General features: G+C 59.3%; 52 protein-coding genes, 8 tRNA genes and 3 pseudogenes (2 of these 63 cut by a window edge). 50 read left to right on the forward strand and 13 right to left on the reverse strand.

Going from position 1 to position 57,463, the window contains the following annotated elements; all coding sequences use genetic code 11:
• Both H097_RS09950 and H097_RS09955 read right to left on the reverse strand, forming a co-directional pair.
• A protein-coding gene (locus tag H097_RS09950; RefSeq protein ID WP_169851778.1) for an MDR family MFS transporter crosses the window boundary here: on the reverse strand, nt 1-186 show its start. It extends 1,305 nt beyond the left edge of the window; 186 of the gene's 1,491 nt are visible here — the first part of the coding sequence; it begins with the start codon at nt 184-186; the stop codon falls past the left edge of the window.
• 49 nt (nt 187-235) lie between these two features.
• Nucleotides 236-1,282 (reverse strand): HlyD family secretion protein, encoded by a 1,047-nt coding sequence (locus tag H097_RS09955; RefSeq protein WP_032859438.1) that lies wholly within the window; start codon nt 1,280-1,282, stop codon nt 236-238.
• Nucleotides 1,283-1,480: 198 nt separating this feature from the next.
• Between H097_RS09955 and gltX the strand changes: the two genes are divergently transcribed.
• From gltX to H097_RS10020, 13 genes are all read left to right on the forward strand, one after another.
• Nucleotides 1,481-2,962, forward strand: a complete 1,482-nt coding sequence (gltX, locus tag H097_RS09960) for a glutamate--tRNA ligase (protein WP_032859440.1) — start codon at nt 1,481-1,483, stop codon at nt 2,960-2,962.
• Between the two features lie 147 nt (nt 2,963-3,109).
• Nucleotides 3,110-3,185, forward strand: a tRNA-Ala gene (locus H097_RS09965).
• Nucleotides 3,186-3,263: 78 nt separating this feature from the next.
• A tRNA-Glu gene (locus H097_RS09970) sits at nt 3,264-3,339 on the forward strand.
• Nucleotides 3,340-3,389: 50 nt separating this feature from the next.
• Nucleotides 3,390-3,465, forward strand: a tRNA-Ala gene (locus tag H097_RS09975).
• A 78-nt stretch (nt 3,466-3,543) separates the two neighbouring features.
• A tRNA-Glu gene (locus tag H097_RS09980) sits at nt 3,544-3,619 on the forward strand.
• 182 nt (nt 3,620-3,801) lie between these two features.
• The gene (locus H097_RS09985; RefSeq protein WP_032859442.1) at nt 3,802-4,341 is read left to right on the forward strand and encodes a TetR/AcrR family transcriptional regulator; all 540 of its coding nucleotides are present in this window, start codon (nt 3,802-3,804) and stop codon (nt 4,339-4,341) included.
• A gap of 30 nt (nt 4,342-4,371) precedes the next feature.
• Nucleotides 4,372-5,205, forward strand: coding sequence for an alpha/beta fold hydrolase (locus tag H097_RS09990; RefSeq protein WP_032859445.1), 834 nt, complete (start codon nt 4,372-4,374; stop codon nt 5,203-5,205).
• 55 nt (nt 5,206-5,260) lie between these two features.
• Nucleotides 5,261-5,701, forward strand: coding sequence for a thioesterase family protein (locus H097_RS09995; protein ID WP_032859447.1), 441 nt, complete (start codon nt 5,261-5,263; stop codon nt 5,699-5,701).
• Between the two features lie 166 nt (nt 5,702-5,867).
• A complete protein-coding gene (locus tag H097_RS10000) occupies nt 5,868-6,827 on the forward strand; it encodes a tRNA-dihydrouridine synthase (protein ID WP_032859448.1) in 960 nt (319 codons plus the stop codon).
• Between the two features lie 117 nt (nt 6,828-6,944).
• Nucleotides 6,945-7,394 carry an Hsp20 family protein gene (locus H097_RS10005; RefSeq protein WP_032859450.1) on the forward strand — a complete coding sequence of 150 codons (450 nt, stop codon included), beginning with the start codon at nt 6,945-6,947 and terminating at the stop codon, nt 7,392-7,394.
• A gap of 571 nt (nt 7,395-7,965) precedes the next feature.
• Complete coding sequence (locus H097_RS10010) at nt 7,966-9,240, forward strand: cell envelope integrity protein TolA (protein ID WP_156356784.1); 1,275 nt, start codon at nt 7,966-7,968, stop codon at nt 9,238-9,240.
• Nucleotides 9,241-9,343: 103 nt separating this feature from the next.
• Nucleotides 9,344-10,303 (forward strand): hypothetical protein, encoded by a 960-nt coding sequence (locus H097_RS10015; protein WP_239695220.1) that lies wholly within the window; start codon nt 9,344-9,346, stop codon nt 10,301-10,303.
• A gap of 189 nt (nt 10,304-10,492) precedes the next feature.
• Nucleotides 10,493-11,812, forward strand: coding sequence for a hypothetical protein (locus H097_RS10020; RefSeq protein ID WP_032859454.1), 1,320 nt, complete (start codon nt 10,493-10,495; stop codon nt 11,810-11,812).
• A 36-nt stretch (nt 11,813-11,848) separates the two neighbouring features.
• Here H097_RS10020 and H097_RS10025 read toward each other — a convergent pair whose 3' ends face one another.
• Both H097_RS10025 and H097_RS10030 read right to left on the reverse strand, forming a co-directional pair.
• On the reverse strand, nt 11,849-15,142 hold the full coding sequence (locus H097_RS10025; protein WP_032859456.1) for an EAL domain-containing protein: 3,294 nt from the start codon (nt 15,140-15,142) through the stop codon (nt 11,849-11,851).
• A gap of 63 nt (nt 15,143-15,205) precedes the next feature.
• Complete coding sequence (locus H097_RS10030) at nt 15,206-16,096, reverse strand: LysR family transcriptional regulator (protein ID WP_032859458.1); 891 nt, start codon at nt 16,094-16,096, stop codon at nt 15,206-15,208.
• Nucleotides 16,097-16,242: 146 nt separating this feature from the next.
• Here H097_RS10030 and leuC point away from each other — a divergent pair, with 146 nt between their 5' ends.
• The 20 genes and pseudogenes from leuC to H097_RS10125 all read left to right on the forward strand — a co-directional run bounded on the left by leuC (nt 16,243) and on the right by H097_RS10125 (nt 35,224).
• Entirely contained in the window at nt 16,243-17,661 is a 1,419-nt protein-coding gene (gene leuC, locus H097_RS10035; RefSeq protein WP_032859460.1) for a 3-isopropylmalate dehydratase large subunit, read from the forward strand.
• A 10-nt stretch (nt 17,662-17,671) separates the two neighbouring features.
• Nucleotides 17,672-18,316 (forward strand): 3-isopropylmalate dehydratase small subunit, encoded by a 645-nt coding sequence (leuD, locus tag H097_RS10040; RefSeq protein WP_032859461.1) that lies wholly within the window; start codon nt 17,672-17,674, stop codon nt 18,314-18,316.
• Between the two features lie 139 nt (nt 18,317-18,455).
• Nucleotides 18,456-19,220, forward strand: coding sequence for a class I SAM-dependent methyltransferase (locus H097_RS10045; protein WP_032859462.1), 765 nt, complete (start codon nt 18,456-18,458; stop codon nt 19,218-19,220).
• Nucleotides 19,221-19,271: 51 nt separating this feature from the next.
• Entirely contained in the window at nt 19,272-20,354 is a 1,083-nt protein-coding gene (gene leuB / locus H097_RS10050; protein ID WP_032859464.1) for a 3-isopropylmalate dehydrogenase, read from the forward strand.
• A 64-nt stretch (nt 20,355-20,418) separates the two neighbouring features.
• On the forward strand, nt 20,419-21,531 hold the full coding sequence (gene asd, locus H097_RS10055) for an aspartate-semialdehyde dehydrogenase (RefSeq protein WP_032859466.1): 1,113 nt from the start codon (nt 20,419-20,421) through the stop codon (nt 21,529-21,531).
• Nucleotides 21,532-21,770: 239 nt separating this feature from the next.
• Nucleotides 21,771-22,781: an aspartate-semialdehyde dehydrogenase gene (locus H097_RS10060; protein ID WP_032859467.1), complete on the forward strand. Its 1,011-nt coding sequence runs from the start codon at nt 21,771-21,773 to the stop codon at nt 22,779-22,781.
• 162 nt (nt 22,782-22,943) lie between these two features.
• A complete protein-coding gene (locus tag H097_RS10065; protein ID WP_032859470.1) occupies nt 22,944-25,484 on the forward strand; it encodes a FimV/HubP family polar landmark protein in 2,541 nt (846 codons plus the stop codon).
• A gap of 30 nt (nt 25,485-25,514) precedes the next feature.
• Nucleotides 25,515-25,601: pseudogene (locus tag H097_RS28685) on the forward strand (outer membrane lipoprotein carrier protein LolA); the annotation flags it as partial.
• Between the two features lie 88 nt (nt 25,602-25,689).
• A complete protein-coding gene (gene truA / locus H097_RS10070) occupies nt 25,690-26,514 on the forward strand; it encodes a tRNA pseudouridine(38-40) synthase TruA (protein ID WP_032859472.1) in 825 nt (274 codons plus the stop codon).
• Between the two features lie 64 nt (nt 26,515-26,578).
• Nucleotides 26,579-27,211: a phosphoribosylanthranilate isomerase gene (locus H097_RS10075; protein WP_032859474.1), complete on the forward strand. Its 633-nt coding sequence runs from the start codon at nt 26,579-26,581 to the stop codon at nt 27,209-27,211.
• Between the two features lie 244 nt (nt 27,212-27,455).
• Nucleotides 27,456-28,376 carry an acetyl-CoA carboxylase, carboxyltransferase subunit beta gene (gene accD / locus H097_RS10080; protein WP_032859684.1) on the forward strand — a complete coding sequence of 307 codons (921 nt, stop codon included), beginning with the start codon at nt 27,456-27,458 and terminating at the stop codon, nt 28,374-28,376.
• Nucleotides 28,373-29,680 carry a bifunctional tetrahydrofolate synthase/dihydrofolate synthase gene (folC, locus tag H097_RS10085; RefSeq protein ID WP_032859476.1) on the forward strand — a complete coding sequence of 436 codons (1,308 nt, stop codon included), beginning with the start codon at nt 28,373-28,375 and terminating at the stop codon, nt 29,678-29,680. Before accD ends, folC begins: the two co-directional genes overlap by 4 nt.
• Nucleotides 29,664-30,317, forward strand: a complete 654-nt coding sequence (locus H097_RS10090; protein ID WP_032859478.1) for an SPOR domain-containing protein — start codon at nt 29,664-29,666, stop codon at nt 30,315-30,317. The genes folC and H097_RS10090 overlap by 17 nt, the downstream gene beginning before the upstream one ends.
• 196 nt (nt 30,318-30,513) lie before the next feature.
• On the forward strand, nt 30,514-31,071 hold the full coding sequence (locus H097_RS10095; RefSeq protein ID WP_032859479.1) for a CvpA family protein: 558 nt from the start codon (nt 30,514-30,516) through the stop codon (nt 31,069-31,071).
• Between the two features lie 41 nt (nt 31,072-31,112).
• Nucleotides 31,113-32,618 carry an amidophosphoribosyltransferase gene (gene purF / locus H097_RS10100; protein WP_032859480.1) on the forward strand — a complete coding sequence of 502 codons (1,506 nt, stop codon included), beginning with the start codon at nt 31,113-31,115 and terminating at the stop codon, nt 32,616-32,618.
• 66 nt (nt 32,619-32,684) lie between these two features.
• Complete coding sequence (locus tag H097_RS10105; protein WP_032859481.1) at nt 32,685-33,896, forward strand: O-succinylhomoserine sulfhydrylase; 1,212 nt, start codon at nt 32,685-32,687, stop codon at nt 33,894-33,896.
• Between the two features lie 11 nt (nt 33,897-33,907).
• Complete coding sequence (locus H097_RS10110; RefSeq protein WP_032859686.1) at nt 33,908-34,672, forward strand: SDR family oxidoreductase; 765 nt, start codon at nt 33,908-33,910, stop codon at nt 34,670-34,672.
• Nucleotides 34,673-34,834: 162 nt separating this feature from the next.
• Nucleotides 34,835-34,910 (forward strand) — tRNA-Val (locus H097_RS10115).
• Between the two features lie 55 nt (nt 34,911-34,965).
• Nucleotides 34,966-35,042: transfer RNA gene (locus tag H097_RS10120), tRNA-Asp, on the forward strand.
• A 105-nt stretch (nt 35,043-35,147) separates the two neighbouring features.
• A tRNA-Asp gene (locus H097_RS10125) sits at nt 35,148-35,224 on the forward strand.
• Between the two features lie 164 nt (nt 35,225-35,388).
• Here the strand turns inward: H097_RS10125 and H097_RS10130 are convergent.
• Complete coding sequence (locus tag H097_RS10130) at nt 35,389-36,672, reverse strand: FAD-binding oxidoreductase (protein ID WP_032859482.1); 1,284 nt, start codon at nt 36,670-36,672, stop codon at nt 35,389-35,391.
• Nucleotides 36,673-36,856: 184 nt separating this feature from the next.
• On the opposite strand from H097_RS10130, the gene H097_RS10135 reads away from it, so the two are divergent.
• Nucleotides 36,857-36,933 (forward strand) — tRNA-Val (locus tag H097_RS10135).
• Nucleotides 36,934-37,046: 113 nt separating this feature from the next.
• On the opposite strand, the gene H097_RS10140 is transcribed toward H097_RS10135, so the two are convergent.
• Nucleotides 37,047-37,244 carry a tyrosine-type recombinase/integrase gene (locus H097_RS10140; protein ID WP_175403877.1) on the reverse strand — a complete coding sequence of 66 codons (198 nt, stop codon included), beginning with the start codon at nt 37,242-37,244 and terminating at the stop codon, nt 37,047-37,049.
• 383 nt (nt 37,245-37,627) lie between these two features.
• On the opposite strand from H097_RS10140, the pseudogene H097_RS28690 reads away from it, so the two are divergent.
• Nucleotides 37,628-37,744 (forward strand): annotated as a pseudogene (locus H097_RS28690) (cell wall hydrolase); the annotation flags it as partial.
• Nucleotides 37,745-37,835: 91 nt separating this feature from the next.
• A pseudogene (locus H097_RS28695) lies at nt 37,836-37,934 on the forward strand (lysis protein); the annotation flags it as partial.
• 38 nt (nt 37,935-37,972) lie between these two features.
• Here the strand turns inward: H097_RS28695 and H097_RS27655 are convergent.
• Nucleotides 37,973-39,097: a fimbrial protein gene (locus H097_RS27655; protein ID WP_090290758.1), complete on the reverse strand. Its 1,125-nt coding sequence runs from the start codon at nt 39,095-39,097 to the stop codon at nt 37,973-37,975.
• A gap of 615 nt (nt 39,098-39,712) precedes the next feature.
• On the opposite strand from H097_RS27655, the gene H097_RS27660 reads away from it, so the two are divergent.
• From H097_RS27660 to H097_RS10180, 8 genes are all read left to right on the forward strand, one after another.
• Nucleotides 39,713-39,955, forward strand: a complete 243-nt coding sequence (locus H097_RS27660) for a zinc ribbon domain-containing protein (RefSeq protein ID WP_223820039.1) — start codon at nt 39,713-39,715, stop codon at nt 39,953-39,955.
• A gap of 421 nt (nt 39,956-40,376) precedes the next feature.
• Nucleotides 40,377-40,898, forward strand: a complete 522-nt coding sequence (locus H097_RS10150) for an RNA polymerase sigma factor (protein WP_032859688.1) — start codon at nt 40,377-40,379, stop codon at nt 40,896-40,898.
• Nucleotides 40,895-41,737 carry a FecR domain-containing protein gene (locus tag H097_RS10155; RefSeq protein ID WP_032859488.1) on the forward strand — a complete coding sequence of 281 codons (843 nt, stop codon included), beginning with the start codon at nt 40,895-40,897 and terminating at the stop codon, nt 41,735-41,737. The genes H097_RS10150 and H097_RS10155 overlap by 4 nt, the downstream gene beginning before the upstream one ends.
• Nucleotides 41,738-41,852: 115 nt before the next feature.
• Nucleotides 41,853-44,249: a TonB-dependent receptor gene (locus H097_RS10160; RefSeq protein ID WP_229752431.1), complete on the forward strand. Its 2,397-nt coding sequence runs from the start codon at nt 41,853-41,855 to the stop codon at nt 44,247-44,249.
• Between the two features lie 297 nt (nt 44,250-44,546).
• Entirely contained in the window at nt 44,547-45,272 is a 726-nt protein-coding gene (locus H097_RS10165; protein WP_032859489.1) for a DUF969 domain-containing protein, read from the forward strand.
• Nucleotides 45,269-46,219 carry a DUF979 domain-containing protein gene (locus H097_RS10170; RefSeq protein ID WP_032859491.1) on the forward strand — a complete coding sequence of 317 codons (951 nt, stop codon included), beginning with the start codon at nt 45,269-45,271 and terminating at the stop codon, nt 46,217-46,219. The genes H097_RS10165 and H097_RS10170 overlap by 4 nt, the downstream gene beginning before the upstream one ends.
• Before the next feature lie 7 nt (nt 46,220-46,226).
• Nucleotides 46,227-46,859 (forward strand): pyroglutamyl-peptidase I, encoded by a 633-nt coding sequence (pcp, locus tag H097_RS10175; protein WP_032859690.1) that lies wholly within the window; start codon nt 46,227-46,229, stop codon nt 46,857-46,859.
• Between the two features lie 98 nt (nt 46,860-46,957).
• Nucleotides 46,958-47,638, forward strand: a complete 681-nt coding sequence (locus H097_RS10180; RefSeq protein WP_032859494.1) for an HAD family hydrolase — start codon at nt 46,958-46,960, stop codon at nt 47,636-47,638.
• Here the strand turns inward: H097_RS10180 and H097_RS10185 are convergent.
• From H097_RS10185 to csrA, 3 genes are all read right to left on the reverse strand, one after another.
• On the reverse strand, nt 47,625-47,876 hold the full coding sequence (locus H097_RS10185) for a hypothetical protein (RefSeq protein ID WP_032859497.1): 252 nt from the start codon (nt 47,874-47,876) through the stop codon (nt 47,625-47,627). The two genes, H097_RS10180 and H097_RS10185, sit on opposite strands and share 14 nt — an antisense overlap.
• A gap of 89 nt (nt 47,877-47,965) precedes the next feature.
• Complete coding sequence (locus tag H097_RS10190; RefSeq protein WP_032859500.1) at nt 47,966-48,232, reverse strand: hypothetical protein; 267 nt, start codon at nt 48,230-48,232, stop codon at nt 47,966-47,968.
• A gap of 209 nt (nt 48,233-48,441) precedes the next feature.
• Complete coding sequence (gene csrA, locus H097_RS10195) at nt 48,442-48,636, reverse strand: carbon storage regulator CsrA (RefSeq protein WP_007920550.1); 195 nt, start codon at nt 48,634-48,636, stop codon at nt 48,442-48,444.
• Nucleotides 48,637-48,884: 248 nt separating this feature from the next.
• On the opposite strand from csrA, the gene H097_RS10200 reads away from it, so the two are divergent.
• Complete coding sequence (locus tag H097_RS10200; RefSeq protein ID WP_082445554.1) at nt 48,885-49,259, forward strand: penicillin-binding protein activator LpoB; 375 nt, start codon at nt 48,885-48,887, stop codon at nt 49,257-49,259.
• Between the two features lie 37 nt (nt 49,260-49,296).
• On the opposite strand, the gene H097_RS10205 is transcribed toward H097_RS10200, so the two are convergent.
• From H097_RS10205 to H097_RS10215, 3 genes are all read right to left on the reverse strand, one after another.
• A complete protein-coding gene (locus tag H097_RS10205; protein WP_032859505.1) occupies nt 49,297-49,986 on the reverse strand; it encodes an endonuclease I family protein in 690 nt (229 codons plus the stop codon).
• A 4-nt stretch (nt 49,987-49,990) separates the two neighbouring features.
• Nucleotides 49,991-50,242: a DUF1654 domain-containing protein gene (locus H097_RS10210; protein WP_032859507.1), complete on the reverse strand. Its 252-nt coding sequence runs from the start codon at nt 50,240-50,242 to the stop codon at nt 49,991-49,993.
• 205 nt (nt 50,243-50,447) lie between these two features.
• Nucleotides 50,448-51,536 (reverse strand): asparaginase, encoded by a 1,089-nt coding sequence (locus H097_RS10215; protein WP_032859510.1) that lies wholly within the window; start codon nt 51,534-51,536, stop codon nt 50,448-50,450.
• Nucleotides 51,537-52,052: 516 nt separating this feature from the next.
• On the opposite strand from H097_RS10215, the gene H097_RS10220 reads away from it, so the two are divergent.
• The 5 genes in view from H097_RS10220 to rbsK are tightly spaced (at most 58 nt apart) and all read left to right on the forward strand, a layout consistent with a single transcriptional unit that may run on beyond the window.
• Nucleotides 52,053-53,012, forward strand: a complete 960-nt coding sequence (locus tag H097_RS10220) for a sugar ABC transporter substrate-binding protein (protein WP_032859514.1) — start codon at nt 52,053-52,055, stop codon at nt 53,010-53,012.
• A gap of 58 nt (nt 53,013-53,070) precedes the next feature.
• A complete protein-coding gene (locus H097_RS10225; protein WP_032859516.1) occupies nt 53,071-54,624 on the forward strand; it encodes a sugar ABC transporter ATP-binding protein in 1,554 nt (517 codons plus the stop codon).
• Nucleotides 54,621-55,598: an ABC transporter permease gene (locus H097_RS10230; protein ID WP_032859519.1), complete on the forward strand. Its 978-nt coding sequence runs from the start codon at nt 54,621-54,623 to the stop codon at nt 55,596-55,598. Before H097_RS10225 ends, H097_RS10230 begins: the two co-directional genes overlap by 4 nt.
• A gap of 3 nt (nt 55,599-55,601) precedes the next feature.
• A complete protein-coding gene (locus H097_RS10235; protein ID WP_032859521.1) occupies nt 55,602-56,624 on the forward strand; it encodes a LacI family DNA-binding transcriptional regulator in 1,023 nt (340 codons plus the stop codon).
• Between the two features lie 22 nt (nt 56,625-56,646).
• A protein-coding gene (rbsK, locus tag H097_RS10240; protein WP_032859523.1) for a ribokinase crosses the window boundary here: on the forward strand, nt 56,647-57,463 show its 5' portion. Its footprint extends 101 nt past the window's final position; only the first 817 of its 918 coding nucleotides appear in the window; the start codon lies at nt 56,647-56,649; its stop codon lies off the right edge, out of view.

A 57,463-nucleotide genomic window follows, 5' to 3' on the forward strand; every position in this document is an offset into this window, starting at 1 on the left:
CGACAGCAACTGCACCAGCCAGGCGGTGAGGGGGATCATGATGATTTCGGCGACAAGGTAGGAGGTGGAAATCCATGAGCCTTCTTCCAGGGTGGCCGACAGTGCGCCCTGGATATCTTTGAGCGAGGAGTTGGTGATCTGGATGTCGAGCACCGCCATAAAGGCGCCGAGCATCACGCTCATCACCGCGATCCAGTCGCGCCGGGTCGGTTCGCCGACGGGGCGCAGCAGTTGATCACCGGCCATGGTCAGGGTCTTGGATCTTTACTTTGACGGTGACCGACATGCCGGGGCGGATTTTGCCCTGCAGCGGGTTGTCGGCGGCAAACGTGAGTTTTACCGGGATCCGTTGTACGACTTTGGTGAAGTTGCCGGTGGCATTGTCTGGCGGTAACAGGCTGAACTGCGCGCCGGAGGCCGCGAACAGGCTGTCGACCCGGGCCTCGATGGGCGTGTCGCCGTAGGCGTCGAAGGTCAGTTCGGCCGACTGCCCGGGGGCCATATGGCCGATCTGGGTTTCCTTGAAGTTGGCCTGGATCCAGATGTCCTGGTCGGGAACGATGGACAGCAGGTAGGCGCCGGCCTGCACATATTGGCCATTGCGCGCGGCGCGCTGGCCGATCAGGCCGCTGATGGGTGCGTGGATTTCGCTGCGGGTCAGGTTCAACTCGGCTTGGGCCAGGTCAGCGCGGGCATTGGCGATCTGCGCGTCGAGACGCTTGATCTCGGCGTTCAGGGCGCTGACCTGCTGGCGCTGGCCTTGCAGGTCGGCCTGGGCCTTGGCCACTTGGGAGCGGGCGATATGGCTGTCGGCGGACAGGGTGGTGACGCGTTCTTCCGAGACGTAGCCGGGTTTGCGCAGGGTTTGCGCGCGGGACAAGTCGATCTGCGCGCGGCCCAGGGTCGCCTGGCTGGACGACACCTGGGCATCGGCGGCGGCGATCAGGCTGGCCTGCTGGGTCAGCTTGCTCGTGGCCTGCAAACGTTCGGCCTCACGGGTGGCAAGGGTCGCGTTGGCGCGGTCGATGGCCAGCAAGAAGTCGTCCTGTTCCAGGATGACCAGCAACTGGCCCTTTTCCACATGCTCGTTGTCGCCCACCTTGACCTCGGCGATACGTGCGCCGAGCTGGCTGGAGATCCGCGTTATCTCGCCCTGCACGTAGGCGTTGTCGGTGCTTTCATAGAAGCGCCCCTTGAAGAACCAGTGGGCAAAGAAACCCGCGGCGATCAGGGCGACGATAAACAGGAAGATAAACAGGCGGCGTTTGAGTTGGGCAGGCATGGCGGCGCAGTGTCAGTTACAAAAGGTAATGGAATATAGCCAGCTAACGATCTGGCAAATAGCTATGTCGTGGTTGCAGCCCCAACCTTGGCTTATATGCCCTTTGTTGATCGGCCCACGCTGGAGCCGGGGGGCTTGGGGCTGTTACCATTCGCCCCTTGTTTTATTTTCAGCTTTATTGCCCATTCGAGACCCGCCATGACCACCGTCCGCACGCGCATCGCGCCATCGCCTACTGGGGATCCCCACGTCGGTACTGCCTACATCGCCTTGTTCAACTACTGCTTTGCCAAGCAGCATGGCGGCGAATTCATCCTGCGGATCGAAGACACGGACCAGGTACGTTCGACCCGTGAGTCGGAACAGCAGATTTTCGATGCCCTGCGCTGGTTGGGCATTACCTGGGCTGAAGGCCCGGATGTGGGCGGCCCACACGGCCCCTATCGCCAGAGCGAGCGCAGCGACATCTACAAGAAGTACACCCAGCAACTGGTCGACATGGGTCATGCCTTCCCGTGCTTCTGCACTGCCGAAGAACTGGACCAGATGCGCGCCGAGCAACAGGCCCGTGGCGAAACCCCACGCTACGACGGCCGCGCGCTGCTGCTGTCCAAAGAAGAAGTGGCCCAGCGCCTGGCTGCCGGCGAGCCTCACGTCATCCGTATGAAAGTGCCGAGCGAAGGCGTGTGCGTGGTGCCGGACATGCTGCGTGGCGACGTGGAGATCCCGTGGGATCGCATGGACATGCAAGTGCTGATGAAGACCGATGGCCTGCCGACGTACTTCCTGGCCAACGTGGTCGATGATCACCTGATGGGCATCACCCACGTGCTGCGCGGCGAAGAATGGCTGCCGTCGGCACCGAAACTGATCCTGCTCTACGAGTACTTCGGCTGGGAACAGCCGCAGCTGTGCTACATGCCGCTGCTGCGTAACCCGGACAAGAGCAAGCTGTCCAAGCGCAAGAACCCGACTTCGGTGACGTTCTACGAGCGCATGGGCTTTATGCCTGAAGCGATGCTCAACTACCTGGGCCGCATGGGCTGGTCGATGCCGGACGAGCGCGAGAAGTTCTCGTTGCAGGAAATGGTCGATAACTTCGACCTCTCGCGCGTGTCGCTGGGCGGGCCGATCTTCGATATCGAGAAGCTGTCGTGGCTCAACGGCCAATGGCTGCGTGACCTGCCGGTGCAAGAGTTTGCCAGCCGTGTGCAGCAGTGGGCGTTGAACCCCGAGTACATGATGAAGATCGCGCCGCTGGTGCAGGGCAGGGTGGAGACGTTCAGCCAGGTCGCACCGCTGGCCAGCTTCTTCTTTGCCGGTGGCGTGAGCCCGGATGCCAAGCTGTTCGAGTCCAAGAAACTCTCGGGTGACCAGGTTCGCCAACTGATGCAGTTGATCCTGTGGAAGCTCGAAAGCCTGCGCCAGTGGGAGAAGGATGCAATCACCGCGACCATCCAGGCCGTGGTCGAATCCCTGGAATTGAAGCTGCGCGATGCCATGCCGCTGATGTTTGCCGCCATTACCGGGCAAGCCAGTTCGGTGTCGGTACTGGATGCGATGGAAATCCTTGGCCCTGACCTGACCCGTTTCCGTCTGCGCCAAGCCCTTGATTTGCTTGGTGGTGTGTCGAAGAAAGAAAACAAGGAATGGGAAAAGCTGCTGGGCGCGATCGCTTAAACAGCCTGTTGCAGCGACGAAACCCCGGTTTTCTGGGGTTTCGTCGGTAAGTGATTGTTATCCCGGCAAAAAACTTTGGAAATTGTTGAAAATAAATTTGACACGTTTCCAAACCGCCATTAAGATTCGCCCCGTCCTCACCGATGAGGGGCTATAGCTCAGCTGGGAGAGCGCTTGCATGGCATGCAAGAGGTCAACGGTTCGATCCCGTTTAGCTCCACCAATTTACAGGTTCAAGGTCTGGCCACACCGTCCTTGAATCGATCAGTTCTCAGCGCTGATCAGTTGTACAGAAGGTTTTGTCCCCTTCGTCTAGTGGCCTAGGACACCGCCCTTTCACGGCGGTAACAGGGGTTCGAGTCCCCTAGGGGACGCCAGTTTCAACAAGCAGCTCGAAAGGTCTGCTGCGCCGCGAGGCGAAAAATCCGGGGCTATAGCTCAGCTGGGAGAGCGCTTGCATGGCATGCAAGAGGTCAACGGTTCGATCCCGTTTAGCTCCACCAATTTACAGGTTCAAGGTCTGGCCACACCGTCCTTGAATCGATCAGTTCTCAGCGCTGATCAGTTGTACAGAAGGTTTTGTCCCCTTCGTCTAGTGGCCTAGGACACCGCCCTTTCACGGCGGTAACAGGGGTTCGAGTCCCCTAGGGGACGCCACGATTACCCGCTCTGCGGGATTTTTAAGGGTCATTCAATTATTGAATGGCCCTTTTGTTTGTCTGGCGTTTGGGTTTTCTCCCTCCCTCTTCAAAAAACTTCTTCTGACCAACGGTCGAATTCACCGCTTGCTAAAAAGTATTATGAAGATAATATTTTAACCGTAATATTCGGAGGCCGTCATGAGCGATAAAAAAGCGCAAACCCGTGAACGTATTCTGCAGGCCGCCAGTTCCGCGCTGATCCAGCGTGGCCCGGCCGAACCGAGTGTGGGTGAAGTCATGGGGGCCGCGGGGCTGACCGTGGGTGGCTTCTACGCCCACTTTGAAAGCAAGGACGCCTTGATGCTGGAGGCGTTCGAGCAGCTATTGGCGCGGCGTCGGGCGTCTATCGACGACATGGATCCCAGCCTGACAGGCGAAGAGCGGCGCGCCCTGGTGGCGGCGTTCTACTTGTCGCGCAAGCACCGTGATTCTACCGCCCAGGCCTGCCCGATCCCGGCCACGGTCGGCGAGATGAGCCGCTTGCCGGATGAGTTTCGCGAGGTGCTCAACCAGCACGTCGAACTGATGGCTGCGCAACTGGCCGCCAGCCCGGAAGACACCGACAAGGCCCTGGCCGACATGGCCTTGATGATTGGTGGCCTGGCCTTGGCTCGGGCCTTGGGGCCTGGCGAATTGTCGGATCGTGTATTGCGCGCCTCCAAGTCGGCAGTGCGCTGAACAAGGCTCATGAGCCTGGGGAGTGAATGGATGAGCACCTTGAGCTGGATTCGTCGCGTCAATGGCACCTTGGGCAGGTTGGCGCCGCAGACCATTGCCAATCAGATGCGTCGCGCCTTCATGACGCCGCGGGACTTGCCGCCGAGGGATTGGGAGTTGCCGCTGCTGGCGCAGGCCGAGCGCATTACCTTGCGCTTTGGCCTGTCGGCCCTGCGCTGGGGCCAGGGCCCGACGGTGCTGATGATGCATGGCTGGGAAGGGCGTCCGACCCAGTTCGCCAGCCTGATCGATGCACTGGTGGGCGCGGGTTACTCGGTGATAGCCCTCGACGGTCCGGCCCATGGTCGTTCGCCGGGCCGCGAAGCCCATGTGGTGCTGTTTGCCCGGGCGATGCTGGAAGCTGCCGCTGAGTTGCCACCCTTGCACGCGGTGGTTGGCCACTCCATGGGTGGCGCCAGTGCGATGCTGGCCATCCAGCTGGGCCTGCGCACCAATGCGCTGGTGAGCATTGCTGCCCCTTCACGCTTGCTGGATGTATTGCGCGGCTTTGCTGGCGTAGTCGGCATGCCGGAGCGGGCGCGTGCGGCGTTTATCCAGGAGGTCGAGTATTCCCTGGGCATTCCGCTCAAGCACCTGGATGTGGCTCATTATCAAATGAATATCCCCGGGCTGATCGTGCATGCCGAAGACGATACCTTCGTCCCGGTCAAAGCTTCGCAGATGATTCACGAGGCCTGGTTCGACAGCCGCCTGTTGCGCCTGGAGCAGGGTGGGCACCAGAAGGTCCTGGCCGACCCGCGAGTGGTCGAAGGCGTGCTGGCGCTGCTGGCTGGCTGTCGTGAGCCGGCGCGGCAAACCGCTTGAGTGCAACGATGGGTTACACTGCTCCCCGCCGACACTAATCGACCGGGAGCAGGGCATGGGCTGGGACTTGGCAAAGCCGTTTATCATTGATCTGCAGGTGGCCCCTGAGGACATCGATGGCCTGGGGCATGCCAACAATGCTGTCTATGTGTCGTGGCTGGAGCGTTGCGCCTGGCGCCATTCCCAGCGCCTGGGCCTGGACCTCACCGAGTACCGGCGCCTGGACCGGGCCATGGCAGTGGTGCGCCACGAAATCGATTACCTGGCGGCCGGCTACGAAGGCGATGAGCTGCAACTGGCAACCTGGATCGTCGATTGGGACCAGCGCCTGAAAATGACCCGGCACTTCCAACTGATGCGCCCCAGCGATGGCACCACCTTGTTGCGTGCGCAAACCACCTTTGTCTGTATCGAACTCTCCAGCGGTAAGCCCAAGCGCATGCCGGCGGAGTTTATCGAGGGCTATGGCGTGGCGCTTACGGCATTGTCCATGTAGGAGCGAGCTTGCTCGCGAAGAGCGTGAGTACGCCACGGGTATCAGGTTCCCCGCGTTATCGTTGACGTTCATCGCGAGCCAGCTCGCTCCTACAGGGGACGGTAGGGTTAACGGTTGCTGTGGGAAACCCAGTAAACTGCGCCACGTTTTTCGTTGAGTGTTTTCCATGCAAATTGCTTTGGCGCCCATGGAGGGGTTGGTCGACAACATCCTGCGGGACGTGCTGACCCAGGTGGGCGGTATCGATTGGTGTGTGACCGAATTTATCCGGGTCAACGACCGCCTGCTGACCCCTGCCTATTTCCACAAGCTTGCTCCTGAACTGTTGCACGGTGCCAAGACCGCTGCGGGCGTGCCGTTGCGCGTGCAGTTGCTGGGCTCCGACCCCGTGTGCCTGGCGGAAAACGCCGCGCTGGCCTGTGAGCTGGGTTCTGAAGTGATTGACCTGAACTTCGGCTGCCCGGCCAAGACCGTCAACAAGTCCCGCGGTGGCGCGGTGCTGCTCAAAGAGCCGGAACTGCTCAACCAGATCGTCGAACACGTGCGCCGCGCTGTGCCAGCGCATATCCCGGTGACCGCCAAGATGCGCCTGGGCTTCGACAGCCCGGACGGCGCGCTGGTGTGCGCCACGGCCCTGGCCGAAGGCGGTGCAGCGCACATTGTGGTGCATGCACGGACCAAGGCTGATGGCTACAAGCCGCCAGCCCATTGGGAGTGGATCCCGCGTGTGCAGGACGTGGTCAAGGTGCCGGTGTTCGCCAACGGCGATATCTGGAGTGTTGATGACTGGCGGCGCTGCCGGGAAATCAGCGGTGTCGAAGACATCATGCTCGGTCGCGGCCTGGTTGCACGGCCCGACCTGGCCCGGCAAATCGCGGCCGCGCGGGCTGGCGAAGAAGTGGTCGAGATGACTTGGGAGCAGATGCAGCCCATGCTCCAGGAGTTCTGGACGCAATCGGTGGCGCAGTTGACTGAGCGCCAGGCGCCTGGCCGACTGAAGCAATGGCTGGCCATGTTGACGCGTAATTACCCGCAAGCCGTTGAGCTGTTCACAGCCTTGCGGCGTGAAACCGATCTGGAGCAAGTCAGCCGCTTGCTGGGGATGCCCCATCCGCAAGCGGTCTGAAAGTTTCTTGAAAATGTCTCTTGAAATGCAATCAGCGGGCCTTATCTAGGGATTACACGATGCCGAATTCGGGTCGTGGAGATAAAAAACCTTGCTGATATTTCAGGAGATTTGACCATGAGTACCGCATTTTCCCTGGCGCCGCTGTTCCGCTCTTCCGTGGGTTTCGATCGTTTCAACGACCTGTTCGAGACCGCACTGCGCAATGAGCCTGGCAGCAGTTACCCTCCCTATAACGTCGAGAAGCACGGCGAAGACCACTATCGCATTGTCATTGCGGCCGCTGGTTTCCAGGAAGACGATCTGGAATTGCAGGTGGAGAAAGGCGTCTTGACCGTCAGTGGCGGCAAGCGCGACACCAAGACCGAGAGCGTCACCTATCTGCATCAAGGCATTGCCCAGCGGGCTTTCAAATTGTCGTTCCGCCTGGCGGACCATATTGAGATCAAGGCCGCTGACCTGAATAACGGGTTACTGAGTGTCGATCTATTGCGAGTTGTGCCGGAAGAAGCGAAAGCCAAACGCATCCCGATCAATGGGGTGCAGAAGCCGGCTCTGCAACACTGAGTGCATGTTTTTAAAATTGTCATCACTTTGAAAAAGGGCGCCTCTGGCGCCCTTTTTTTGTTTAAGGCACTGAGGGAAACGTAGGTGGTTTAACGGGTGGCAGTGATAGTTATGACTAGTTGAGGCGTGGTGTTTTATTTTTTTGTACTAGCAGGTATGTGTAACTTGTTTTTGTTTTTATGCAGAATTGGATGTTGTAGAGGAGGTTTTGTTTTTAGGTTTTTCCGGGAGTAACAACTGTATTGTTTGCGCGGGAGATATCATGAGGCGTGTCGCAAGGGGGCAAGCAATGATGACGTTTTTTTTCATTAAGGCAGTTTATTAATGGGTGTGACGTTATTTCTTTCAAGGAAAGGCCTGGAGAACCGATGTTCTGTAGAAGTCCATAGGTAAAAATCCGAAGTTTTCTATTGGTGTCCTTATGTTTTTGACGATTTCTGGAACTCGAACGATTTTTGCCCCACGAAACCAGTGACTTTGATTCGGTTGCTGCCGCTTCAGGTCGTAAGTAAATAGTGTTCGTTCTGGGTATTTGAATACCCTGGTGCTGTTCTGAGAAGAGGAATGACTAATGTCTTATCTATCTGTTAATAATCCTCCGAGCGTTAATCTCGGTAATCGTCAAGTTGATCTGCCTGCACCGATACCTACTCCACTTGGTGGTAGTGATGCGAGTAAGTTACTTGGCCATAACCCGAAAGTTTTTCCCGAGCAAATCCGGAATGTTGAGGTCGGGCGGGACAGCGCAACCGTTGGTACGGATGCTCTTTCAAAACTGCTTGATATGTTTGAGCTTCTATTCAAGGCCATGCGAGATGTTTTGTCTGGCAAAACAAAATCGCCTGACGCCCAGCCCGCTGCTGATAAGCCTTCTGAGACCAGGCCGCTACCAGGGAGCAACCCGGTGATTGGGGGCAAGGACGCCAAGGTGCAGCTTGAGGCAGACAAGCAACCCGAGAAGAAACCGGACGCCGAAGGCAAGCCAGCGATCCCGGGCAAGGACGCCAAGGTGCAGGTTGCGCCAGACAAGCAATCCGAGAAGAAACTGGACGCCGAAGGCAAGCCAGCGATCCCGGGCAAGGACGCCAAGGTGCAGGTTGCGCCAGACAAGCAACCCGAGAAGAAACCGGACGCCGAAAGCAAGCCAGCGATCCCGGGCAAGGACGCCAAGGTGCAGGTTGAGGCAGACAAGCAACCCGAGAAGAAACCGGACGCCGAAGGCAAGCCAGCGATCCCGGGCAAGGACGCCAAGGTGCAGGTTGCGCCAGACAAGCAACCCGAGAAGAAACCGGACGCCGAAAGCAAGCCAGCGCTCCCGGGCAAGGACGCCAAGGTGCAGGTTGAGGCAGACAAGCAACCCGAGAAGAAACCGGACGCCGAAGGCAAACCTGTGGTCCCGGGCCAAGACGCCAAGGTGCAGATTGAGCCTGGCAAGCAACCGGTGGTGATACCGGAGATCAGGATTCTGCCAAGGGTTCCGGGCAAGGATTTGAACGTGTTGTCTGACACTGCTGTTCGGGTGAATGTTGATGTCCATGTGAACAATTGCCACTGTCCTGCGCCCCTTCGGCCAGCGGTTCCAGGGGGTGATGTAAGTGTGATGTCTGATACGCAGCCCAAGCCTGCGGTGGTACCTGGGACAGAAGGACGAGTGAGGCCGAGTTTGGAGTCCAAGCCTGCGGTGGTACCTGGTACCGATGCTCAAGTTAAGCCTGATGTAGTTCCTCCGCTTGTCCCGGGTGTGGTACCCGATAAGCCCGTGCCGGATACCGATTTGACTTCTCCCGGTCCTGAGTGTGGTCCTGGTGAGATGAGTTGGACTCGGAATTTTTATCGCCGTCGATAGTCCTTCTCTCGATTTCGTAAACGTCAACTTAAGAGATTAAATTCAATCATTTGCTTCTCCGGCCAGTTGCCGGTCGGAGAGGCCATTTGTGTGGGAGAAAATTATGTCTGTTTTAAGCGTTAATAGAGCTTCTAACGTCATGTGTGATTGTTCAGCAGGGTATGGGATGGTTTTTGGCCAAATAGCTGAGCTCCCCTTGATACGCGCGGCAGGTGTAAATGGATTGCCCTGTAATCCCTCTGTAAATAATAACTTGGCTGAGGTGAATAACTCGATAAAGAATCAGGATGCGGATGTTAATAACATTGTTGCAATGCTCAAATCTTTTTTAAGTCAGATTTCGACCCTATTAGCTGGGTGGAAAGAGAACAAGCCAGTCACTGTGGATGTTGTACCTGATTCTGTTAGTCCTAAGGTCAATCCTACGCCGGTGGTACCCAAGCCAGAGACGAGTCCAGCGCATATTTCTGAGTTGTCGAACAAGCGCAATGGTGCAAAGGCTGACGATATCTGGGGTGGCTTTCGACAGGGGCCTGATGGGAATTGTGTGACCGTCTCGGCGATCAAGGCCGCAATGCATAAATTTGGGCAAAGCCCTACCGATATTTATAAAAGTGTCAGTGAGACTGCGCGCGGGTATGACGTCACGATGCGAGATGGCTTTAACTTGACGTTGACCAAGCCGGAGTTGGCGCAGGCGTCAGCAGGCGCGCGGTTTGTTGGAAGAGATAGAGGGATGCTCAAGGATGCTCAATTCCTATTTGCCGTCAGTTGCAAACGCGCACAGATTGAAAATAACGATGGCAAGGCGGCTAGAAGTTTTAGTGCGGCAATACAGACTCTCAATAATGGTGAGGATGAGTGGGGGGCCGGAGAGGGATTTCTACGTCTGGGGTTGAAAAAGCACATGAAAAAGGTCCCTGTCAGTACGTTGGCAAATGGGCAAGTAGGTATGGTTAATCGGGCTCGTCATTCCGTTGCGATAATTGATGGGAAAGAGGAGTTGTGGGGGAGTAAAGGAAAAGCGCCAAGGTATGGGGATGCAGTGGCGTTGATTGGTTGATTGAGGTTTATTTGTATCTTTGATGGTTGGTATAAGTTTGTAAGGTATAACTATAAAAGTGTGTGTTGTTATCCTGCGCAGGTTTTTTGCTCGCTGTGTTTGTCGGTTTTTAATGTCGGTGGGTCGTCATTTTTTAAATGATGCCTTTGTTGGCGTGTTTTTTAATATTTTAATAGTCGAGGTGTTGTCATGAATGTGGATATGCGTTATCGGTCACTTTTTGAAGGTTACAGGTCGAGTCATGAACCAACCAATAGTTTTTCTCCAGACGCCCTCGTAACGACACGTGGCGAGAAACCCACGGATATCCTGAATGCATTTACAGCGACCAGGCGTGGATTTGGTGAGTGTTTTGACAATAGTACGCATGCCGCGGTTATCAAGTTGATGATGATGACATTTGGTCAAAGTCCACACGGTATGTTCGATGAGGTCAAAGCATCGGGGGATGGGTATGACATTACGATGAAGGATGAATTCAAGGTTCATGTGTCTCATGAGGAGTTAAAGCAGGTTGCAAAGGCTTCGCGATTTTCCGGTAATGACAGTTCGGCCATAATGGATGCCAACTTTGTGCTCGCAGTTTTTACCAAGCGCAAACAAATTTTAGGGGAACAGGGCAGTTTCGAAAAAGTCTTGTTGAAGACGCTTGAAGGTGAGACGACGCAAAATTGCCTGCGGGGCATGGGGGTGATGGGCCTTGCCCAATTTGTGCCTGCAACTGATATGGCCGCTAGTGGTGCGCTGGGGGTCGTGGAGACGCATAATTTTGGCTCGGCTTTTGTTATGGATAATGCCCAGCACAGTTATGGTGAAAAAAAGAGCGTTGATAAACGTTACGGTTATATGTTGTTCAATGATAAGAAAATATCTGATGCAGTGCCTGGGGCGCTCGATAAAAATATTCTGCATTTATCAAGTGTGCCGCTGGGTGTCAGGCCTGCGGATATATGGGGCGGCTTTTACCAGGGCGTAGAAGGCAACTGTGTCACCGTATCGGCGATCAAGGCGGCGATGGTGAGATTTGGGCAAAGTCCGGAAAGTATCTATAAGAAAATTTCCGCCACCGCTGACGGTTATGAAGTCGTTATGAGAGATTCTTTCAAATTGAATGTGACTCACGACGAGTTGAAAAAAGCCCGGCTGGCTTCCAACTTCAAGGGCTCTGATCAGGCGCTGCTGGAGGATGCCAACTTCTTGTACGCCGTGAGTGCCAAGCGGGCACAGCTAGAGAACAACGATGGACGTGGGAACCAGAGTTATGAGGTCGCCATGGAAACGCTGAACGACGGTGAATATCCGGGGTCGGCGCTGCGCAGACTTGGACTGTCTGCCTATGTCCGCGAAAGTACGATTAAGGAGTTGCTAGGGGGAGCCATTGGTACTCTGGCCAACTCCCGGCACTCAGTGGTGGTCATTGACGGGATGTTGGACGTGTATGGGCAAAAGTGCAGCCTGGCCCCGCTGGACTGGCAGGGTTACTTCCAGCGAGCGTTGAAATTGGTGTGATGCTGGGTGCCAGGGCCGAGGATTATCCGGCGATCTTCACGTTTGCGTCCTTGATCTCAATAGCTGCATAAACGCCTCCAGGGGCAATGGTCGGCTGTGAAAGTAACCTTGATACAGATGGCAACCCAACCCTTGCAGGAACGCCAATTGCTCGGATGTTTCCACGCCTTCGGCAATGACCTCAAGGTTGAGGCTGCGCGCCATGGCCACGATAGCGCGGATGATCTCCGCGTCGTTCGGGTCGTGGGTGGCGTCCCGCACAAATGACTGATCGATCTTCAAGGCATCTACCGGCAGGCGCTTGAGGTAAGTCAATGACGAGTAACCGGTGCCGAAATCGTCCATGGCAAAGCTGACCCCGAGTTTTTTCAGGCGGCGCATTTTGCTGATCGTGTCTTCCAGGTTCTGGATCACGATGCCTTCGGTGATTTCCAGTTTCAGCAGGGTGAACGGCAACTGGTGCTGCTTCAGGCTGCGCTCGACCCGTTCGACAAAGTCGTTCTGGCGAAACTGCCGGGGGCTGATATTGACGCATAGGCTAAAGCCCTGCGGCGGCACCAGGCCTTCGGCGATCAGCCGGGCAAACGCGCCGCAGGCTTCGTCGAGGATCCAGGTACCGACTTCGAGAATCAACCCACTGTCTTCCAGGACCTTGATGAACTCTGCCGGTGATTGGGCGCCCAGTTGTGGGTGCTGCCAACGCACCAGTGCCTCGGCGCCGACAATGCGATTGCCCCGGGCATCGACCTGGGGCTGGTAATGCACGCTGAACTCGCCCCGCGACAACGCCAGGCGCAGGTCCGTCTCCATGCGCAAGCGTTCGCTGGCAGTGCGTTGCATGCTGTTATGAAACATCTGCGTGGTGTTGCGCCCCGAATCCTTGGCCCGATACAGGGCTATATCCGCGCGCTTGAGCAAGTCCGCCGGCGTCGAGCCATGATCGGGAATCAACGCCACGCCGATGCTCGGAGTGACCTGCAAGCGATGGCCATCGAGAAACATCGGTTCGGACAGCAATTCGCGCAGGGTATCGGACAGCAGTTGCACCTGTTTGCTGACCTCCACCCGCGAACCTTCCAGGCCGCTGAGCAGCACCACGAACTCATCGCCGCCCAGGCGTGCGACGGTGTCCTCCATACGCACGCTGGCCTCCAGGCGTGCGGTGACGATTTTCAGCACGGTATCGCCCACCGGGTGCCCGAGGGAATCGTTGATGTGCTTGAAGTGGTCCAGGTCGAGGAACAACAGGGCACCGCGCAGGCTGTGGCGTTTGAGCAGGGCGATCTGCTGGCTCAGGCGGTCCATCAGCAATGCGCGGTTGGGCAGGTTGGTCAGTGGATCGTGATACGCCAGGTGACGGATCTGCGCCTGGGCACTTTTCAGCAGGCTGACATCCCGCGCGGTCAGCAGCAGGCACGGCATTTCATTGAGGGTAATGGGTTCCACCGACACTTCCACTGCCAGCAACTCGCCGCGTTTGTTGTGCCAGAGCATGTCCAGGTGATGGATGCGGCCCTTGATCTGCAATTCGGCCAGCAGCGCGGCACGCTGGTTTTCATCGGCCCAGATGCCGATCTGGTACAACGTCAGGCCAATGGCCTCTTCGGCGCGGTAGCCGGTCAAGCGACAAAAGCCGTCATTGACCTCCACGTAACGCCCGGTATCGCGCTCGGTAATGGACACCGCGTCGGGGCTTGAGTGGAAGGCCTTGGCGAATTTCTCCTCGCTGGCCTTGAGCGCTGCCTCGGAACGCTGTTGCTGGGTAATATCGCGCAGGGTGGTGACCACACAGGGCTGGTTGTCGACCTTGATCAGCCGGCTGGAAATCATGCAGGTCAGGCGCTGGCCATTTTTGTGGTGGACGATGATCGCCACGTTGTTCAGCGCTTGTTCGCGGATCACCTGCTCGATGCGTTGCAGGCGCTGGGTGGGTTCATCCCACAGGTCGATTTGCTCGGCGGTGTGGTTGATGGCTTCGGCGGCGGTCCAGCCAAAGGTCTGGGTAAAACTGGGGTTGATTTCAATGAATTCGCCGCTGGAAAGGCTCGTGACGCAGATCGGGTCGGGGCTGGCGAGGAACAGACTGGCGAACTTCTCTTCAGAGGCGCTCAGGCGCTGTTCGCGTTCCACCTGGTCGGTGATGTCGAGCAAGGTGCCCGCCATGCGCACCGGTGCGCCCTGCTCGTCACGGTAGAGGCGGGCGCGGCTTTCCAGGTAGCGCGAGCTGCCATCTTCCAGTTGCACGCGGTACGTCAGTTGGTAATTGCCGGCCGGGCCTTCACGCAGGGTGCGATAGGCGTCGCGCATGCTGGCGCGCTCTTCATCGGGCATACCTTCAAAAAAAGCGTCGAAGGACTCATGGAACGGATGCGGTTCCAGGCCATGCAACTGCGCCGCCCGGGCTGAGCCATAGAGCATGCCGCTGGGGATATGCCAGTCCCAGGTGCCCAACTGGGCCGAGTCCAGGGCCAGGTCCAGGCGTTCCTGGCTGTCCTTGAGGGCCTGCTCGGCATTCTTGCGCTCAGTGGTGTCGAGGAAGGTACTGATCAGGTAGGCCTGGCCGTCGAGTTCGACTTTTTGCGCGCTCAGGGTACCGTCATGGATTTGCCCGTTGCTGGCGCGAAACTGCACTTCCATGGTGATGGGTTCGCCCTTGCGCTGGGTCGCCTTGACCAGCAAGGCCCGTTGCTCCGGATGCACCCACAGCCCCAGGTCCAGGGTGGTGCGACCAATGGCATCGGCCACCGGCCAGCCGAACAGGCTTTCAAAATACTCGTTGGCCTCACTGATCAGGCCGTCCTCCTGGCGAGTCAGCAGGACCATGTTCGGGCACAGGTGAAACAGTGTGGCGAAGCGTTTTTCCGAGTGGCCGAGGGCATGTTCGCGCTCGCGCTGCTGGGTGGTTTCGCGAATCACCCCGATCATGCGGCGGCGCCCGGATGCGTCCGGCAACAGGCTGCCGTTGATTTCCAGCCAGTGCAGGCTGCCATCCGGCCACTGGATGCGGTGATGCATGGCTTGCTCGAAGGGGGCTCCCGCCAGGACGGCGTGAAATGCCCGTATCACACGGCCACGGTCCTCGGCGGCCAACAGCTCAAGGTAGTCCAGGTCCTTGGGCAGCGGCTGGCGTGGATCGAAACCGAACAGCGCCTGGGTGCCCCGCGACCAACTGATCCGCCCACTGTCGATGTCCCAGCTCCAGGCGCCCAGCCGTGCGGCATTGAGCGCCGCCAACAGTTGCGGGGCATTTTCCCAGTTTTGCTCCGCCTGCTGGGGATCCAGGGCGTGGATGCGTGGCAGCGGTGGAAAGGGATCGACGGGGTTGGGCATTATCAAGGGGCCTTGGCTCGATGGGCATTCGGCGGGGGAGCAGGATCTACAGGCCGCACGGCCTCATGCCGGCATCCCTGTCAGATCGACCTGTGCATCCAACAGGCTCATGAAAGCCCGCGCAGCGTTCGACAGTGTCCTTTCGGTGTGCACGATATAGCCTAGCTGGCGACTGAGCTGTATGCCCGGTAAAGCGATGCTGGCCACTTGATCATCAAGCATAGTGCGCGGCAGCACGCTCCAGGCCAGGCCGATGGACACCATCATCTTGATGGTTTCCAGGTAGTTGGTGCTCATGGCGATGTTCGGCGTCAGGCCCTGGGCTTCGAACAGGCGGTGCACGATATGGTGGGTAAAAGTATTGCCGCCAGGGAATACCGCCGGATGCAGGGCGATGTCGGCCAGGCTGACTGTGCCGTTATTGGCCAGGCTATGTTCGGGTGCCACTACGAAATCCAGAGGGTCATCCCACACCGGCGTGGCCCGCACCAGGGTGTGCGGCTCCGGCGCCAGGGTGATGACGGCCACTTCGGCACGGCCATGGAGGATTTCCTCGTAGGCGACTTCCGAATCCAGGAACTGAATATCCAGGGCTACGTTTGGGTATTCCCGGGTAAACGTGCGCAATACCGGCGGCAGGCGGTGCAGGCCGATGTGATGGCTGGTGGCTAGAGTGAGCCGCCCGCTGACTTCGCCGGTCAGGTTGGTCAGGGCGCGGCGGGTGTCGTCCAGCACATTGAGGATCTGATAGGCGCGGGGCAACAGGGCGCGCCCGGCCTCGGTCAGGCCGACTTCACGGCCCAGCCGGTCGAATAGGCGCACCTTCAATTGCTGCTCCAGCCCCGCAATACGCTTGCTGATTGCCGGTTGCGTCAGGTGTAGCCGTTCGCCTGCACCGGAGAAGCTGCCGGTCTCGGCGATGGCAATAAAAGCATTGAGGTTGGCCAGGTCCATGGTGGTATTCCAGTAGGTTATCCAAAGCATGAAAAATATGAATTTGAGTTATTTAATGTAACGCCATAGCATCAGCCTCACAAGCCAAAGGGTTATTGAATCGTTCAACGCCCAGGGCATAGAAAGACGCTGATGAGGACCGACTGATGGCCGGCAAAACGCTTTACGACAAACTCTGGGATTCCCATGAAGTGAAACGGCGCGATGATGGGTCGTCGCTGATCTACATCGACCGTCACATCATCCATGAAGTGACCTCGCCTCAAGCGTTCGAAGGCCTGCGACTGGCCGGGCGCAAGCCTTGGCGCGTCGACTCGATCATCGCCACCCCGGACCACAACGTGCCGACCACGCCGGAGCGCAAGGGCGGTATTGATGCGATCGTCGACACCGTGTCGCGCCTTCAGGTGCAGACCCTCGACGACTATTGCGACGAGTACGGCATTACCGAATTCAAGATGAATGACGTGCGCCAGGGCATCGTCCACGTGATCGGTCCGGAGCAGGGCGCGACCTTGCCGGGCATGACCGTGGTCTGCGGCGACTCCCATACCTCGACCCACGGCGCGTTCGGCGCCCTGGCTCACGGTATTGGCACTTCCGAGGTGGAGCATGTGTTCGCCACCCAGTGCCTGGTTGCCAAGAAAATGAAGAACATGCTGGTGCTGGTCGAAGGCACCTTGCCGTTCGGTGTGACCGCCAAGGACATCGTCCTCGCAGTAATCGGCAAAATCGGCACCGCTGGCGGCAACGGCCATGCCATCGAATTCGCCGGCAGCGCCATTCGCGACCTGTCCATCGAAGGCCGCATGACCATCTGCAACATGTCCATCGAAGCCGGTGCCCGTGTGGGCATGGTGGCGGCGGATGAAAAAACCGTGGAGTACGTCAAGGGGCGTCCGTTTGCACCGCAAGGCGCCGATTGGGATGCCGCCGTGGAGGCCTGGAAAGACCTGGTCTCCGACACGGATGCGGTGTTCGACACCGTGGTCGAGCTCGACGCCGCCCAGATCAAGCCGCAAGTCAGCTGGGGCACCTCGCCGGAAATGGTCCTGGCCGTTGATCAAAACGTGCCGGACCCGGCCAAGGAAACCGACCTGGTCAAGCGCGGTTCCATCGAACGCGCGTTGAAGTACATGGGCTTGAAAGCCAACCAGGCGATCACCGACATCCAGTTGGACCGCGTGTTTATCGGCTCCTGCACCAACTCACGGATCGAAGACCTGCGCGCTGCGGCAGTCATCGCCAAGGGCCGCAAAGTGGCCGCGACTATCAAGCAAGCCATCGTGGTGCCAGGTTCGGGCCTGGTGAAGGCTCAGGCTGAAGCCGAGGGCCTGGACAAGATCTTCCTCGAAGCCGGTTTTGAATGGCGCGAGCCGGGCTGCTCCATGTGCCTGGCGATGAACCCGGACCGCCTGGAGTCCGGTGAGCATTGCGCGTCCACCTCCAACCGTAACTTCGAAGGGCGTCAGGGCGCCGGTGGCCGTACCCACCTGGTCAGCCCGGCCATGGCCGCTGCGGCTGCCGTCAACGGTCGTTTCATCGACGTTCGCGAATTGATCTGAGGAATACCCGATGAGAGCTTTTACCCAACACACAGGTCTTGTCGCACCGTTGGATCGTGCCAACGTGGACACCGACCAGATCATCCCCAAGCAGTTCTTGAAGTCGATCAAGCGCACCGGTTTTGGCCCGAACCTGTTCGACGAATGGCGCTACCTGGACGTGGGCTACGCCTATCAGGACAACTCCAAGCGCCCGCTGAACAAAGACTTCGTGCTCAATGCCGAGCGTTACCAGGGCGCCAGTGTCTTGCTGGCCCGGGAAAACTTCGGTTGCGGTTCCAGCCGTGAACATGCGCCGTGGGCCCTGGAAGAATATGGCTTTCGCAGCATCATCGCGCCGAGCTACGCCGACATCTTCTTCAACAACAGCTTCAAGAACGGCTTGTTGCCGATCATCCTGACCGACGAAGAAGTCGATGAGTTGTTTCAGCAGGTGGAGGCCGATGTCGGCTACCAGTTGACCGTCGACCTCGCGGCACAGACCGTGACCCGCCCGGATGGCAAGGTGTATCACTTTGAAGTGGATGCTTTCCGTAAACACTGCTTGATCAACGGCTTGGACGATATCGGCCTGACCTTGCAGGACGGCGATGCCATCGCGGCGTTTGAAACCAAGCACCGGGCCAGCCAGCCTTGGTTGTTTCGTGATGCCTGATTTGCGGTAAGCCGTGCGGGCCCCATCGCGGGCAAGCCCGCTCCCACATTTTGATCTGTGAACACGGTCAAGTGTGGGAGCTGGCTTGCCTGCGATAGCGCCAGTACTAACACCACAAAACCCAAGGAAAACCACCGCCATGACCACCACCGCCCACACCCAAGTCGTGCAAAAACAATTCGGTGAACAGGCCTCGGCCTACCTGAGCAGTGCCGTGCACGCCCAAGGCACCGAATTCGCACTGCTGCAGGCCGAACTGGCCGGGCAGGGCGCGGCACGCCTGCTGGACCTGGGCTGTGGCGCCGGTCACGTGAGTTTCCACGTAGCGCCGCTGGTCAAGGACGTGGTGGCCTACGACCTGTCGCAGCAGATGCTCGATGTGGTTGCCGCCGCTGCCACAGACCGTGGCCTGGACAACATCCGCACCGTCCACGGCGCCGCCGAGCGCTTGCCGTTCGCCGATGGTGAGTTCGACTTCGTGTTCAGCCGCTACTCGGCCCACCACTGGAGCGACCTGGGCGTGGCCCTGCGCGAAGTGCGCCGGGTGCTCAAGCCGGGCGGCGTGGCGGCGTTCGTCGATGTCTTGTCACCGGGCAGCCCGCTGTTGGACACTTACCTGCAAACCGTCGAAGTACTGCGCGACACTAGCCACGTGCGCGATTATTCCTGCGGTGAGTGGATGCGCCAGCTCAGCGAAGCCGGCCTGCATGTGCGCAACAGCAGCCGCCAACGCCTGCGCCTGGAATACACCTCGTGGGTCGAGCGCATGCGCACGCCAGAGGTATTGCGCGCAGCAATCCTTGAGCTGCAAAAGGCGATGGGCCAGGAAGTCCGCGATTATTTCGAGATTCAAGCCGACGGCACCTTCAGCACCGACGTGCTGGTGGTCTGGGCCGAACGCTAATAATTTTCCCGACCTGCCTGTGGGCGGGCCGCTTGATGAAATGAGGAACCCATGAGCAAGCAGATTCTGATTCTCCCTGGCGACGGTATTGGTCCGGAAATCATGGCCGAAGCGGTCAAGGTCCTGGAATTGGCCAACACCAAGTACAGCCTGGGCTTTGAATTGAGCCACGACGTGATCGGCGGTGCCGCCATCGACAAGCATGGCGTACCGCTGGCCGACGAAACCCTGGACCGCGCCCGTGCCGCCGATGCCGTGCTGCTCGGCGCCGTGGGTGGGCCGAAATGGGACAAGATCGAGCGTGATATCCGCCCTGAACGCGGCCTGCTGAAAATCCGCGCGCAACTGGGCCTGTTCGGCAACCTGCGTCCGGCGATCCTCTACCCGCAACTGGCCGATGCGTCGAGCCTCAAGCCAGAAGTGGTGGCGGGCCTGGATATCCTGATCGTGCGCGAGCTGACCGGCGGTATCTACTTTGGCTCGCCACGTGGCGTGCGTGAGTTGGAAAATGGCGAGCGCCAGGCCTACGACACCCTGCCGTACAGCGAGAGCGAAATCCGCCGTATCGCCCGTGTCGGTTTCGACATGGCCCGCGTGCGCGGCAAAAAGGTCTGCTCGGTGGATAAGGCCAACGTGCTGGCCTCCAGCCAACTGTGGCGCGAGATCGTCGAAGAAGTGGCCAAGGATTACCCGGACGTCGAACTGAGCCACATGTACGTCGACAACGCCGCCATGCAGCTGGTGCGTGCACCCAAACAGTTCGATGTGATCGTCACCGACAACCTGTTCGGCGACATCCTGTCCGACCAGGCCTCGATGCTCACCGGTTCCATCGGCATGCTGCCGTCGGCGTCCCTGGACACCCACAACAAGGGCATGTACGAGCCGTGCCACGGTTCGGCGCCGGACATCGCGGGGCAGGGCATTGCCAACCCGCTGGCGACCATCCTGTCGGTCTCGATGATGCTGCGTTACAGCTTCAACCTGAGCGAGGCGGCGGACGCGATCGAGAAGGCGGTGAGCCTGGTGCTGGACCAGGGCCTGCGTACCGGCGACATCTGGTCGCAAGGTTGCACCAAGGTCGGGACGCAGGAAATGGGCGACGCAGTAGTCGCCGCGCTGCGGAATCTGTAATCTCTCGGGCCCGCTTGCAGTTGTTGCTGCAAGGCGGCCCACTTTTTAACAAGGTGTAGTTGCGATGAAACGTGTAGGTCTGATCGGTTGGCGCGGGATGGTCGGTTCCGTGCTCATGCAGCGGATGCTGGAAGAGCAGGATTTCGATCTTATTGAGCCGGTGTTTTTCACCACTTCGAATGTCGGTGGCCAAGGGCCGTCCGTGGGCAAGGATATCGCCCCGCTCAAGGACGCCTACAACATTGAAGAGCTCAAGACCCTCGACGTCATTCTGACCTGCCAGGGCGGCGACTACACCAGCGAAGTCTTCCCCAAGCTGCGTGAAGCCGGCTGGCAGGGCTACTGGATCGACGCTGCGTCCAGCCTGCGCATGCAGGACGACGCAGTGATCGTCCTCGACCCGGTCAACCGCAAGGTCATCGACCAGCAACTGGATGCCGGTACCAAGAACTACATCGGTGGCAACTGCACCGTCAGCCTGATGCTGATGGGCCTGGGCGGCCTGTTCGAAGCCGGGCTGGTGGAGTGGATGAGCGCCATGACCTATCAGGCGGCCTCCGGTGCCGGCGCGCAGAACATGCGTGAGTTGATCAAGCAGATGGGCGCAACCCACGCCGCTGTCGCCGATCAACTGGCCGACCCGGCCAGCGCGATCCTCGACATCGACCGCCGTGTGGCCGAGGCCATGCGCAGCGACGCCTACCCGACCGAGAACTTCGGCGTGCCATTGGCCGGTAGCCTGATCCCGTGGATCGACAAGGAACTGCCGAACGGCCAGAGCCGTGAAGAGTGGAAGGCCCAGGCCGAGACCAACAAGATTCTTGGCCGCTTCAAGAGCCCGATCCCGGTGGATGGCATCTGCGTGCGCATCGGCGCAATGCGCTGCCACAGCCAGGCGCTGACCATCAAGCTCAACAAAGACGTGCCGATCGCCGATATCGAAGGGCTGATCAGCCAGCACAACCCTTGGGTCAAGCTGGTGCCGAACAACCGCGATATCAGCATGCAGGAGCTGAGCCCGACCAAGGTCACCGGCACCCTGAATGTACCGGTGGGGCGTCTGCGCAAGCTGAACATGGGCACCCAGTACCTGGGCGCCTTCACCGTGGGTGACCAACTGCTGTGGGGCGCGGCCGAACCGCTGCGTCGGATGTTGCGGATCCTGCTGGAGCGTTGATCGCTTTTTGGTGTTGAACAAACCCGCGTTCTGGTGACAGGCGCGGGTTTTTTTATTGCTCTTTAGGGCTCTTTCGCGAGCAAGCCCGCTTCACATTTGATTGCATTCACACATCAAAATGTGGGAGCGGGCTTGCTCGCGAAAGGGCCTTCAGCCACACCACAAAACCTGGGTTAATTGCCTCACCCCCAACCACCCGGTAAAGTGCCGCTCCCCCCGCAATGCCCGAGGCAGCCCCCATGACCCAGACCTTTGATATCGCCGTGATCGGCGCCACCGGCACGGTTGGCGAAACCCTGGTGCAGATCCTCGAAGAGCTGGATTTCCCGGTCGGCACCCTGCACCTGCTGGCCAGCAGCGAGTCGGCCGGTGCCTCGGTGCCGTTTCGCGGCAAGAATGTGCGGGTGCGGGAAGTCGATGAGTTTGATTTCAGCAAGGTACAACTGGCGTTTTTCGCCGCAGGCCCGGCGGTCACCTTGAGTTTTGCCCCGCGCGCCACTGCGGCCGGCTGCTCGTTGATCGACCTGTCCGGCGCGCTATCGGCCGAACAGGCACCCCAGGTGGTGCCGGAAGCCAATGCCCAGGTACTGGACGGCTTGAAAAAGCCCTTCCAGCTCGCCAGCCCAAGTCCTTGCGCGACTCACCTGGCGGTGGTCCTTGCGCCGCTGCGCGGCCTGCTGGATATCCAGCGTGTCAGCGTCACCGCCAATCTGGCGGTATCTGCCCAAGGCCGTGAGGCCGTCAGCGAGTTGGCCCGGCAAACCGCCGAGCTGCTGAATGTGCGGCCCCTGGAGCCCAAGTTCTTTGATCGGCAGATGGCGTTCAACCTGCTGGCCCAGGTCGGCACGCCCGATGCCCAGGGCCATACCAACCTGGAGAAGCGCCTGGTCCACGAGTTGCGCACACTGCTTGAATTACCGTTACTGAAAATTTCCGCGACATGTGTTCAAGCTCCAGTGTTTTTTGGCGATAGCCTGAGCGTGTCCCTGCAACTGGCGTCTGCTGTGGACCTTGGCGCAGTCAATCGCGTGTTGGAGGCAGCACCGGGCATCGAACTGGTGGAAGAGGGCGATTACCCTACAGCTGTTGGGGATGCGGTCGGTCAGGACGTGGTCTATGTGGGCCGGGTGCGTGCCGGTATTGACGACCCGGCGGAACTAAACTTGTGGCTGACGTCAGATAACGTACGTAAAGGCGCTGCACTTAACGCGGTGCAGCTGGCACAGTTGTTGATAAAACACCTTGTGTAAAAGATACTTGGCGGCAATTTGTAGATTGATTCTAGCTAAGCGCTATGCTTGGCCCCATGCAGGAAAAGTTGCGCGTCGGTGACCTATCGGCTCGCGATGCCGAATGGCAGCGGTACCCAACCTTCTCGCAGGCCGAGGAGTGTTCAAACAAAGGAAGAGGCTATGGTTCAAGTTCGCAAACTGGTGTTAGCAATAGCGGCCGCCTCGGCGCTGTCCTCCGGTATGGCGCAAGCCCTGCAACTTGGGGAGATGACCCTCAAGTCGAAGTTGAACCAGCCGCTGTCGGTGGAGATCGAGTTGCTCGACGTGGGTGGGCTGACAGCCTCCGATATCGTGCCTAGCCTCGCGTCTTCCCAGGCCTTTGTGGATGCGGGTGTCGATCGTCAGGCGTTCCTTGATGAGCTGACCTTTACCCCAGTGCTCAACAGCAGTGGTCGCAGTGTGGTTCGCGTGACTTCCAGCAAGCCGTTGCCCGATTCCTACGTGCGCTTCCTGTTGCAGGTGCAATGGCCCAATGGCCGATTGATGCGTGACTACAGCGTATTGCTGGACCCGGCCAAGTTCGAGCAAAAGGCCCCGCAGGCCAGTGCCCCGGCACCGCGTCTTGCCACGCCTGCTGCCACCAGCGTCAGCAAGGCTGCTGAACACACCACGACTTCTCGCGACACGCTATGGGAAATCGCTGCGAAAAACCGCAATGGCGGCTCGATCCAGCAGACCATGCTGGCGATCCAGGCGTTGAACCCGGGGGCCTTTGTCGACGGTAATATCAACCGCATGAAAACTGGCCAGGTGCTGCGCCTGCCAGATCCGGTCCAGAGCACCAGCCTGCCGCAACCCCAGGCGATTGCCGAAGTGACTGCGCAGAATGCGGCCTGGCGTCAGGGCCGTCGCGGTGCCACCAATCAGGCGGCGGGGCGCCAGCAACTGGACGCCACCAAACGCACCCAGGCCGGCGCAGCGCCGTCGCAGACGGCCGCCAAGGACAACCTGAGCCTGGTCTCGGCCGAGGCCGCCAAGGCCGGTGTCAAAGGCGCCGCAGGCGATAGCAAGGCTTTGAGCAACAAGCTGGCGGTGACCCAGGAAAGCCTGGACTCGACCCGCCGCGAAAACGAAGAGCTGAAAAGCCGCATGACTGACCTGCAAAGTCAGTTGGACAAGCTGCAGCGGCTGATCGAACTCAAGAACAATCAACTGGCCAAGTTGCAAGCCGAAGGCGGCACCCCGGCGCAGCCTGCGGTCATGCCAGCCGAGCTGGCTGCGGTACCGGCTACACCTGCAGCGCCCGCAGCTGAAGCGCCTGTGGTTGCACCAGTGGAAAAACCGGCAGAGCCGGCAGAAGCTGCCAGCACCGAAGGTAAATTCAATGAGCTGCTGACCAACCCTATCGTCCTTGGGGTGATCGGTGGCGCCGCCGGCCTGTTGGTGCTGCTGCTCCTGCTGCTGTGGGCGCGTCATCGCAATGCGCGCCTGGAAGAAGAGAAACACCTGCGCATGGCGCGGGCGCTGGCCGAGGAGCCAGAGTTCTCCTCGAACCTTGAGCAGGACATGCCGTCGGACAGTTTCGAAGGCCTTGAAGTCCCGGCGGCAAACGTCACGCTGGCTCCAGCTCCAGCTCCAGCTCCAGCTCCAGTTGCCGTGGCCCCTGTGGTTGCACCTGCGACCAGCATGGCACCTCCAAGCAAGCCGATCATTGAGCCCGGCTCCGCCGACGCCCTGGCCCAGGCCCAATCCCATCTGGATCGTGGCCACTTGAACCAGGCGGCTGCGGTGCTGGAGGAAGCGATCAAGCTGGAGCCCAAGCGCAGCGATCTGCGCCTCAAACTGCTGGAAGTCTACGGCCAGCAGGGCGACAAGGATGGTTTCGTGAGCCAGGAGCGCCAACTGGTTGCCAATGGCGAGAACCATGCCCAGGTCGAGTTGTTGAAAAATCGCTACCCGGCCATGGCCGTGCTGGCTGCGGGCGTCAGTGCGGCGGTCGCCGCTGCTGCGCTGGACGCACAGTACGTCAAGGATCTGCTCCAGGAAGAGCCGGCGCCTGCCGCCGCGCCTCAAACCGATACGTTCGACACCGACTTCGACCTGAGTCTGGATGATCTGGAAGCCGCGTCACCGGCAGTGGTCGCGCCCGAGGTCGATGACCTGAGCTTCGAGTCGGTGTTGCAGCAACAGACCGAAACCAAGGCCAGCGAGGACGATCTAGCGGATTTTGACCTCGACTTGCAGTTGGATGCGCCTGCCTCGCAGTCCGACGACGATTTCCTCTCTGGCCTGGAAGAGCAGATGAAGGACCTGCCGCCGGTCGAGCCACCTATCTTGACGCCGGCCGCGCTGGACGATTTTGACTTGCCGGAAGACTTCGACCTGTCCCTGGCTGACGAGCCCGCGCCAGCGGACAAGCCGGACGCCTTCGCCTCGGAGCTCGACGATGTCAACGCCGAGCTGGAACGTCTGTCGCAGAGCCTGGAAAGCCCGTCGATCGAGCCGAGCTTCACCGCAGAAGATGCCGCCAAGGGCGACGATGAGCCGGAGTTCGACTTCCTGTCGGGCACCGATGAAGTCGCCACCAAGCTCGACCTGGCCCAGGCCTATATCGACATGGGCGATGCGGATGGCGCGCGCGACATCCTTTCCGAAGTCCTCACCGAAGGTGATGAAAAGCAACGGGGTGAAGCCAAGGAAATGCTCAGCAACCTAGCCTAAAGCCATCGCGCAACCCCTGTAGGAGCGAGCTTGCTCGCGAAGGTCGTCAACGATAACGCGCCCATCCTGGATGATCGCGGCGCTCTTGAGTTTTTCGCGAGCAAGCTCGCGCCTACAAAAAGCTTCAAGCCATATATAATGGCTGCCTTTGCGCAACTCATCAGGCTCTCAGCTCTTGGCAAATATAGATAACGCGGCCGCCGAAATGGCGGCCGCCGGCTTTTTCAGAATCGCCCTGGGCGTGGAATACAAAGGCTCGCGCTATCGCGGCTGGCAGCGCCAGGCCTCTGGCGTGCCGACCGTGCAGGAAACCCTGGAGAAGGCCCTGTCGAAGGTCGCCGACTCCCCGGTTTCATTGATGTGTGCCGGGCGCACCGACGCGGGCGTGCATGCCTGTGGGCAAGTGGTGCATTTTGACACCCAGGCCGAGCGTTCGCTGAAGGCATGGGTCATGGGCGCCAATATCAATCTGCCCCACGATGTCAGCGTCAGTTGGGCCAAGGTCATGCCGGCGCACTTCCATGCACGGTTCAAGGCCATCGCCCGGCGTTACCGCTATGTGATCTACAACGATCAGATCCGTCCGGCGCACTTGAACGAAGAAATCACCTGGAACCATCGCCCGTTGGACGCCGAACGCATGGCCGAAGCGGCCCAGCATCTGGTGGGGATCCACGATTTCAGTGCATTCCGGGCCGGCCAGTGCCAGGCCAAGTCGCCGATCAAGGAAGTCCATCACCTGCGCGTGACACGTCACGGCAAGATGATTGTCCTGGATATCCGCGCCGGTGCGTTCCTGCACCATATGGTGCGCAATATCGCCGGGGTGTTGATGACCATTGGCACTGGCGAGCGCCCGGTGGAGTGGGCCAGGGAGGTGCTGGAGAGCCGAGTCCGGCGTACTGGCGGGGTGACGGCACACCCGTTCGGCCTGTACCTGGTGGATGTGGAGTACCGCGATGAGTTCGAGCTGCCGCAGCGTTTCATCGGGCCACACTTCCTCACAGGTTTCACTGAACTTGGCGGCTGACGCCCGGAAAAGCATTTGTTACCATCCGGGACTTTCCTGGACAGCCCCCTGAGGTTTCGACGATATGTCAGGCGTTCGCAGCAAGATTTGCGGGATTACCCGCATGGAAGACGCGCTGGCGGCAGTCGAGGCGGGGGCTGACGCCATCGGTTTTGTATTTTATGCCAAAAGCCCGCGGGCGGTGACGGTGCAGCAGGCCCGGGCGATCATTGCCGGTTTGCCGCCATTCGTGACCACCGTGGGGCTGTTCGTCAACGCCAGCGCCTGTGAGCTCAACGAAACCCTGGATGCCGTGCCGCTGGACCTGCTGCAGTTCCATGGCGACGAATCGCCGGAGGAGTGCGCTGGCTACCATCGTCCGTATATCAAGGCGTTGCGGGTCAAGGCGGGTGACGATATCGCCGCCAGTTGCGCCGCCTACGCCGGGGCCAGCGGGATTTTGCTCGATGCTTATGTCGAGGGCATTCCTGGCGGGACGGGCGAGGCCTTTGACTGGTCGCTGATTCCCCAGGGCTTGAGCAAGCCGATCATCCTGGCGGGTGGCTTGTCTGCCGACAATGTGGCCCAGGCCATTGCCCAGGTGCGTCCCTATGCAGTGGACGTCAGCGGCGGGGTGGAGCAGGGCAAGGGCATCAAGGATTCAGGCAAGATTCGCGCATTCATGCAAGCGGTGCGCAGCAGCAGTGGCGCGATGTGACGGCTGGCAGTCTGCCGCCGTCAGTAACTACCACTGTGTAAAACAGGCCGGCGTTGCCCTCGGGCGGCGCCAATGAAGTGGCAGCCACGCACTGGCGGGTTGTCTGGAAGGCTGAGGGCAGGTGCAGGAAATGGCTGGTCGAACGTCTGACCCCGTCCTGCAGGTGTCATCGCCACATCAATGAATTTAGCTCAAGGGCATACGCGGGGCTGTGTTCAAGCCACCGGTACTGGAGAAAGAAAGCATGAGCAACTGGTTAGTAGACAAACTGATCCCCTCGATCATGCGTTCCGAGGTGAAAAAAAGCTCGGTCCCTGAAGGTCTGTGGCACAAGTGCCCATCCTGCGACGCGGTGTTGTACCGCCCGGAGCTGGAAAAGACCCTGGACGTTTGCCCCAAGTGCAACCATCACATGCGTATCGGCGCCCGCGCCCGTATCGACATTTTCCTCGACGCCGATGGCCGTGCCGAACTGGGTGCTGACCTGGAACCGGTGGACCGTCTCAAGTTCCGCGACGGCAAGAAGTACAAGGACCGCCTGACTGCTGCGCAAAAGCAGACCGGTGAAAAAGACGCGCTGATCTCCATCAGCGGCAAGCTGTTGGGCATGCCGGTGGTGGTGTCCGCGTTTGAGTTTTCCTTCATGGGTGGCTCCATGGGTGCCATTGTCGGTGAGCGTTTTGTACGTGCCGCCAACTACGCCCTGGAAAACCGTTGCCCGATGATCTGCTTCGCCGCCTCCGGTGGTGCGCGGATGCAGGAAGCGCTGATCTCGCTGATGCAAATGGCCAAGACCTCTGCGGTATTGGCGCGTCTGCGTGAGGAAGGTATCCCGTTCATCTCCGTGCTGACCGATCCGGTCTACGGCGGCGTTTCCGCCAGCCTGGCGATGCTGGGCGACGTGATTGTTGCCGAGCCCAAGGCGCTGATCGGTTTTGCCGGCCCGCGCGTGATCGAGCAGACCGTGCGTGAAAAACTGCCGGAAGGCTTCCAGCGCAGCGAGTTCCTGCTGGAGCACGGCGCCATCGACATGATCATCGCCCGTTCCGAGCTGCGTCCGCGCCTGGGCAACCTGCTGGCACAGATGATGGACCTGCCGACGCCTGAGTACGTTGCCGCACCTGTCGAGCCAATCGTGGTGCCACCGGTGCCTGCAAACCTATGACCCAACGAACCCTGGGCGAATGGCTCGCCTACCTTGAGCAGTTGCATCCGTCAGCCATCGACATGGGCCTGGAGCGCTCGCAACAGGTAGCGGCCCGCCTTGGGTTGGGTCGACCTGCGCCGCGGGTGATCACGGTCACCGGCACCAACGGCAAGGGTTCTACCTGCGCCTTTGTCGCCGCGTTGCTGCAGGCCCAGGGCTTGAAGGTTGGCGTCTACAGCTCGCCACACTTGCTGCGTTACAACGAGCGCGTGCAACTCAACGGTGTCGAAGCCACCGATGAGCAGTTGTGTGAAGCCTTTGCGGCGCTGGATGCCGGGCGTGGTGAAACGTCCCTGACCTATTTCGAGATGGGCACCCTGGCCGCGTTCTGGCTGTTCGAGCGTGAACAGCTGGATGCGGTGGTGCTGGAAGTCGGCCTGGGCGGGCGCCTGGACACGGTCAATGTGGTGGATGCCGATCTTGCGTTGGTCACCAGTATTGGCGTGGATCACGTTGATTACCTGGGCGATACCCGCGAATCCGTGGCCTATGAAAAGGCCGGGATCTTCCGCCAGGGCAAGCCGGCGTTGTGCGGTGACCTGGATCCGCCACAGACCTTGCTGGACAAGGTGCGCGAACTGGATTGCCCGTTTTTCCTGCGGGGCCGGGACTTCTCCCTGGAAGTGGCTGACGATCAATGGTCGTGGCGCGGTGTCGACGCGCGGGGCCAGGGTGTCGAGCTGCACGGCCTGCCGCTGCTGAACCTGCCTATGGAAAACGCTGCACTCGCCCTGCAGGCATACCTGTTGTTGGATCTGCCGTGGAATGCCGGGCAGATTGCCGATACCTTGCAGCGTACCCAAGTGGTTGGGCGCCTCGATCGTCGTTCGTTCGAATGGCAGGGCAAGCGCTTGAACCTGTTGCTGGATGTCGGGCATAACCCGCATGCTGCGCAGTACCTGGCGCGTCGTTTGGTGCGTCAAGCGCCAGCGGGTCGGCGCCTGGCGGTGTTCGGCCTGCTGTCGGACAAGGATCTGGACGGTGTGGTCGCACCGCTGTTGGGTAATGTGCAGTCCTGGGCGGTCGCCCCGTTGGATACGCCGCGCACCCGCACGGCTGATGAGGTGCAGGTGGTGTTGCAGAACCTTGGGGCGACGGTGACGTCCCATGCAAGCGTGAGCGCTGCGTTGGAGGCTCAATGCGCGGTGGCAACGGCCGAGGACGAGATTCTGTTGTTCGGATCATTTTATTGTGTTGCCGAGGCGCTTGAATGGTTGGCCCGGCGCTCCACGGAGGAAGCTGCACATGGCATTACTGGATAGCGCATACAAGCAGCGAATGGTCGGAGCCCTGGTGCTGGTGGCATTGGCGGTGATTTTCCTGCCGATGCTGTTTTCTCGCCAGGACGAGCAGCGCCAGGTCACGGTTGAGGCCCCGGCTGCACCCCAGGCCCCGGTGATACCGCAGGTTCAGGTCGAGCCGGTGGTGGTGCCTGAGCCGCAGGCGTTGCCCGAGGAGGAACCGGTGCCGACTGACGCTGAGATTGCCCAGCAGCAGGCGCCCACGGCGCCGATTCAGCCCAGCGTTCCCGTGGTGAAGCCTGCGCCAGTCGTGGCTGCCAAGCCTGCGGCGCCTGCCCCGGCACCAAAACCTGTCGCGCCGCAGCCTGCTGCGCCAGGCAAACCAGATGTCGGCCAAAGCCGTATTGATCCCAATGGCCTGCCGATCAGTTGGTCGGTGCAGCTTGCCAGCCTGTCCAATCGCGAGAGTGCCGAAGCTTTGCAGAAAACCCTGCGTAGCCAAGGTTATAACGCCTATATCCGTACTGCCGATGGCAAGAACCGGGTGTTTGTCGGGCCGCTGATCGAACGCGCCGAGGCGGATCGCCTGCGTGACCTGTTGGGGCGCCAGCAGAATCTGAAGGGTTTTGTGGTGCGCTTCCAGCCAGAACGTGGCTGATTCTGGCAATACCTCAAAATGTGTGTGCAGGCTTGTGTGGGAGCGGGCAAACCCGCTCCCACATTGGTTTTTGCCTGTCTTGAGATGGCCGCAGCCTGCCACAACCTATTGATTTGCAATGGACCGCCAATCACCGCTTACCGATAGCCCGGCGCTCTGCTAAAATGCGCCGCCTTATCCGTCTGTAGGCTGCACTGTGCCATTTACCTGGGTTGATTGGGCGATCGTAGCCATCATCGCCATCTCCGCATTGATCAGTCTAAGCCGCGGCTTCGTCAAAGAAGCATTGTCGCTGCTGACCTGGATCGTTGCAGGAGTCGTCGCCTGGATGTTCGGCGGATCCCTGGCCGTTTACCTGGCCGGCTACATCGAAACACCTTCGGCTCGTGTCATCGCGGGCTGCGCCATCATGTTCATCGCCACGCTGCTGGTGGGAGCAATGGTCAATTATCTTATCGGCGAATTGATACGTGTCACCGGCCTCTCCGGGACCGATCGATTTCTCGGCATGGCCTTTGGTGCCGCGCGTGGCGCGTTGCTGGTGGTCATTGCGGTCGGGCTGTTGAGCCTGGGCCCGGTACAGCAGGATGCATGGTGGCAGGAGTCGAGTCTCGTGCCAAAATTTCTATTGGTTGCAGATTGGTCCAAGAACCTCATATTGGGGTGGAGCAGTCAGTGGCTGGCCAGCGGAATCAGCGTACCCGCTGATCTTCCGTTCAAGGAACACCTCTTGCCGGGCAACGCGCCGCAGTAAGCAGGGTTCAGTCAAGATTCATTAAGTAGGGGTTGCGTCGCATGTGTGGCATCGTCGGTATCGTCGGTAAGTCGAACGTCAATCAGGCGCTGTATGACGCGCTAACCGTCCTCCAGCACCGCGGCCAGGACGCTGCCGGTATTGTGACCAGCCACGACGGCCGGTTATTCCTGCGCAAGGACAATGGCCTGGTACGTGACGTGTTCCATCAGCGTCACATGCAGCGCCTCGTCGGGCACATGGGCATTGGCCATGTGCGTTACCCGACGGCTGGTAGCTCGACTTCGGCCGAAGCTCAACCGTTTTACGTCAACTCGCCTTACGGTATTACCCTGGCGCACAACGGCAACCTGACCAATGTTGAGCAACTGGCCAAGGAGATTTACGAATCTGACCTGCGCCATGTCAACACCAATTCCGACTCGGAAGTGCTGCTCAACGTGTTTGCCCACGAACTGGCCCAGCGCGGCAAGTTGCAGCCGACCGAAGAAGACGTGTTTGCCGCTGTGACTGACGTGCACAACCGCTGCGTCGGTGGCTACGCGGTCGTGGCCATGATCACCGGCTACGGGATTGTTGGTTTCCGCGATCCGCATGGCATTCGTCCGATCGTGTTCGGCCAGCGCCACACCGACGAAGGCGTCGAGTACATGATCGCCTCCGAAAGCGTATCCCTGGATGTGCTGGGCTTTACCCTGGTCCGCGATCTGGCCCCGGGCGAGGCGGTGTACATCACCGAAGACGGCAAGCTGCACACCCGTCAGTGCGCGGTCAACCCGAAACTCACCCCGTGCATCTTCGAGCACGTCTACCTGGCGCGTCCGGATTCGATCATCGACGGTGTCTCGGTGTACAAGGCGCGTCTGCGCATGGGCGAGAAGCTCGCCGAGAAAATCCTGCGCGAGCGTCCGGAGCACGACATTGACGTGGTGATCCCGATCCCGGACACCAGCCGCACTGCGGCGCTGGAGTTGGCCACCCGCCTGGGCGTCAAGTTCCGCGAAGGTTTCGTCAAGAACCGCTACATTGGCCGCACCTTCATCATGCCGGGCCAGGCAGCGCGCAAGAAGTCGGTCCGCCAGAAGCTCAATGCCATCGAGCTGGAGTTCCGCGGCAAGAACGTGATGCTGGTGGATGACTCCATCGTGCGCGGCACCACCTGCAAGCAGATCATCCAGATGGCTCGCGAAGCCGGGGCGAAGAACGTGTACTTCTGTTCCGCCGCACCAGCCGTGCGTTACCCGAACGTGTACGGTATCGACATGCCGAGCGCCCACGAACTGATTGCCCACAATCGTTCGACCCAGGATGTGGCTGATCTGATCGGCGCTGATTGGCTGATCTATCAGGATCTTCCTGACTTGATCGAAGCGGTGGGTGGCGGCAAGATCAAGATCGAGCAGTTCGATTGTGCGGTCTTCGATGGCAAGTACGTGACGGGTGACGTCGACGAGGCTTACCTGAACAAGATCGAGCAGGCGCGCAACGACTCCTCGAAGATCAAGACCCAGGCGGTCAGTGCGATCATCGATCTGTACAACAACTGAGTAACGACCGGCCCTGAGGGGCCGGTTTTGTATCTTAAATAAAGAATTGAGTGAAGGAGTGGCAGCATGAGTCAGGAATGGGATGCCGGTCGGTTGGACAGCGACCTCGATGGCGTGGCTTTCGATACCCTGGCTGTGCGCGCCGGCCAGCACCGCACGCCGGAAGGTGAGCACGGTGACCCGATGTTCTTCACTTCCAGCTACGTGTTCCGTACCGCAGCCGACGCGGCGGCACGCTTTGCTGGCGAAGTGCCGGGCAATGTTTATTCCCGTTACACCAACCCGACCGTACGCGCCTTCGAAGAGCGTATCGCGGCGCTGGAAGGGGCAGAGCAGGCTGTCGCCACGGCCACTGGCATGGCGGCCATTCTCGCCGTGGTCATGAGTCTGTGCAGTGCCGGCGATCACGTGTTGGTGTCGCGTAGCGTGTTTGGTTCGACCATCAGCCTGTTCGAGAAGTACTTCAAGCGTTTTGGTATTGAAGTCGACTACGTGCCGCTGGCGGATCTTTCCGGCTGGGACGCGGCGATCAAGGCCAATACCAAATTGCTGTTCGTCGAGTCGCCGTCCAACCCATTGGCAGAGCTGGTGGACATCGCCGCCCTCGCCGAAGTGGCGCATGCCAAGGGCGCGATGCTGGTGGTGGATAACTGCTTCTGCACGCCAGCCCTGCAGCAGCCACTGAAGCTGGGGGCGGACATCGTGGTGCATTCGGCCACCAAGTTCATCGATGGCCAGGGCCGTTGCATGGGGGGCGTGGTTGCCGGCCGTGGCGAGCAGATGAAGGAAGTCGTGGGCTTCTTGCGCACTGCTGGCCCGACCCTGAGCCCGTTCAATGCATGGGTTTTCCTCAAGGGCCTGGAAACCCTGAGCCTGCGGATGAAGGCCCATTGCGCCAACGCCCAGGCCCTGGCGCAATGGCTGGAGCAGCAGGACGGAATCGAAAAGGTTCACTACGCTGGCTTGAAAAGTCACCCGCAACACGAACTGGCCCAGCGTCAGCAGCGTGGCTTTGGTGCGGTGGTCAGCTTCGAGGTCAAGGGTGGCAAGGAGGGTGCGTGGCGCTTTATCGATGCCACGCGCCTGATTTCCATCACCGCCAACCTGGGCGATAGCAAAACCACCATTACCCATCCAGGCACCACTTCCCATGGTCGCCTTACCCCGCAGGAGCGTGAAGCAGCCGGTATTCGTGACAGCCTGATCCGCGTTGCAGTGGGCCTGGAAGACGTGACTGACTTGCAGGCTGACCTGGCTCGCGGGCTGGCTGCCTTGTGATCGAGTGGTCCCTGGAGGCGGCTGGCGCCAGTAATGGTCGAGTCGCGCTGGTGACGGGCGCGGCACGGGGCATCGGCCTGGGGATCGCGGCCTGGTTGATCAGCGAAGGCTGGCAGGTGGTGTTGGCCGATCTGGATCGCGAGCGGGGCGCCAAGGTGTCCAAAGTACTGGGCGATAACGCCTGGTTTATCACCATGGACGTGGCCGACGAGCAGCAGGTGGCCCTTGGGGTGGCTGAAGTGCTTGGCCAGTTCGGGCGCCTGGATGCGTTGGTGTGCAATGCCGCTGTGGCCGATCCGCGCAATATCACGCTGGACAGCCTGGACCTGGCTTACTGGAACCGGGTGTTGGCGGTGAATCTCAGTGGGCCGATGCTGCTGGCCAAGCATTGCGCACCTTATCTGCGCGCTCATGGCGGTTCTATCGTCAACCTGGCCTCGACCCGGGCCCGGCAGTCGGAGCCCGATACCGAGGCGTATGCGGCGAGCAAGGGCGGCCTGTTGGCCCTGACCCATGCGCTAGCCATCAGCCTGGGGCCAGAGGTTCGGGTCAACGCTGTCAGTCCTGGTTGGATTGATGCCCGTGATCCCGCAGCGCGCCGCGCAGAGCCGTTGAGTGACGCCGATCATGCGCAGCATCCTGCGGGCCGGGTTGGGACGGTTGAGGATGTGGCGGCCATGGTGGCGTGGCTGCTGTCGCGCAGCGCTGGGTTTGTGACAGGGCAAGAGTTCGTAGTGGATGGCGGCATGAGCAAGAAGATGGTCTATGAGCCGTGAGGGGCAGCTTCAAGCTACAGGCTGCAAGTGAAAGCGGATTTTCGGTGGCTTTTGACTTGCAGCTTGAAGCTTGCAACTTACAGCTGTTTTTGAAAAAAACTCAATCCTGCTATTGACTTAGGTCCGCTACCTGCGTAAATTTCGCGGCCTCAACGAAGCAAAGGGTGATTAGCTCAGCTGGGAGAGCATCTGCCTTACAAGCAGAGGGTCGGCGGTTCGATCCCGTCATCACCCACCACTTCTTGAGAGTTTTGCCTTCGGGCAAGACGCAACGTTAAAGGTTGCACCGACGCGCAGCGGTAGTTCAGTCGGTTAGAATACCGGCCTGTCACGCCGGGGGTCGCGGGTTCGAGTCCCGTCCGCTGCGCCATATTTTCCAGGTCCGATGGTTCGGATTTGAGATTGAACAGCCAAGGCTGCTCAGTCAGATGTTTGAAGGCGGTTGAAGGTGACACTTCAGCAGTCTGAGCGATACGCAGCGGTAGTTCAGTCGGTTAGAATACCGGCCTGTCACGCCGGGGGTCGCGGGTTCGAGTCCCGTCCGCTGCGCCATATCTGTTCCAGGGTCCACTGAACACCCTGAGAGCGCCAAGGCAAGCTTCATGCTTGATTGGATCGATAGCAAAGACCCTGGTCGAAAGACCGGGGTTTTTTGTGTCTGCGATTTGATGATGCGCCCTGTAGGAGTCGGCAAGCCGGCCCCTACAGGGTGTCGATCAGAAGCCCAGCTTGTCCCGCAGCCCGTAGTACCACGCGCCCAGCGCCGCAAATGGGGTTCGCAGCAGTTGGCCGCCCGGGAACGGATAGTGGGGCAGGTCGGCAAACGCATCAAAACGCTCGGCCTGGCCTTTGAGGGCTTCGGCCAGCACCTTGCCTGCCAGGTGGGTATACGTCACACCATGGCCGCTACAGCCCTGGGAGTAGTAGATGTTGTCACCCAGGCGCCCGACCTGAGGCAATCGCGACAGGGTCAGCAGGAAATTGCCGGTCCAGGCGTAGTCGATTTTCACATCCTTCAATTGCGGGAACGCCTTGAGCATCTTCGGGCGGATAATCGCTTCAATATTCGCCGGATCCCGCGCGCCATACACCACGCCACCACCGAAGATCAGGCGCTTGTCGCTGGTCAGTCGGTAATAGTCGAGCAAGTAGTTGCAATCTTCGACGCAGAAATCCTGGGGCAGCAGGGTTTTAGCCAGTTCATCACCCAGAGGGGCTGTGGTAATTACTTGTGTGCCGCAAGGCATCGACTTGGCTGCCAGCTCAGGCACCAGGTTGCCCAGGTAGGCGTTGCCGGCGACGATGATGAATTTGGCCTTCACCTTGCCTTGGGCGGTGTGGACGACAGGATTGGCGCCGCGCTCGATACGCACCGCTGCGGACTGCTCGTAGATCGTGCCGCCGAGGGACTCCACCGCCGCCGCTTCGCCCAATGCCAGGTTGAGCGGGTGGATATGCCCACCGCTCATGTCCAAAAGGCCGCCGACGTAGTTCTCACAGGCCACCACATCGCGGATGCGCCGCTCATCGAGCAACTCCAGCTGAGTATGGCCATAGCGCTCCCACAGGCGCTTCTGCGACTCCAGGTGGCCCATGTGCTTGCTATTGAGCGCGGCAAATACACCACCGTCCTTCAGGTCGCACTGGATCTGGTATTTGGCGACCCGCTCACGAATGATCCTGCCGCCTTCAAACGCCATTTGCCCCAATAGCTGCGCCTGCTGGGGGCCGACGCTACGCTCGATCACATCGATATCACGGCTGTAGCTGTTGACGATCTGCCCACCATTGCGCCCTGAAGCCCCGAAGCCCACCTTGGCGGCTTCCAGTACCGTCACGCGAAAGCCGCTCTCCAGCAGGAACAGTGCGCTCGACAACCCGGTATAGCCGGCGCCGATCACGCACACGTCGGTTTCGACTTCGCCTTGCAGGACCGGCCGGGGAGGAACCGCATTGGCGGACGCGGCGTAATACGACTGGGGGTAGGGGGTGTTCGCCATACTGGAACCTCTGTTTTATATTTTTTACGAGTGCGCCGATCCTACCTGAGTTGAAAATCCCCTGCCAGCCATGCGGGAAAAGCAGCTCTACCGAGCAAAAATAAAAAATTCGCATATTCATAGGCTTAGCTGCAAAAAAGGTGTTGACACCCCTCGGGAATTCCGTAGAATGCCGCCTCACAGCAGGCACGTAGCTCAGTTGGTTAGAGCACCACCTTGACATGGTGGGGGTCGTTGGTTCGAGTCCAATCGCGCCTACCAAACAAAATCCGCTCTGCTGGGCGGTCTAGAAGGGCTCACCGAAAGGTGGGCCCTTTTTTGTTGCCTATCGTTTGGGCAAACATTGGGAATACTTTGGGCAAACGACCTTCGAGCTACACGTTTAGGTCGGCTTTCACCTTCATGTAAATGACCTCACCATCCCCGTGGCCAGACTGATAATGCTCGGTCATTTTCACGTCAGCGTGACCCATCAATCCCTGTATATATTCCTGTGCAAATCCCTGCTGTTCGTACAGCCAGGCACCCAATGCGCGGATCTCATGAAACGTTGGCCGCTCACCCGCTGGCACATTGTCGTAGGCTTGTGAGTCGTCCCGAGCCTGGCCACGGTGCTGGTATGCCCGCAGAAATTAGAGCGATGGAAGCTCGAATTAAAAGAGAGGAAATGCACCTCCTCTCAGGTTATTACGAGCAGAAAGGTGGCCCGGTTCGCGGTGGCTCGCCAGGGTCTGGTCGCCGCAGCTAAAAAAGCTTTCCGCAAAACCCTTCGCAAGGCTTTCTGGAGAGCATCCGGCCCGCACATGGCTGGCCGGTAATCTCAGGATTTTTCTTACAGTCCGCGGATCTTCCCGACTGCACTCTTGTTCTCGCACGGATCTAAGCTGCTCCGGCCGGGTCGAGGCACGATTCTCATCGCGGTTACCCGTGGGTCGATTAAGGCTCGACCTCGCTAACCGGCGTGGCCACGCACTACTACGCAACCACGATGCCCAAGGCCCCAGCCTGGGCGGCGAAGGCCAAGCAGACGCTACGCCTCGGGCACCACGTCTTTTTCAAGGATGTGCCGTGATGACGCCCGTCCAGAAGATGGCCGGGCTGGTGGTGATGGTCCTGGTGCTGATGGGCATCGCCGCCGGAGTCACCTGGCAGGTGCAGGACTGGCGCATGCTCAACGAATTATCGGCATCACCGATGCCGGCGATAGAGGATTGATCGCGCTGCGGGCGTGCCAGGCGTATGTCAGAGCCATTGCGCGCTGACGGGCTGGAGATATCTATTGTGCCGGAGGGGAATTCAGTCACTGATATGTAATCGTGAATGTTGCCGATGCATTAGCCGGCCCTGGTGTTACCTGCTTCTCGGTCTGCAAGTAACGGGCACGCAGAGGGATCGAATAACTCCCCTCGCTGGTTCTTAGGCTGAGTCCACTACTCCGATTTCTTCCAAGTGGCACGGGGGCATTATTGGGTGTGGCAATCTGAATGCCAACGCCGCTGGCTGCGGGGGCACCATCCGTAGCGCTCGGGTCAAGGCTCAAAACGCCGGTGGGCGCGCTAATCGGTGGTCGAGCGGGATCAATGCGAAACAGCAGGCTGTTGTTATCTCTAGATCCACTAGTGCCTACACCGGACGGATAATCTCCGCTCTGCGAAGTCCAGCTCGGGACGTTCGTGCTATATGTACCGTGGAACGCTGGGCAGTTGTTCAAATCAATGGAAAAGTTCTGCCAACCGCTGGCGCTGTTAAGCCCAGTAAATTCCTTGGTCTGATGTGTTCCCATCGGTACCACCACATCCGGAGTGCTGCAGGTTCGCGAAACAATCTGGATGGTGCCTGCAATCTCAACATAGAACCCCAACATTCTGACGGTGTTGGCGTTGAAGTAGAGCTGTACTGCGGGCAAAGTTCCGCCCCGGAGCACGCCAGGTTTCACATCACCAATTTTCACCAAAATCAACTCAAAGTTAGTAACGTTGTAAAGAGGGATAGGGCATGGAGTGGAGGAGTTACAATTCGTTGGCCGTCTAGGGCCTAGCCCGGGCAGCACCAGCCCCGAACTATTTTTGAAGGCGACTCCAAGCCCATCGATGTTGGTTTTGTAGACTTTATTTGCATACGGTCCACTGGACCAATTGGCTCGGCTTGAGTTGGGAAGAACATATTCGGACCACATATCAAACGGCGCATATTTGCATTCGATTGTCGGGGACTGTCCTGATGCGACCTGAAATGTCTGGCGATAGACCTCAGACCCCAGCGGTACATCGCGCCCAACGGTGATTGCCGATATTTGCAGCGGCATGAAGCCGTCAGCCGGCTTAATGCCATCCTTGTAGTCGCAAGTCAGTGCCATGGCCGTATCGGCCACTGTCCACAGTGCAGCAGATGCTAATACTGACTTGATCAAAGCGCTAAATTTCACAACGGTATCCTTTGTATCCTGGCTGCGCGCATTCACCCACCTAAACAGCTGCTTTGTGGCATGGCCCTGAGCAAAGTAATGTCACCGAATGCTGGGGCTCTGTGGTGCTCAAAATCAAGGCAATAGATTTTCAGGTTCAGTGTCAGAAAATTTTATCAACACAAAAAAATGCACCAAATAGGAATATGCTGATAAGAGAATGCCTGCTCTGGACGGACTGTAACTGGATATTGCGCGGGAGATGATGAGTCAGAGCTATACGACGAGGCTTGATCAGTTATGGTCTGTAGCTTGTAAATGAGGGGATTGTGCACGGTCGGCAAAACACCGGAGGAAGGCGGTTGCTGTAGCAATATACAACTTTAAGTGATTGGTTTTTATAGAGTGTGTTGAGGCGATTTAGAGATGTATCACATGTTTTTTATTATTAATAATTGGCTTGGAAGAACTTGGAAGTCACCTCGATAGGAGGGGGCATCGCGGTTACCAAACAAAATCTGCTGGGGAAGGCTACAAAATTAACTGTGAAGGGTGTCTTGACTCTAATGTTACTTCAGGGTTTTTAATCTTGAAACACACTCAATTGGAGACACACTCATGAGCTTTTTCAAGCAGATGTTAGGCGGGCACCACAATCGCGGGCATGGCGGTTCACACGGTGGACGCTCCAACGAACAAGGTGAAGGGCAACCGATCTCCGGTACACCTTGCGTCGGTTGTCGCACTATTAATGCTGGTGGTGCACGTTTTTGCCGGCAATGTGGCGGTTCATTGGTGCCAGCCAGTTGCGGGCAGTGCAATGCAGTGATGGCAGCTGGGGCAAAGTTCTGTTCTCAATGTGGTAGCGAGCGCGGGTGAGAACGGGTTGTCCCATTTGTTGTACTGGCGGCAAATTACACGTCAAGGGCTACGCAATAAGGTTTGATCAGTTGTGATCTGGAGCTTTTACCGAGAATTCACAAAGGGTCTTTCCTTGTATAGATTGCTGCTAGCCTTTGTCGCCTTACTCATGCCAGGCCAAGTGTTCCAGAAGGGTGCCGTCAGCTTGAGTTCTGTGAGTAATGCCGTGGCCCGCAGAGGAGCAACCGGAAAGGAAAAGAGCCAGAATAAAAACAAATCTGATCATGAGGAACTCTCAACGACGGACTGGATGCCAGGTCAGCGTCGCAAGAATACAGAGCCCATATATTTGTTTCAAATGTAAAGTATTCGCATTTATACTCCCGCTAAATCGCACCTTCTACCGAGGTTGTCCGTTTTTTTCTTCGTGCAGGTCATCGTGCAGGTCGACCCTCCAAAATCCACACTGCTGGCAGCCTTGGTTCGGCACTATGACGAGCTGGTAGATCATGTGCGCCGACGTTTTGGTGAGCGGATCTTCGCGCGTGAAGTGGTTCATGACTTGTGCCTGCAGTTGCTTGAGCAGGATGAAAAGCCAGGCGTGCGTACGCCAGTGGCCTTGTTGCGCAAGATCGCCAGCGATATGGCGATCAGTCGCTACCGTAGCGAGCGCCGCCGCCAGGCCTTGATTGTTGGTGTTTCGGCATTGCCGGACGTGATCTGTGGCGCGCCGGGCCAGGAGCGTCAGCTTGACGGGGAAAGAGCCCTGGAGCTGCTGACCGAGGCGATTGCCAGTCTGCCGCCGCGCTGCCAGAGGGTGTTTGTCATGCACAAGGTGCATGAGTTGCCCCAGGCCGAAGTAGCCGAGCGCTTGGGGATTTCCCTGAAAACCGTAGAGAAGCACTTGCGCCTGGGCATGGGTATTTGCCGTGCTCGTCTTTGGGAGGAGGTCTTGTCATGAGTCGTGATCCGCCCAAGGGCAAGGACTTCAGCCAGGAAGACGAGGCCATTGCGCGGTTTCGTGAGGATCTCAAGCAACGTTTTCCGCTGCCTCCTGCGATGCCGGTCAAAAACAAACGCGCCACAGGAAAAACCCTCGGGCTGTTGCTGTTGGCGATTACTGCGGGTGTGGCCTGGATTGATCCGGCCTACCGTACTGAACATTTTGCTACTCAGTTAGGGCAGCGCCAGGCGTTGCAATTGGTGGACGGCAGTCAGGTCCTGCTCGACAGCAACAGTGAGATGACGGTCAGTTGGCATCTGCGCAGCCGTCAGGTCGAACTGAAAGCGGGGCAGGCGTTGTTTGAGGTATCGCCGAGGGTCTACCGCCCATTCATGGTCGATGCCGGATTGGCTGTGGTACGAGTGGTGGGTACCCGTTTTAACGTCAACAGACAGGGACAGGATGTCCAGGTCACCGTGGCTGAAGGTAAGGTCGCCGTGCGGGCGTCCGCTACGGGGTCAATCGCAGCGCTTGTGCCCGGGCAGCAATTGCGTTTGAGCAAGGAGGGCGACAGCCAGGTGAGGACGGTTGAGGTGAATGATGTCACCGCCTGGCAACAAAGCCGGCTGGTCTTCGAAAGCACTCCGTTGGTGGAGGTCATCGACACGCTGCAACGCTATCACCGTCACCCGATAAGGCTCATGGATGCCAGGCTTGCCCGCCTGCCGGTTTCCGGTGTGTTTGACAGTGACCACGTTGATCGTTTGCTGGCGCTTCTGCCCGGCATCCTGCCGCTGAGTGTTTCTACTGCAACCGATGGTTCGGTTCTGATCAATTCCCCAGGCAAGAAAAAATAATTTTCAACCGAGGTAGGGTTGCGCCGCAGTGCAGACGGCTATCTCCCTGTAACCCTACTTCGTGGAGAATAACAACGTGAGTCAGTCCTTCCTGCATGCGCCTGTGCGTTTGTCTTTGCTGGCTGGCAGCCTGCTGCTGAGCCAATGGTCATTGGCCGAATCTGCACCGGTTGATTTCGATGTCCCGGCCGCATCGCTAGAGAAGTCCCTCAACGCCCTGGCTCGACAATCTTCGGCACAGATCCTGTTCGCCAGCGACCTGACTGTCGGCAAGACCGCGCCGGCACTGCGCGGCCGCTACACCTTGCAGGAGGCGCTTGAACGGTTGCTCGGCGACAGTGGGCTGAAGGCGCAGGCGCGTGACGAACAAACGTTCCTTGTGCTGCCTGGCAGCAACGCCAATGCCAGCCAGGCGTCGGGTGCCGTGGAGCTGGATAGCCTGACCATCAGCGCCTCGCGGCTCGACAGCAACGTGGTACCCCAGGCTCGCCAGGTCAATGTCATCGAGCACAAACAGCTGGAGCAATTGCGCCAGGGCTCGGACAGCCTCGCCACGTTGCTGGCCAAAAGCGTCCCGGGCATGGCTGATTCAAGCCGCACCATCACCGACTATGGGCAGACCCTGCGCGGGCGCACGATGCTGGTGCTGGTCGACGGTGTTCCGCTCAATACCAACCGCGACTCCTCGCGCAACCTGGCGAATATCGACCCGGCACTGATCGAGCGCATCGAAGTGATCCGTGGCAGCAGCGCCATCTACGGTGCGGGTGCGACCGGTGGCATCATCTCCATCACCACGCGTGCGGCGGGTGGTGAGCCGCGTGCGAGCACCAGCCTGAGCGCCGTCTCGCCCCTGAGCAAGCTAGGCAGTGATGGCCTGGGTGGCCAGTTGCAGCATCATGTTGCCGGCTCGCAGGGGAGGGTGGATTACGCGCTGGACTTCGGTGCCAGGCATATCGGTGCTTCATACGATGCCAAGGGTCATCGCCTTGCGCCGGAGCCCAGCCAGGGCGATCTGTTCGACTCCAACACCTTCAATGTGGGCGGCAAACTGGGCTTGCGCATTGATGACGTCCAGCGCATCCAGCTTTCTGCCAGCCATTACAATGCCGAGCAAAACACCGACTACACCTCCGACCCGTCTGTGGCCAGGCTTCCTGCGGGCTCGGTGCCCGCGCGGCCGTTGTCCGGTCTATCACTGGCTGAGCAGAACCAGATCAAGAACACCTTGCTCAATCTGGAGTACGCCCACACCGATGTGCTCGCAGGCACGCTCAATGCCCAGCTTTACTATCGGGACTACTTCACTCGGTTCACGCCTTTTGATGCACGCGCAGTGGCGACGCGTGGACGCAATGTCGACCAGGTGATGCAGAACAGTGAGGTATTCGGCAGCCGGGTTACCCTGCGCACCCCTCTGGGTGATCAGGGCAGTACGGAGCTGTTGTGGGGTGCTGACTTCAACCAGGAGCGCAGCGACATGCCCATCGATATCTTCGACCCGCGGGCCTATGACGCCAGCGGTGGTCGGGTGTTCGACAAGATCGGCAAGCTCACCTACATGCCCGACCTGACCACCCGCAGTGTCGGCGGTTTTGCGCAATTGCAACACCGGCTCAACGAACAATGGTCGGTGGAGGGTGGCATGCGTTATGAATACGCCACCGCCAAATACGATGACTTTATCCCGCTCTCGGAGTCGACAGCGACCCAACCGGCCACTGTCCGCGGGGGCGATGTTGATTATGACTCAGTGCTGTCCAACATCAGCCTGACGTACTCACCGGTAGCGGGCCAGGAAATCTACGCGGCCTTCAGCCAGGGCTTCCAGTTGCCTGATATCGGTGTGCAAGTGCGTAATGCCCGGCGCGGCTTTGATATCGGCTCGTCAAACCTGGAGCCGGTGAAGACTAACAATTACGAATTGGGCTGGCGTGGCGGGCTGGGCGAGCAGACATTGGCCTCGCTCGCTGTGTTCTACACCACATCCAAGCTTGGGGATGTGCAGAGTTTCAACAATGGCCTGATCCTGACCCGTACCAAAGAGCGGATCTACGGCGTGGAAGGCAGTGCCGACTGGCTGACCGACGATGAGCGCTGGGGCGCCGGCGGCACCTTTACCTGGATGAAGGGCCGCGAGCAGCCCGAAGGGCGTGACTGGCAGGACATGACCGGGTACCGCATACCACCGCTCAAACTGACCGCCTACCTGGAGTTCAAACCGACGCAAGACTGGAGTAACCGCGTGCAGGTCACCTATTTCGACAGTGCCGACTATCGTTTGAATGGCGTTGCAAGCTTTGGCAGGCGCAAGGTCGACAGTTACACCACCGTCGACATGATCAGCCAATACCAACTCAGTGAAAATGATCAGGTCAGCATGGGGATCCAGAACCTGTTCAACCGCAGTTACTACCCGCTCTACAGCCAACTGATGCGTAGCAGCAACAACACCAGCCACCTGCCTGCACCTGGCACGGTGCTGACTGCCAGTTACACACATCAGTGGTGATAAAACTGATTGCACGGCACCCTGACGGGGTGCCGTAGCACGCTCAATTTTCTATCGCGCGTGTGCCACGATTTGAGTCCGCAAAATTGTGGCGCGAAGATTGGTGCTCATCCCCTCACAAACTTTATTGATTCGCAGCAACAATTTTTCTTGTTGGACACCCTCCGCTCCAAGCAGCAAAGATGCCCGCCAATGACCCTCGACCTAGCCGGTCAATAATAAAAATCCGCGTCGGGCAGCCCGCTATTGCTTATCAGCGATGCAGGCGTCGCAGCACGCATTCAAGGACTCAACGCCATGCAAACTGTTGTGAACCTTTGGCCGCTGATGGGCGTGCTCGTCATCGTGGTCGGCTTTGTGTTGCGCTTCAATCCATTGCTGGTAGTGACGGCGGCGGCGATTGCCACCGGGTTTGCTGCCCACTTTCCCCTGGAAAAAATCCTCGCCACCATGGGTGATGGCTTCCTGCAGACCCGTGCCTTGCAACTGATCCTGTTGCTGCCCCTGGCCGTTATCGGCTTGCTGGAGCGCCATGGTTTGCGCCTGCACGCGCAGAACTGGATTGCGCGCTTCGAGCGTGCCACCGTCGGGCGTCTGTTGATCATCTATCTGTTTGTTCGCGAATCCACGGCCGCGATGGGCCTGACCAGCCTTGGCGGGCACCCACAGATGGTGCGCCCGTTGCTGGCGCCCATGGCTGAAGGGGCTGCGGAAAAACGCTTCGGCAAGCTGCCGGACAAAGTGCGCCACAAGGTCCTGGCGATGTGCGCCGCCACTGACAACGTGGGGCTGTTTTTTGGTGAAGACATCTTCGTGGCCTTTGGTGCAATTGCACTGATGCACACCTTCCTGTTGGGCTCGGGCATTGATGTCGAGCCGCTGCACATTGCGGTGTGGGGCATCCCTACGGCGATTTGTGCGTTCATTATTCACGCGATACGTTTGCACCGGTTTGACCGCAGGCTGACACGCGAACTGACGGCCACTGCACCCGCCAATACTCAGGCGGAGGCCGCACAATGATCATTTCCATTCAATATCTGTACTGGCTCGCCGGTGTGTTGCTGCTGATCACTGCGGGCATGATCCTGGCTGACCGAACCCACCCCAAGCGTTGGTCAAGCGCGTTGTTCTGGCTGCTGTTCGCCATTCCGTTCCTGGTAGGCGAGCACCTGCCATCGGTAGTTGTGGGTATTGGTGTGGTACTGATGGCGCTTATCGCCGGGCTCGGCGGGGTAGGGCGTGGTACCCATGTAGAGCTGCATGACAAGGCCTCGCGCGCCAGTGCTGGGCGGCTGGGTCATAAACTGTTTATTCCGGCCCTGGCGATTCCGCTGACCACTGTGATCGGCTCTGTGCTGCTCAAAAACACCGAGATTGGCGGGGTACCGCTGCTGGATCCGAAGAACACCACGTTTGTGTCCTTGGGCCTCGGCTGCCTGATCGCCCTGGGGTTGGCCTGCTGGCTGACACGCGACACGCCGGTGCAGGCCTTGCGCGAATCGCGACGCCTGACCGAAGCCCTGGGCTGGGCCATGGTGCTGCCGCAGATGCTGGCGATGCTCGGCCTGCTGTTTAACGAAGCCGGTGTCGGTACGGCTGTCGCTCATGTCACCACCACCTACATCAACCTGGATTACAAGCTGGTGGCGGTGATGGTCTATGTGCTGGGCATGGCGCTGTTCACGGTGATCATGGGTAATGGTTTTGCCGCCTTCCCGGTGATGACCGGCGGTGTGGGCGTGCCGGTGCTGGTGGGCATTTACGGTGGTAACCCGGCGGTGATGGCAGCCATCGGCATGTTTTCCGGCTACTGCGGCACGCTGATGACACCGATGGCGGCGAACTTCAATATTGTGCCTGCGGCACTGCTGGAGTTGCCCGACAAAAACGCGGTGATCAAGGCGCAGATGCCCACGGCGTTGATGATGTTGCTGATCAATATCGTCCTTCTTTATGTCTTGATGTGAGGTGGTGATGGGTACGGTGCTGCTGACGGCGTTCGAGCCATTCGATCACGACCTGATCAACCCATCCTGGGAAGCGGTGCGCCTGCTAGATGGTGTGCAGTTGCAAGCGGGGGTGACGATTATCGCCCGCCAACTGCCCTGTGCCTTTGCCACCGCAGTCGACTGTTTGAACCAGTTGCTGGCCGAGTACGATCCGCAACTGGTGATTGCCACCGGGCTGGGGCCCGGGCGCAGCGATATTTCCATCGAGCGGGTTGCGATCAACCTCAATGATGCGCGGATCCCGGACAACCTGGGGGCACAACCCATCGATACGCCAGTGATCGTCGGCGGGCCGGCGGCCTATTTCAGCACCTTGCCGGTCAAGGCCATGGTCAAGGCGGTGCGCGAGGCCGGAATCGCAGCCTCGGTCTCGCACACGGCGGGCACCTTCGTCTGCAATCAGGTGTTCTACAGCTTGCAGCATGCCCTGGCTGGATCTGGCGTGCGCAGTGGGTTTATCCATGTGCCTGGCCTGCCAGGGCAGGGTGCTGAGCCCTCGATGGCGTTGGCGACAGCGGTTGAAGGGCTGAGGGTGGCCGTTTTGGCTGCCTGGACCACGCCACGTGATATTGCTGAGAGCGGTGGCCAGGTGTGCTGATTGCCTGACGCGTCATCCTCCGTTTACAAGCTCTGGGCCGATCCGTAGATTGCATCAGGGCCCAACTACGGGCGACGAGCGCAAGAGGAAACCCAGCAGTGTCCGCCAAAGATCCGGCCGTATTTGATCGTCAGTACCGTGCATTCCTGTTCGATATGGATGGCACCCTCCTCAACTCCATCGCCGCCGCAGAGCGGGTCTGGGCCGCCTGGGCGCAGCGCCATGGCCTGGATGTCGAGGCGTTTCTGACCACCATCCATGGCGCCCGCGCCATCGATACAATCAGCCGCCAGGCATTGCCAGGGGTGGACGCGCAGGTTGAGGCGCGTGGTATTACCGAGGCGGAGATCGCGGACGTGGAGGGCGTGGTGGCGATCCCGGGAGCCGTGGCATTTTTGCAGAGCTTGCCTGCACACTGCTGGGCCGTGGTCACGTCAGCGCCCAAGGCCCTGGCCCTGCGCCGCATGCACGCGGCAGGCCTGGTGCCGCCGGCTGTCATGGTGACGGCCGAGGATGTGACCAATGGCAAGCCGGACCCGGCCTGTTACCTGCTGGGTGCGCAGCGTTTGGGGATGCCGATGGGAGAGTGCCTGGTGTTCGAGGACGCACCGGTGGGTATCCGTGCCGGTGAGGCAGCAGGTGCGGACGTCGTGGTGGTGACAGCGGCGCATGACGAGCCGATGGTAACGCGGCATCCGACGATTGCGAGTTATGACGAGGTACAGGCCCAGTGTAATGCTGCCGGTATGCTGCGCTTGCGGCCTTCTACGATGGCTTGAATGCCAGCCCGCGACGGGTCAGCAGGATGTTTTCGGCACCAATCCATTGGTGGCCCAGCGGGTCGATAATGTGCCCGTGGATGAAGGTGCCCGTGATCAGTTTCAGCAGGTAAAGCTGGCGCAGGCCGGCGAGGACTTCATCGGGTTTTCCCTGCAGCTGGGTGGAAGATTTCGGGCTGTCTGCTGAGAGCTGTTCGATCAGGGACTGTAGGTGCTTGGCGTTATGTTCTATGTCCATGTCGATAACGTTTTTTATGAATGTATGGGTATGGGTGTTGCCGAGGCGGATAGTTCCTTAAGTTTTAAATATAGGATCCAATCGCTGCTTCAAGAGGGATTCTGCTGGCGAGCACGCCGAAATGCCCGGCGACTGAGTTTTCGCTGGATGGCAGCCTGAATGGGTTTGAGGCAGAAGCAAAACAGATAACCACCGAGAAACAACACCAGGTCGGGCCACGAATGGGCATCCTGTGCGGTGGTGGTGCCTTCCATGTACAGCCTGATGCCGTATCCGATCGTCAAGAAGGGCAGGGCAATCAGCAGGGCGATTATCCAGGATTTATAGGTATAAGGCTGTTTGCGGGATCGCCTCATCAACGCGCTCCGAGGCACTGTAAGGTTTTGTTACGTTCTTCAGGGGTTTGTCTGCTAAATGTCCAGCAAGTTCCGTGGGTGAACCTGCCTGTAGACGACAAGTGTCGGGCCTGGCGCGAGTGCTGCGCTGATCACGGAATACCGTAGACAGGCCAAGGGGCTTTCGCCAGCCGTTACAGGGGACGAGCGGGCTGGCTACTGGGGATGCTTCAAGGTGTTTCGCGTTTATCCGGGGCAGTCAGGCCTGCCTGGATGCGCTGGTAAATCTCTTCGCGATGCACGGCAACATCTTTGGGAGCATTGATGCCGATTCGTACTTGCTGGCCGCTAACGCCCAGAATGGTGATCGTAATGTCATCACCGATATTTATGCTTTCACCGACTTTGCGGGTGAGTATCAGCATGGACTTCTCCTTGATTGCTTTGAAGGACGCATGTTTCTAACAGGGCGGATGTCGGTTACGTGTAGCTTACTGTGAAGCGCTTCCCTGTGGCTGCCTCTTTTAGGACGCATGGAGGCGGCATTAATTCCCATGGCGCCATCATACAGGTCTGGGAAACATCCTTCGCAATGTTTAAGCCAACGTTTATGACGGCCAGAATAGACAGTGAATGATAAAGTTGCCTCTTTGATCCTTAAAGGGGCAGGGCAGTGCGTAAAGTAGTGATGGCAATTGTGGTATTGGCATTGGCCGGATGCGGTGACGGGCCCAATCTCGATACCCCCCGAGACAAGGCTGAAGCCGCCAAGGCCCAGGCCCCTGCGGTTGCCTCTGTGCAGTGGGATGTCCTGGTGCGTTCGCCCGACAACAAATTGCAGGCGCTGACCGACCTGACCGCCTGGCTGCTGGAAAACGGCTTCCCGTTCTATCTGGCCAAGGAAGACGGCAAGGACCTGGTGCTGTTGGGGCCGTTCGCCAGCAAGGCCGAGGCCGAGGCGAAACAGACCCAATTGCAGGAAAGGTTGGTGAAAAAGAAGAAAACCGACGCCGAGTCGCTGGTGATCGAGCACAAGGCCAGCCAGTAAGGCGCAACTCAGCGGGATCTACGGATCCCGCTCGTCATCATCCGCAGGCCTTCAGGTTCACCGGGCCGACGAACTCATTGCCACGCCCCATCACGCAGGCCACGGTCTGATTGCGCTGGCGTTCCCAGGGTTGCACGGGGTAGGTCCGATTCCAGGCTTCATACAGTTGGCGGTCCTGTTTCGACAGGCGCAGGCCGTATTGTTTACTCATGTAGAAGTAAGTCCGGGCAATCATGCCGCGGATGGACGGCCTGGGCATGACCTTCTTGGCCTTGAAGTCCACCTGAGTCAGGCATGAACCATATTGCCCGCTCTGCGCCGGCAACCAACCAAAACTGAAGTTGTTGCGGTCGCCATTGACCTCGCCAATGCTCGGCACCAGGTTGTGTAGGTCAGCCTCGGCGCGCTTGAAAACGTTATCGGTGCGTGTGCAGTTCTTGCGCCCGCCGTCTTGCCAGCACTGGCGTTGATGGCCGATCTGCCATGCCGGCACAATATGCTCCCATTCGATGCGCGCCGCCCGGTTGGCGTTTTTACGTGGGAGGTAGCCACAGGCCTTCAGGTCTACCCGGTTACCCGTGTATTTGCAGCCACAATAGAACTCCGTGGATTGCGGGGCGTAAAGTTTCCAGGCGATTTTCTTGGCTTCACTGAAGGTACGTGGGGCTTGGGCGTGGGCGGCGGTTGCAAACAAAACACAGAGTAGGGCGATAAAACGGACACTCATTGACTCAATCTTCCTTCGGTACGACCCAGAAAATCTGCACGCCACCATCATCGCGATAGGCAAGGGTGACGTTGTCGTTTTCTGCGATTTCCTCCAGTAGGCGTGCCCAGTCGTCTTCGGGTTCTTCGGGCAGGCGAAAAATCAACGCAGCCTTGTTTTTTTGGGCGTTGGTGGAATTGATGACTTTTTGCACACGGATCGCCAGGCGTTGGTAGGCGTCGGGAGGTGTCGGTGTTGTAGAGGAGGGCTTGGCCACGGAGGAGTCCTTAGTTAGCTGTACGAACATACAGTATTTAACTGTGAAGAAATTCGCAACTGCTTAAAATCCAAGAAGTCTGTGTGACAACGGTTACGCGGACTGGTGTACGGCGAGGATTTTGTAGGAGCCGGCTTGCCGGCGATGGCGTCCCTGAGATCGCCATCGTCGGCAAGCCGGCTCCTACAAGGGTTGTATCAGTGACTCAGTATTCCCAGAAGATGCGCTGCAGTTCCTTGCTGTCCTGGGTCTTGGTCAGGGCGACCATGGCCAGGATGCGGGCTTTCTGCGGGTTCAGGTCGTGGGCCACGACCCAGTCGTATTTGTCGTCAGGCTGTTCGGCATTGCGCAGAACGAAACCGCCGGCATTGACGTGGGAAGAGCGAATAATCTGTACACCTTCCTTGCGCAGTTCTTGCAGCGCAGGCACTACCTTGGCCGGTACCGAGCCGTTGCCAGTGCCGGCATGGATGATGGCTTTGGCGCCAGCCTGGGCGAGGGCTTTGTAGGCAGTGTCGCTGACGTTGCCATATCCGTAGGCAATTTCAACGTCCGGTAGGCTCTTGATGTTCTTGATGTCGAACTCCGAGCTCATGGTGTGGCGCTTGGCCGGCTGGCGGAACCAGTAGGACTTGCCTTCTACGACCATGCCCAGTGGGCCCCAGGCGCTTTTGAATGCTTCGGTCTTGATGTTGATCATCTTGCTCACGTCGCGACCCGACTGGATCTCGTCGTTCATGGTTACCAGTACGCCCTTGCCGCGTGCGTCTTTGCTACCGGCAACGGCTACGGCGTTGTACAGGTTAAGCATGCCATCGGCCGACATGGCCGTGCCCGGGCGCATGGAGCCCACGACTACGATTGGCTTGTCGGTCTTTTCCACCAGGTTGAGGAAGTAGGCGGTTTCTTCGAGGGTGTCGGTGCCGTGGGTGATCACGATGCCATCCACGTCCTTGCTGTCGGCCAGTTCCGCGACACGACGACCCAGTTGCAGCAGGTTGTCGTTGGTGATGCTTTCGGAAGCAATCTGCATCACTTGCTCGCCACGCACATTGGCGATCTGGCTGAGCTCGGGAATGCCGGCGATCAGTTGTTCGATACCGACCTTGGCGGCCTGGTAGGTGGCGCTGTTGGCGGCGCTGGCGCCAGCGCCGGCAATGGTGCCGCCAGTGGCCAGGACGACCACGTTGGACAGTTTGGTCTTGGATTCAACTTCCTTGGCCTGGGCGGCAACCGGGAAGAGCAGCAGCAGGGCTAAAGCGCCCGGAACAAAGTTCTTGAGTGCAGATTTCATTATTTTTCTCTCTAGTTTTGATGAGTGCGTGTGCAGGTTCATCCAGAACACCCCGGGCTGCGCTGAGCGCCACAAGGTGCTGATTAAGAGCAGGATTTGTACCAGCGGGATTTTGTTTGGGGTTTGATTTTAACTTGTTGATTTAAATCAATTTTATATCGATGTTCGATTTGTCGGCTTCAGCGCGTGTCCGAGTTTCCGAACGCTGGAGGCTTTGGCGTTCGGTTGTCCGAAAATAGTGCTGGAAAAATCAGGATGTACCTCCTGAAATGTTCCTGTGCAGCTGTCGTTTTAGATAACGATCACCCGGCCCGGATGTTTAGCCACGAGGTCATCGGGCTGTAGGGCCGGAAGTAGAGCCGGCGAGGAAAAAGACTTTTTCTTTCGTTGACAAAATTCGGCAGCCTTCGCATAGTTTGTTAAGCGCAAACGTTTGCGAGATGTTTCACGAGCACTCCGTGAGTGACGTGAAGGTGCAGACATTGCTCACAATAATCATAAGATCGGAGTGAACCCATGAAGCTGCCATTTGCTGGACGTCTTCTTGCTATCGCTGTGCTGGCTGCCGCATCCGCTGCCCTGCCTCTGTCCTCTGCATTCGCTGACGACACCGCCGCCAAGCCCAAGGTCGGCCTGGTGATGAAATCCCTGGCCAATGAGTTTTTTGTCACCATGCAAGACGGTGCCAAGGACTATCAGAAAGCCCATGCCGCTGATTTCGACATGATCACCAACGGGATCAAGAACGAAACCGATACCTCTGCCCAGATTGATATCGTCAACCAGATGATTCTCGCCAAAGTTAACGCAATCGTCATCGCGCCTGCCGACTCCAAGGCCTTGGTCAACGTGCTGAAGAAAGCCTCCGACGCCGGGATCAAGGTGGTCAACATTGATAACCGTCTCGACCCCGAGGTGCTGAAAAGCAAAAACCTCGAAGTTCCCTTTGTAGGGCCTGATAACCGCAAGGGCTCACGCCTGGTCGGTGAGTACCTGGCCAAGCAACTGGCAAGCGGCGACAAGGTAGGCATTATCGAAGGTGTGCCGACCACCACCAACGCCCAGCAACGCACCGCCGGGTTCAAGGACGCGATGGATGCGGCCGGGATGAAGATTGTTTCCACCCAGTCCGGCAACTGGGAAATCGACCAGGGCAACAAGGTGGCGGCTGCCATGTTGAGCGAATACCCGGACCTCAAGGCGCTGCTGGCTGGTAACGACAATATGGCCCTGGGCGCCGTTTCTGCGGTGCGTGCGGCGGGCAAGGCCGGCAAGGTCCAGGTCGTGGGCTATGACAACATCGCCGCCATCAAGCCGATGCTGCAGGACGGTCGCATCCTGGCCACCGCCGACCAGGCGGCGGCACAGCAAGCGGTGTTTGGCATCCAGAATGCGCTGAAACTGGTCAAGGGCGAAAAAGTCGAGGCCGTGGACGGCGTGATCGAAACGCCCGTAGCGCTGGTCCTCAAGCAGTAATCCCTGATTGCGCAGCACCGCGCCCGTTCGGACTGAGCGGGCGCCTGGAGATTTTCCTATGTCATCTTCCGCACCGACCCCTGTCCTCTCGGTCAGCGGTATCGGTAAGACCTATGCCCAGCCCGTCCTGTCTGACATCACCCTGACGCTCAATCGCGGCGAGGTGTTGGCACTGACGGGTGAGAACGGCGCGGGCAAAAGCACCCTGTCGAAGATTATCGGTGGCCTGGTGACACCGACCACTGGCCACATGCAGTTCAATGGCCAGGACTATGCCCCGGCCAGCCGGACCCAGGCGGAAAAGCTGGGGATCCGCATGGTGATGCAGGAACTCAACCTCCTGCCGACCCTGACGGTGGCCGAAAACCTGTTCCTCGATAACCTGCCCAGTCGCGGTGGCTGGATCAGCCGCAAACAACTGCGCAAGGCTGCGATCGAGGCCATGGCACAAGTGGGCCTGGATGCCATCGACCCGGATACCCTGGTCGGCAGCCTGGGCATCGGCCATCAACAGATGGTCGAGATTGCCCGCAACCTGATTGGCGACTGCCACGTGCTGATCCTCGACGAGCCGACGGCGATGCTGACCGCCCGTGAAGTCGAGATGCTGTTTGAACAAATCACCCGCCTGCAGGCCCGGGGCGTGGCGATTATTTACATTTCCCATCGGCTCGAAGAGCTGGCACGGGTGGCCCAGCGTATTGCGGTGCTGCGTGACGGCCAGTTGGTGTGTGTCGAGCCGATGGCCAACTACAACAGCGAGCAACTGGTCACGTTGATGGTCGGTCGTGAGCTGGGCGAGCACATCGACCTCGGCCCGCGCACCATCGGCGCGCCCGCATTGACGGTCACCGGCCTGAGCCGCTCGGACAAGGTTCGCGATGTTTCCTTTGAAGTGCGTGCCGGTGAAATCTACGGCATTTCGGGATTGATCGGTGCCGGCCGCACCGAGTTGTTGCGCCTGATCTTCGGTGCCGACCTGGCTGACAGTGGCACGGTAGCCCTTGGCTCGCCGGCGCGTGTGGTGAGCATTCGCTCGCCGGTGGATGCAGTGGGCCATGGCATTGCGCTGATTACCGAGGATCGCAAGGGCGAGGGGCTGCTACTCAGCCAATCGATCAGCGCCAACACGGCGCTGGGCAATATGGCGAAGGTGTCCAGCGCCGGCCTGGTCAACGGACGTGATGAAGCGGCGCTGGCCAGGCGGCAGATTGACGCCATGCGTATCCGCAGCTCCAGCCCGGCGCAGTTGGTGTCCGAGCTGTCGGGCGGTAACCAGCAGAAAGTGGTGATCGGCCGCTGGCTGGAGCGCGATTGCGCGGTGATGCTGTTTGATGAGCCGACCCGTGGCATCGACGTCGGCGCCAAGTTCGATATCTATGCGTTGCTCGGTGAATTGACCCGCCAGGGCAAGGCGCTGGTGGTGGTTTCCAGCGACCTGCGCGAGCTGATGCTGATCTGCGACCGCATCGGCGTACTGTCTGCCGGACGCTTGATCGAAACCTTCGAGCGTGACCGCTGGACCCAGGACGAATTGCTTGCCGCCGCGTTTGCCGGCTATCAGAAACGTGATGCGCTGCTCAACGAGGCAGCGCCCAGGACAACCCCATGAAAACAGCTACTCCAATCGCAAAAGCCGGCGGCAATTTCTACGGCCTGGGTACTTACCTGGGCCTGGCAGGCGCCTTGATGGCGATGATTGCGCTGTTCTCGGCCTTGAGCAGTCACTTTTGGTCCTATGACACCTTCAGCACCATCGCCAACCAGATTCCCGACCTGATGGTGCTGGCGGTGGGCATGACCTTCATCCTGATCATCGGCGGCATTGACCTGTCGGTAGGCTCGGTATTGGCCCTGGCAGCATCGGCGGTCAGTGTGGCGATCCTGGGCTGGGGCTGGAGCGTAATCCCCGCAGCGTTGCTGGGCATGGGCTGCGCGGCATTGGCCGGGACCATTACCGGTTCCATCACCGTGGCCTGGCGTATTCCGTCGTTCATCGTATCCCTCGGCGTGCTGGAAATGGCCCGTGGCGCGGCCTACCAGATGACAGGCTCGCGCACTGCCTATATCGGCGACTCCTTCGCCTGGCTGTCCAACCCAGTGGCGTTTGGCATCTCGCCATCGTTCATCATCGCGCTGCTGGTGATTATCGTTGCCCAGGCGGTCCTGACGCGCACGGTGTTCGGTCGCTACCTGATTGGCATCGGCACCAACGAAGAAGCGGTGCGCCTGGCGGGGATCAATCCAAAACCCTACAAAATCCTGGTGTTCAGCCTGATGGGGCTGTTGGCCGGGGTGGCGGCACTGTTCCAGATTTCCCGCCTGGAAGCGGCCGATCCGAATGCCGGTTCCGGCCTGGAGTTGCAGGTGATTGCCGCGGTGGTGATCGGTGGCACCAGCCTGATGGGCGGGCGTGGCTCGGTGATCAGCACGTTCTTCGGGGTGCTGATCATTTCCGTACTGGCGGCCGGCCTGGCGCAGATCGGTGCGACCGAGCCGACCAAACGCATCATTACCGGCGCCGTTATCGTGATTGCAGTGGTGCTGGACACCTATCGCAGTCAGCGCGCCAGCCGGCGGGGCTAAGACATGGCAACGATCAAGGATGTGGCGGCGCTTGCGGGGATTTCCTACACCACGGTGTCTCATGTGGTGAACAGGACGCGCCCGGTCAGCGAGCCCGTGCGGCTCAAGGTCGAAGCCGCGATCAAGCAACTGGACTATGTGCCCAGTGCGGTCGCCCGCTCGCTGAAGGCCAAGACCACCGCCACCATCGGCTTGCTGGTGCCCAACAGCCTCAACCCGTATTTCGCCGAGCTGGCCAGGGGCATCGAAGACTACTGCGAACGCAATGGCTACTGCGTGATCCTGTGTAATTCCGACGATAACGCCGAGAAACAGCGCAACTATTTGCGGGTGCTGCTGGAGAAGCGTATCGACGGCCTGATCGTGACGTCAGTGGGGGGCGATGACAGTGGCCTGACCACGGGCCTCAAGGCGGTGCGCACGCCCATGGTCATTGTCGACCGGGGCCTGGAGGGCATTGATGTGGATCTGGTGCGCATCGATCACGAGCAGGGCGCGTACCTGGCGACCCGGCATTTGTTGGGGCTGGGGCACCGGGATATCGCCTGTATCGGTGGCCCCGCACATACGCGTGTTGCGCAGATGCGCCTGGCTGGTTACCAGCGGGCGTTGCAGGAGGCCGGGATCACCGTGCCCGCCAGTCGTGTGCTGGAAAGCGATTTCACCAGTACCGGTGGCTATGCGGCGGCGGTGCAGTTGCTGGCAGACAATCCGCCCAGCGCGATATTCGCCGGCAACGACATGATCGGTTTCGGCGTGTTGCGTGCGGCCGCCGAGCGCAACCTGCGGGTGCCTGCCGAGCTGTCGGTGATTGGTTTTGATGACATTCAAATGAGTCGGTATGTCTACCCCGCGTTGACTACCGTGGGCCAGTCGATCCTGCAACTGGGGGAGATGGCGGCGGAGCTGTTATTGCGACGGATTGCGACACCCCAATTGCCGGTTGACCAGCGCATTGTCACGCCGAGCATCGTCTTGCGTGAGTCAACGGCACCGTTGGCTGCCGTGTTTGCCTCAACCCGCTGAACGAATTGATGAGTATTGATGTATGCCAGCAACAGTAGTGGTAGTAGGCAGCCTGAACATGGACCTGGTGACCCGCGCCAGCCGGCTGCCCCATGCCGGTGAAACCCTGGTCGGCCAGTCGTTTTCCACCGTTCCGGGCGGCAAGGGCGCCAATCAGGCGGTGGCTGCGGCGCGTCTGGGTGCAGACGTCGCGATGATTGGCTGTGTGGGCAACGATGCCTACGGCGCGCAACTGCGCGAGGCGCTGGTGGTGGAAGGGATCGACTGCCAGGCGGTCAGTGAAGTGGCGGGCTCCAGTGGTGTTGCGCTGATCGTGGTGGATGACAGCAGTCAGAATGCCATCGTGATTGTCGCTGGCAGTAACGGCCACCTGACACCGGCGTCGCTGCTGGCGTTCGATGCTGTGTTGCAGGCGGCTGAGGTGATTGTCTGCCAGCTCGAAGTGCCCATGGACACTGTGGGATATGCCCTCAAGCGCGGCCGTGAACTGGGCAAGACGGTGATCCTCAATCCCGCGCCGGCCAGCGGCCCGTTGCCAGCGGACTGGTATGCGGCCATTGATTACCTGATCCCCAACGAAAGCGAGGCGTCGGCCTTGAGCGGTGTGCCGGTGGATTCCCTGGGCGCGGCCAAGGTTGCGGCCACGCAGTTGATCAAGGCCGGGGCAGGCAAGGTGATAGTGACGCTTGGCGCGCACGGTGCGCTGTTTGCCGATGGCCAGGGCTTCGAGCACTTGCTGGCGCCCAAGGTCCAGGCGGTGGATACCACGGCAGCGGGCGACACCTTTGTCGGCGGCTTTGCCGCGGCACTGGCGAGCGGTAAGAGCGAGGCCGAGGCTA

It is taken from the genome of Pseudomonas sp. FH4 (genome assembly GCF_000510915.2).
GTDB classification, from domain to species: domain Bacteria; phylum Pseudomonadota; class Gammaproteobacteria; order Pseudomonadales; family Pseudomonadaceae; genus Aquipseudomonas; species Aquipseudomonas brenneri.

Coding starts and splice junctions, on each gene's coding strand:
- H097_RS10205 (WP_032859505.1), bottom strand. CDS start 49,986: ATGAGTGTCCGTTTTATCGCCCTACTCTGTGTTTTGTTTGCAACCGCC.
- csrA (WP_007920550.1), bottom strand. CDS start 48,636: ATGCTGATACTCACCCGCAAAGTCGGTGAAAGCATAAATATCGGTGAT.
- leuD (WP_032859461.1), top strand. CDS start 17,672: ATGAGAGCTTTTACCCAACACACAGGTCTTGTCGCACCGTTGGATCGT.
- H097_RS10190 (WP_032859500.1), bottom strand. CDS start 48,232: ATGAGGCGATCCCGCAAACAGCCTTATACCTATAAATCCTGGATAATC.
- H097_RS10220 (WP_032859514.1), top strand. CDS start 52,053: ATGAAGCTGCCATTTGCTGGACGTCTTCTTGCTATCGCTGTGCTGGCT.
- H097_RS10090 (WP_032859478.1), top strand. CDS start 29,664: ATGGCATTACTGGATAGCGCATACAAGCAGCGAATGGTCGGAGCCCTG.
- H097_RS10075 (WP_032859474.1), top strand. CDS start 26,579: ATGTCAGGCGTTCGCAGCAAGATTTGCGGGATTACCCGCATGGAAGAC.
- H097_RS10005 (WP_032859450.1), top strand. CDS start 6,945: ATGAGTACCGCATTTTCCCTGGCGCCGCTGTTCCGCTCTTCCGTGGGT.
- H097_RS10045 (WP_032859462.1), top strand. CDS start 18,456: ATGACCACCACCGCCCACACCCAAGTCGTGCAAAAACAATTCGGTGAA.
- H097_RS10185 (WP_032859497.1), bottom strand. CDS start 47,876: ATGGACATAGAACATAACGCCAAGCACCTACAGTCCCTGATCGAACAG.
- leuC (WP_032859460.1), top strand. CDS start 16,243: ATGGCCGGCAAAACGCTTTACGACAAACTCTGGGATTCCCATGAAGTG.
- H097_RS10105 (WP_032859481.1), top strand. CDS start 32,685: ATGAGTCAGGAATGGGATGCCGGTCGGTTGGACAGCGACCTCGATGGC.
- H097_RS09990 (WP_032859445.1), top strand. CDS start 4,372: ATGAGCACCTTGAGCTGGATTCGTCGCGTCAATGGCACCTTGGGCAGG.
- asd (WP_032859466.1), top strand. CDS start 20,419: ATGAAACGTGTAGGTCTGATCGGTTGGCGCGGGATGGTCGGTTCCGTG.
- accD (WP_032859684.1), top strand. CDS start 27,456: ATGAGCAACTGGTTAGTAGACAAACTGATCCCCTCGATCATGCGTTCC.
- H097_RS10215 (WP_032859510.1), bottom strand. CDS start 51,536: ATGAAATCTGCACTCAAGAACTTTGTTCCGGGCGCTTTAGCCCTGCTG.
- H097_RS10030 (WP_032859458.1), bottom strand. CDS start 16,096: ATGGACCTGGCCAACCTCAATGCTTTTATTGCCATCGCCGAGACCGGC.
- H097_RS09985 (WP_032859442.1), top strand. CDS start 3,802: ATGAGCGATAAAAAAGCGCAAACCCGTGAACGTATTCTGCAGGCCGCC.
- H097_RS10025 (WP_032859456.1), bottom strand. CDS start 15,142: ATGCCCAACCCCGTCGATCCCTTTCCACCGCTGCCACGCATCCACGCC.
- H097_RS10230 (WP_032859519.1), top strand. CDS start 54,621: ATGAAAACAGCTACTCCAATCGCAAAAGCCGGCGGCAATTTCTACGGC.
- H097_RS10000 (WP_032859448.1), top strand. CDS start 5,868: ATGCAAATTGCTTTGGCGCCCATGGAGGGGTTGGTCGACAACATCCTG.
- purF (WP_032859480.1), top strand. CDS start 31,113: ATGTGTGGCATCGTCGGTATCGTCGGTAAGTCGAACGTCAATCAGGCG.
- truA (WP_032859472.1), top strand. CDS start 25,690: ATGGCGGCCGCCGGCTTTTTCAGAATCGCCCTGGGCGTGGAATACAAA.
- H097_RS10225 (WP_032859516.1), top strand. CDS start 53,071: ATGTCATCTTCCGCACCGACCCCTGTCCTCTCGGTCAGCGGTATCGGT.
- H097_RS10010 (WP_156356784.1), top strand. CDS start 7,966: ATGTCTTATCTATCTGTTAATAATCCTCCGAGCGTTAATCTCGGTAAT.
- pcp (WP_032859690.1), top strand. CDS start 46,227: ATGGGTACGGTGCTGCTGACGGCGTTCGAGCCATTCGATCACGACCTG.
- H097_RS10235 (WP_032859521.1), top strand. CDS start 55,602: ATGGCAACGATCAAGGATGTGGCGGCGCTTGCGGGGATTTCCTACACC.
- gltX (WP_032859440.1), top strand. CDS start 1,481: ATGACCACCGTCCGCACGCGCATCGCGCCATCGCCTACTGGGGATCCC.
- H097_RS10020 (WP_032859454.1), top strand. CDS start 10,493: ATGAATGTGGATATGCGTTATCGGTCACTTTTTGAAGGTTACAGGTCG.
- H097_RS10170 (WP_032859491.1), top strand. CDS start 45,269: ATGATCATTTCCATTCAATATCTGTACTGGCTCGCCGGTGTGTTGCTG.
- H097_RS27660 (WP_223820039.1), top strand. CDS start 39,713: ATGTTAGGCGGGCACCACAATCGCGGGCATGGCGGTTCACACGGTGGA.
- H097_RS10130 (WP_032859482.1), bottom strand. CDS start 36,672: ATGGCGAACACCCCCTACCCCCAGTCGTATTACGCCGCGTCCGCCAAT.
- H097_RS10060 (WP_032859467.1), top strand. CDS start 21,771: ATGACCCAGACCTTTGATATCGCCGTGATCGGCGCCACCGGCACGGTT.
- H097_RS10015 (WP_239695220.1), top strand. CDS start 9,344: ATGTCTGTTTTAAGCGTTAATAGAGCTTCTAACGTCATGTGTGATTGT.
- H097_RS09995 (WP_032859447.1), top strand. CDS start 5,261: ATGGGCTGGGACTTGGCAAAGCCGTTTATCATTGATCTGCAGGTGGCC.
- leuB (WP_032859464.1), top strand. CDS start 19,272: ATGAGCAAGCAGATTCTGATTCTCCCTGGCGACGGTATTGGTCCGGAA.
- H097_RS10165 (WP_032859489.1), top strand. CDS start 44,547: ATGCAAACTGTTGTGAACCTTTGGCCGCTGATGGGCGTGCTCGTCATC.
- H097_RS10155 (WP_032859488.1), top strand. CDS start 40,895: ATGAGTCGTGATCCGCCCAAGGGCAAGGACTTCAGCCAGGAAGACGAG.
- H097_RS09955 (WP_032859438.1), bottom strand. CDS start 1,282: ATGCCTGCCCAACTCAAACGCCGCCTGTTTATCTTCCTGTTTATCGTC.
- folC (WP_032859476.1), top strand. CDS start 28,373: ATGACCCAACGAACCCTGGGCGAATGGCTCGCCTACCTTGAGCAGTTG.
- H097_RS10065 (WP_032859470.1), top strand. CDS start 22,944: ATGGTTCAAGTTCGCAAACTGGTGTTAGCAATAGCGGCCGCCTCGGCG.